The 56,157-nt window shown below is 73.2% G+C and carries 52 protein-coding genes (2 of these 52 only partly in view); 17 read left to right on the top strand and 35 right to left on the bottom strand.

The window, feature by feature from the left end:
* Together ACQY0Z_RS16840 and ACQY0Z_RS16835 are read left to right on the top strand one after the other, a co-directional pair.
* On the top strand, positions 1-361 hold the 3' portion of the coding sequence (locus ACQY0Z_RS16840; RefSeq protein WP_189902507.1) for a DUF5925 domain-containing protein. 734 nt of this gene lie to the left of the window's left edge; the window shows 361 of its 1,095 coding nt (coding positions 735-1,095); its start codon lies off the left edge, out of view; its stop codon occupies positions 359-361.
* A gap of 16 nt (positions 362-377) precedes the next feature.
* Positions 378-1,160: a DUF72 domain-containing protein gene (locus ACQY0Z_RS16835; protein ID WP_254587871.1), complete on the top strand. Its 783-nt coding sequence runs from the start codon at positions 378-380 to the stop codon at positions 1,158-1,160.
* A 71-nt stretch (positions 1,161-1,231) separates the two neighbouring features.
* On the opposite strand, the gene ACQY0Z_RS16830 is transcribed toward ACQY0Z_RS16835, so the two are convergent.
* A complete protein-coding gene (locus tag ACQY0Z_RS16830) occupies positions 1,232-1,600 on the bottom strand; it encodes a GntR family transcriptional regulator (protein ID WP_189902503.1) in 369 nt (122 codons plus the stop codon).
* 95 nt (positions 1,601-1,695) lie between these two features.
* Here ACQY0Z_RS16830 and ACQY0Z_RS16825 point away from each other — a divergent pair, with 95 nt between their 5' ends.
* Positions 1,696-2,628, top strand: coding sequence for a GNAT family N-acetyltransferase (locus ACQY0Z_RS16825; protein ID WP_254587872.1), 933 nt, complete (start codon positions 1,696-1,698; stop codon positions 2,626-2,628).
* Positions 2,609-3,109: a DUF402 domain-containing protein gene (locus ACQY0Z_RS16820; RefSeq protein WP_189902499.1), complete on the top strand. Its 501-nt coding sequence runs from the start codon at positions 2,609-2,611 to the stop codon at positions 3,107-3,109. Before ACQY0Z_RS16825 ends, ACQY0Z_RS16820 begins: the two co-directional genes overlap by 20 nt.
* A 10-nt stretch (positions 3,110-3,119) precedes the next feature.
* Here ACQY0Z_RS16820 and ACQY0Z_RS16815 read toward each other — a convergent pair whose 3' ends face one another.
* Positions 3,120-3,758 (bottom strand): class I SAM-dependent methyltransferase, encoded by a 639-nt coding sequence (locus ACQY0Z_RS16815; protein WP_254587873.1) that lies wholly within the window; start codon positions 3,756-3,758, stop codon positions 3,120-3,122.
* A 138-nt stretch (positions 3,759-3,896) separates the two neighbouring features.
* Here ACQY0Z_RS16815 and ACQY0Z_RS16810 point away from each other — a divergent pair, with 138 nt between their 5' ends.
* Positions 3,897-4,031, top strand: coding sequence for a hypothetical protein (locus ACQY0Z_RS16810; protein WP_266395962.1), 135 nt, complete (start codon positions 3,897-3,899; stop codon positions 4,029-4,031).
* A 12-nt stretch (positions 4,032-4,043) separates the two neighbouring features.
* On the opposite strand, the gene ACQY0Z_RS16805 is transcribed toward ACQY0Z_RS16810, so the two are convergent.
* The gene (locus ACQY0Z_RS16805) at positions 4,044-4,520 is read right to left on the bottom strand and encodes a GNAT family N-acetyltransferase (protein ID WP_189902495.1); all 477 of its coding nucleotides are present in this window, start codon (positions 4,518-4,520) and stop codon (positions 4,044-4,046) included.
* Between the two features lie 183 nt (positions 4,521-4,703).
* Here ACQY0Z_RS16805 and ACQY0Z_RS16800 point away from each other — a divergent pair, with 183 nt between their 5' ends.
* The gene (locus tag ACQY0Z_RS16800; protein ID WP_189902493.1) at positions 4,704-5,726 is read left to right on the top strand and encodes a lytic polysaccharide monooxygenase auxiliary activity family 9 protein; all 1,023 of its coding nucleotides are present in this window, start codon (positions 4,704-4,706) and stop codon (positions 5,724-5,726) included.
* A 74-nt stretch (positions 5,727-5,800) separates the two neighbouring features.
* Here the strand turns inward: ACQY0Z_RS16800 and ACQY0Z_RS16795 are convergent, their stop codons facing one another.
* From ACQY0Z_RS16795 to ACQY0Z_RS16785, 3 genes are all read right to left on the bottom strand, one after another.
* Positions 5,801-6,664, bottom strand: a complete 864-nt coding sequence (locus ACQY0Z_RS16795; RefSeq protein ID WP_189902492.1) for an alpha/beta fold hydrolase — start codon at positions 6,662-6,664, stop codon at positions 5,801-5,803.
* 202 nt (positions 6,665-6,866) lie between these two features.
* Positions 6,867-7,835 carry a DNA polymerase Y family protein gene (locus ACQY0Z_RS16790; RefSeq protein WP_189902490.1) on the bottom strand — a complete coding sequence of 323 codons (969 nt, stop codon included), beginning with the start codon at positions 7,833-7,835 and terminating at the stop codon, positions 6,867-6,869.
* Positions 7,832-11,389, bottom strand: a complete 3,558-nt coding sequence (locus tag ACQY0Z_RS16785) for a DNA polymerase III subunit alpha (protein ID WP_439812472.1) — start codon at positions 11,387-11,389, stop codon at positions 7,832-7,834. The genes ACQY0Z_RS16790 and ACQY0Z_RS16785 overlap by 4 nt, the downstream gene beginning before the upstream one ends.
* A gap of 154 nt (positions 11,390-11,543) precedes the next feature.
* Here ACQY0Z_RS16785 and ACQY0Z_RS16780 point away from each other — a divergent pair, with 154 nt between their 5' ends.
* Positions 11,544-12,590 carry a DUF3533 domain-containing protein gene (locus tag ACQY0Z_RS16780; protein ID WP_189902486.1) on the top strand — a complete coding sequence of 349 codons (1,047 nt, stop codon included), beginning with the start codon at positions 11,544-11,546 and terminating at the stop codon, positions 12,588-12,590.
* Positions 12,591-12,662: 72 nt separating this feature from the next.
* Here the strand turns inward: ACQY0Z_RS16780 and ACQY0Z_RS16775 are convergent, their stop codons facing one another.
* The 3 genes from ACQY0Z_RS16775 to ACQY0Z_RS16765 form a co-directional block, all read right to left on the bottom strand.
* On the bottom strand, positions 12,663-13,745 hold the full coding sequence (locus ACQY0Z_RS16775; RefSeq protein ID WP_439812471.1) for a S1 family peptidase: 1,083 nt from the start codon (positions 13,743-13,745) through the stop codon (positions 12,663-12,665).
* Positions 13,746-14,241: 496 nt separating this feature from the next.
* Positions 14,242-15,147: a S1 family peptidase gene (locus ACQY0Z_RS16770; RefSeq protein ID WP_189902484.1), complete on the bottom strand. Its 906-nt coding sequence runs from the start codon at positions 15,145-15,147 to the stop codon at positions 14,242-14,244.
* Between the two features lie 329 nt (positions 15,148-15,476).
* Positions 15,477-16,640: a DUF5685 family protein gene (locus ACQY0Z_RS16765; protein ID WP_189902483.1), complete on the bottom strand. Its 1,164-nt coding sequence runs from the start codon at positions 16,638-16,640 to the stop codon at positions 15,477-15,479.
* Positions 16,641-16,931: 291 nt separating this feature from the next.
* Between ACQY0Z_RS16765 and ACQY0Z_RS16760 the strand changes: the two genes are divergently transcribed.
* A complete protein-coding gene (locus ACQY0Z_RS16760; RefSeq protein WP_019522796.1) occupies positions 16,932-17,369 on the top strand; it encodes a cell division protein SepF in 438 nt (145 codons plus the stop codon).
* 43 nt (positions 17,370-17,412) lie between these two features.
* Here ACQY0Z_RS16760 and ACQY0Z_RS16755 read toward each other — a convergent pair whose 3' ends face one another.
* Both ACQY0Z_RS16755 and ACQY0Z_RS16750 read right to left on the bottom strand, forming a co-directional pair.
* The gene (locus ACQY0Z_RS16755; protein WP_381728799.1) at positions 17,413-18,603 is read right to left on the bottom strand and encodes an acyl-CoA dehydrogenase family protein; all 1,191 of its coding nucleotides are present in this window, start codon (positions 18,601-18,603) and stop codon (positions 17,413-17,415) included.
* A gap of 641 nt (positions 18,604-19,244) precedes the next feature.
* Positions 19,245-20,960 carry an MFS transporter gene (locus ACQY0Z_RS16750; protein WP_347225968.1) on the bottom strand — a complete coding sequence of 572 codons (1,716 nt, stop codon included), beginning with the start codon at positions 20,958-20,960 and terminating at the stop codon, positions 19,245-19,247.
* 264 nt (positions 20,961-21,224) lie between these two features.
* Between ACQY0Z_RS16750 and ACQY0Z_RS16745 the strand changes: the two genes are divergently transcribed.
* Both ACQY0Z_RS16745 and ACQY0Z_RS16740 read left to right on the top strand, forming a co-directional pair.
* Positions 21,225-22,505: a glycosyltransferase family 39 protein gene (locus ACQY0Z_RS16745; protein WP_254586470.1), complete on the top strand. Its 1,281-nt coding sequence runs from the start codon at positions 21,225-21,227 to the stop codon at positions 22,503-22,505.
* A gap of 232 nt (positions 22,506-22,737) precedes the next feature.
* Entirely contained in the window at positions 22,738-23,742 is a 1,005-nt protein-coding gene (locus tag ACQY0Z_RS16740; protein WP_189902475.1) for a phosphatase PAP2 family protein, read from the top strand.
* Positions 23,743-23,807: 65 nt separating this feature from the next.
* On the opposite strand, the gene ACQY0Z_RS16735 is transcribed toward ACQY0Z_RS16740, so the two are convergent.
* Both ACQY0Z_RS16735 and ACQY0Z_RS16730 read right to left on the bottom strand, forming a co-directional pair.
* Positions 23,808-24,023: an I78 family peptidase inhibitor gene (locus tag ACQY0Z_RS16735; RefSeq protein WP_189902473.1), complete on the bottom strand. Its 216-nt coding sequence runs from the start codon at positions 24,021-24,023 to the stop codon at positions 23,808-23,810.
* A gap of 438 nt (positions 24,024-24,461) precedes the next feature.
* Positions 24,462-25,094, bottom strand: coding sequence for a transglycosylase family protein (locus ACQY0Z_RS16730; protein WP_381730451.1), 633 nt, complete (start codon positions 25,092-25,094; stop codon positions 24,462-24,464).
* 545 nt (positions 25,095-25,639) lie between these two features.
* On the opposite strand from ACQY0Z_RS16730, the gene ACQY0Z_RS16725 reads away from it, so the two are divergent.
* Positions 25,640-26,512, top strand: a complete 873-nt coding sequence (locus tag ACQY0Z_RS16725; RefSeq protein ID WP_347225971.1) for a hypothetical protein — start codon at positions 25,640-25,642, stop codon at positions 26,510-26,512.
* A gap of 175 nt (positions 26,513-26,687) precedes the next feature.
* Positions 26,688-27,059 (top strand): hypothetical protein, encoded by a 372-nt coding sequence (locus ACQY0Z_RS16720; RefSeq protein ID WP_189902467.1) that lies wholly within the window; start codon positions 26,688-26,690, stop codon positions 27,057-27,059.
* 56 nt (positions 27,060-27,115) lie between these two features.
* On the opposite strand, the gene der is transcribed toward ACQY0Z_RS16720, so the two are convergent.
* The 5 genes from der to aroH all read right to left on the bottom strand — a co-directional run bounded on the left by der (position 27,116) and on the right by aroH (position 31,596).
* Positions 27,116-28,606, bottom strand: a complete 1,491-nt coding sequence (gene der / locus ACQY0Z_RS16715; RefSeq protein ID WP_189902465.1) for a ribosome biogenesis GTPase Der — start codon at positions 28,604-28,606, stop codon at positions 27,116-27,118.
* A 76-nt stretch (positions 28,607-28,682) separates the two neighbouring features.
* Positions 28,683-29,330, bottom strand: coding sequence for a lysophospholipid acyltransferase family protein (locus tag ACQY0Z_RS16710; protein WP_189902463.1), 648 nt, complete (start codon positions 29,328-29,330; stop codon positions 28,683-28,685).
* A complete protein-coding gene (cmk, locus tag ACQY0Z_RS16705) occupies positions 29,327-30,013 on the bottom strand; it encodes a (d)CMP kinase (RefSeq protein WP_189902461.1) in 687 nt (228 codons plus the stop codon). The genes ACQY0Z_RS16710 and cmk overlap by 4 nt, the downstream gene beginning before the upstream one ends.
* Positions 30,014-30,151: 138 nt before the next feature.
* Positions 30,152-31,237, bottom strand: a complete 1,086-nt coding sequence (locus ACQY0Z_RS16700) for a prephenate dehydrogenase (RefSeq protein WP_189902459.1) — start codon at positions 31,235-31,237, stop codon at positions 30,152-30,154.
* Positions 31,234-31,596 carry a chorismate mutase gene (gene aroH / locus ACQY0Z_RS16695; protein ID WP_189902457.1) on the bottom strand — a complete coding sequence of 121 codons (363 nt, stop codon included), beginning with the start codon at positions 31,594-31,596 and terminating at the stop codon, positions 31,234-31,236. Before aroH ends, ACQY0Z_RS16700 begins: the two co-directional genes overlap by 4 nt.
* A 190-nt stretch (positions 31,597-31,786) precedes the next feature.
* On the opposite strand from aroH, the gene ACQY0Z_RS16690 reads away from it, so the two are divergent.
* Positions 31,787-32,203, top strand: coding sequence for a Rieske (2Fe-2S) protein (locus ACQY0Z_RS16690; RefSeq protein WP_254586474.1), 417 nt, complete (start codon positions 31,787-31,789; stop codon positions 32,201-32,203).
* Positions 32,204-32,225: 22 nt separating this feature from the next.
* Positions 32,226-32,915, top strand: a complete 690-nt coding sequence (locus ACQY0Z_RS16685; RefSeq protein ID WP_254586475.1) for a nucleotidyltransferase domain-containing protein — start codon at positions 32,226-32,228, stop codon at positions 32,913-32,915.
* A gap of 4 nt (positions 32,916-32,919) precedes the next feature.
* Here the strand turns inward: ACQY0Z_RS16685 and ACQY0Z_RS16680 are convergent, their stop codons facing one another.
* The 11 genes from ACQY0Z_RS16680 to ACQY0Z_RS16630 all read right to left on the bottom strand — a co-directional run bounded on the left by ACQY0Z_RS16680 (position 32,920) and on the right by ACQY0Z_RS16630 (position 45,864).
* A complete protein-coding gene (locus tag ACQY0Z_RS16680) occupies positions 32,920-33,948 on the bottom strand; it encodes an ADP-ribosylglycohydrolase family protein (protein WP_439812470.1) in 1,029 nt (342 codons plus the stop codon).
* A complete protein-coding gene (locus ACQY0Z_RS16675; RefSeq protein WP_189902450.1) occupies positions 33,945-34,676 on the bottom strand; it encodes an NUDIX domain-containing protein in 732 nt (243 codons plus the stop codon). Before ACQY0Z_RS16675 ends, ACQY0Z_RS16680 begins: the two co-directional genes overlap by 4 nt.
* A 69-nt stretch (positions 34,677-34,745) precedes the next feature.
* Positions 34,746-35,861 (bottom strand): pseudouridine synthase, encoded by a 1,116-nt coding sequence (locus ACQY0Z_RS16670; protein WP_019522813.1) that lies wholly within the window; start codon positions 35,859-35,861, stop codon positions 34,746-34,748.
* Positions 35,861-36,430 carry an SMC-Scp complex subunit ScpB gene (gene scpB / locus ACQY0Z_RS16665; protein WP_231627998.1) on the bottom strand — a complete coding sequence of 190 codons (570 nt, stop codon included), beginning with the start codon at positions 36,428-36,430 and terminating at the stop codon, positions 35,861-35,863. Before scpB ends, ACQY0Z_RS16670 begins: the two co-directional genes overlap by 1 nt.
* Before the next feature lie 59 nt (positions 36,431-36,489).
* A complete protein-coding gene (locus tag ACQY0Z_RS16660) occupies positions 36,490-37,419 on the bottom strand; it encodes a segregation and condensation protein A (RefSeq protein WP_439813365.1) in 930 nt (309 codons plus the stop codon).
* A 471-nt stretch (positions 37,420-37,890) separates the two neighbouring features.
* Positions 37,891-38,385, bottom strand: coding sequence for a hypothetical protein (locus ACQY0Z_RS16655; protein ID WP_439812469.1), 495 nt, complete (start codon positions 38,383-38,385; stop codon positions 37,891-37,893).
* A 41-nt stretch (positions 38,386-38,426) separates the two neighbouring features.
* Positions 38,427-39,563, bottom strand: a complete 1,137-nt coding sequence (locus tag ACQY0Z_RS16650) for a ParA family protein (RefSeq protein ID WP_078492773.1) — start codon at positions 39,561-39,563, stop codon at positions 38,427-38,429.
* 413 nt (positions 39,564-39,976) lie between these two features.
* Positions 39,977-41,101 carry an alanine dehydrogenase gene (ald, locus tag ACQY0Z_RS16645; RefSeq protein ID WP_254586478.1) on the bottom strand — a complete coding sequence of 375 codons (1,125 nt, stop codon included), beginning with the start codon at positions 41,099-41,101 and terminating at the stop codon, positions 39,977-39,979.
* A 136-nt stretch (positions 41,102-41,237) separates the two neighbouring features.
* Positions 41,238-43,295 carry a tetratricopeptide repeat protein gene (locus ACQY0Z_RS16640; RefSeq protein WP_189902443.1) on the bottom strand — a complete coding sequence of 686 codons (2,058 nt, stop codon included), beginning with the start codon at positions 43,293-43,295 and terminating at the stop codon, positions 41,238-41,240.
* Positions 43,296-43,480: 185 nt separating this feature from the next.
* The gene (locus ACQY0Z_RS16635) at positions 43,481-44,107 is read right to left on the bottom strand and encodes an NUDIX domain-containing protein (protein ID WP_189902441.1); all 627 of its coding nucleotides are present in this window, start codon (positions 44,105-44,107) and stop codon (positions 43,481-43,483) included.
* Positions 44,108-44,214: 107 nt separating this feature from the next.
* A complete protein-coding gene (locus ACQY0Z_RS16630; RefSeq protein WP_019522821.1) occupies positions 44,215-45,864 on the bottom strand; it encodes a CTP synthase in 1,650 nt (549 codons plus the stop codon).
* Positions 45,865-46,327: 463 nt separating this feature from the next.
* On the opposite strand from ACQY0Z_RS16630, the gene ACQY0Z_RS16625 reads away from it, so the two are divergent.
* Positions 46,328-48,130 (top strand): glycoside hydrolase family 15 protein, encoded by a 1,803-nt coding sequence (locus ACQY0Z_RS16625; RefSeq protein ID WP_254586488.1) that lies wholly within the window; start codon positions 46,328-46,330, stop codon positions 48,128-48,130.
* A 109-nt stretch (positions 48,131-48,239) separates the two neighbouring features.
* Positions 48,240-49,871 (top strand): PucR family transcriptional regulator, encoded by a 1,632-nt coding sequence (locus ACQY0Z_RS16620; protein WP_189902437.1) that lies wholly within the window; start codon positions 48,240-48,242, stop codon positions 49,869-49,871.
* Positions 49,872-49,888: 17 nt separating this feature from the next.
* Here ACQY0Z_RS16620 and ACQY0Z_RS16615 read toward each other — a convergent pair whose 3' ends face one another.
* From ACQY0Z_RS16615 to ACQY0Z_RS16595, 5 genes are all read right to left on the bottom strand, one after another.
* On the bottom strand, positions 49,889-51,028 hold the full coding sequence (locus tag ACQY0Z_RS16615) for a glycosyltransferase family 4 protein (protein WP_439812468.1): 1,140 nt from the start codon (positions 51,026-51,028) through the stop codon (positions 49,889-49,891).
* Positions 51,029-51,235: 207 nt separating this feature from the next.
* Positions 51,236-52,978 (bottom strand): DNA repair protein RecN, encoded by a 1,743-nt coding sequence (recN, locus tag ACQY0Z_RS16610; protein ID WP_439812467.1) that lies wholly within the window; start codon positions 52,976-52,978, stop codon positions 51,236-51,238.
* Positions 52,979-53,145: 167 nt separating this feature from the next.
* Positions 53,146-54,051, bottom strand: coding sequence for an NAD kinase (locus ACQY0Z_RS16605; RefSeq protein ID WP_189902431.1), 906 nt, complete (start codon positions 54,049-54,051; stop codon positions 53,146-53,148).
* The gene (locus tag ACQY0Z_RS16600) at positions 54,048-54,863 is read right to left on the bottom strand and encodes a TlyA family RNA methyltransferase (RefSeq protein ID WP_439812466.1); all 816 of its coding nucleotides are present in this window, start codon (positions 54,861-54,863) and stop codon (positions 54,048-54,050) included. Before ACQY0Z_RS16600 ends, ACQY0Z_RS16605 begins: the two co-directional genes overlap by 4 nt.
* Before the next feature lie 7 nt (positions 54,864-54,870).
* Entirely contained in the window at positions 54,871-55,227 is a 357-nt protein-coding gene (locus ACQY0Z_RS16595; protein WP_254586482.1) for a hypothetical protein, read from the bottom strand.
* 42 nt (positions 55,228-55,269) lie between these two features.
* Between ACQY0Z_RS16595 and ACQY0Z_RS16590 the strand changes: the two genes are divergently transcribed.
* Positions 55,270-55,617: a sterol-binding protein gene (locus tag ACQY0Z_RS16590; protein WP_439812465.1), complete on the top strand. Its 348-nt coding sequence runs from the start codon at positions 55,270-55,272 to the stop codon at positions 55,615-55,617.
* 6 nt (positions 55,618-55,623) lie between these two features.
* On the opposite strand, the gene ACQY0Z_RS16585 is transcribed toward ACQY0Z_RS16590, so the two are convergent.
* A protein-coding gene (locus tag ACQY0Z_RS16585) for an ATP-binding cassette domain-containing protein (RefSeq protein ID WP_189902424.1) crosses the window boundary here: on the bottom strand, positions 55,624-56,157 show its 3' portion. The gene runs 318 nt beyond the window's last position; the window shows 534 of its 852 coding nt (coding positions 319-852); its start codon lies off the right edge, out of view — the gene reads right to left on this strand; it ends in the stop codon at positions 55,624-55,626.

Genomic DNA, 56,157 nt, shown 5'->3' with positions numbered 1-56,157 from the left:
CCTGGAGGACTGCGACGAGCTGATCCGCGGCGAGGCCAAGCACACGGCGGGCCAGGCCCTTTCCCGGCTGCTGAACCTCACCGACGGCCTGCTCGGCCAGGGGCGCAACGTCCTGGTGGGCGTCACCACCAACGAGGACCTGGAGCGGCTGCACCCCGCCGTGGTCCGTCCGGGCCGCTGCCTGGCCCGGATCGAGGTGGGGCCGCTGACCCGTACGGAGGCGGTGAACTGGCTGGGCCGCGAGGAAGGCGTCGGACGCGAGGGCGCCACCCTCGCCGAGTTGTACGCCCTGCGCCGGGGCACCTCCCCCACCTCCCTGCCGGAGCCGCGCGGCGACGCGGACGCGGGCCTCTACCTCTAGGCGCCGGGAGGGCCGCATGCCGCTGCTGGTCGGGACCTCGGGATGGCAGTACAAGGACTGGCGCGGCGTGCTCTACCCGCCCGGTCTGCCGGTACGGCTGTGGCTGGAGGCGTACGCGGCCGCCTTCCCGACCGTCGAGGTGAACAACGCGTTCTACCGGCTCCCCTCCCGGGAGACCTTCGCGTCCTGGCGGGAGCGCACCCCGCCGGGCTTCGTCGTCGCGGTCAAGGCGAGCCGCTACCTGACGCACGTCAAGCGGCTGCGGGACCCCGAGGAGCCGGTGGAGCGCCTGATGAGCCGCGCCACCGCCCTCGGCGACCGCCTGGGCCCGGTCCTCCTCCAGCTCCCCCCGACCCTCCAGGCCGACCCGGCCCTCCTGGACGCGTGCCTGCGCTGCTTCCCGGAGTCCACCCGGGTGGCCGTCGAACCCCGCCACCCGTCCTGGTGGACCCCGGACGTCCGCGCGGTCCTGGAGTCCCACGGCGCGGCCCTCTGCTGGGCGGACGTCCTCTCCCGCCCGGTCACCCCCCTGTGGCGCACCACGGACTGGGGCTACATCCGCTTCCACCAGGGCAGAGCCCTGCCCTGGCCGAACTACGGCCGCCAGTCCCTCAAAACCTGGCTGCACCGCATCACCACGACGTGGCCCCGAGAAGCAGACGTCTACGCCTACTTCAACAACGACCCCAACGCAGCAGCGGTCCACAACGCCAGAACACTCAAGACGCTATGGGGTCAGCATCCTCAGAGGCGCGGGGAACTGCGCGTTCAGCCACGGCGAACCCGCAGGGACGACTGAACGCCAGCCCCCCCAGGGGGCGCGGGGAACTGCGCGATCAACCAAAACGAACCCACAGTGGACACTGAACGTCACTCGGAAACCGCCCGCAAAGCATCCCGCACCGCGTCCAACGCGACCTCCTCCCCCACCCCCAACCGCCGAGCCCGCTCGGCAAAGACCGCCGCCGCAGCGGCGACCTCCCTCTCCGCCGCCGACCCAGCGGCAGCGACCACCGTTCCGTTGCGCCCGCGCGTCTCGATCACCCCGTCCGCCTCCAGCGCCCGGTACGCCTTGGCGACCGTGTTCGCCGCGAGCCCCAGCGTCTCGGCCAGCCCCCGCACGGTCGGCAGCCGGTACCCCACCGGCAGCTCCCCCGACCGCGCCTGCTCGGCGATCTGCGCCCGCACCTGCTCGTACGGCGGCGTCGTTCCGTCCTCGATGTGGATCCGTACAGTCACGCCGCGATTCTCGCGCACCCCCGCCCCCCGGGCCGCATTCCCGCCCCCGGAAAATGGGAGGCACCCCGCGGCACCACCTCGTAGCGTGCCCTCACATGACAGTGACCGTCCGCGATCTGCGCCCCGACGCGCACGCCGACCTGGAAGGCTTCGCCCGCGTACGCCACGCGGCGCTGCCGTTCGTCCTGGTCACCCCCGAGTCCCTGGCCCACGACCTCACCCAGATGCACCGCGACGCCCACTACCGCCCGCTGGTGGCGGTGGACGACGACGGGGAGGTGACCGGCACGGCCCAGGTGCACCTGGCGCACGACAGCGCGGTGCCCGGCCAGGGCAACGTCAACATCTACGTGCACCCCCGGCACACGCGCCGGGGCGCGGGGACGCTGCTGCTGCGCGCCGCCGAGGAGCATCTGACCGCGCACGGGGCGACCCGGCTGCTCGCCTGGGTGCTGGACGAGCCCGGCAACCGCGCCTTCGCCGAACGGCACGGCTTCCGGGCGAGCCGCTCCGCGCACTTCCTCCGCCTGGACCTGGCGCACCGCGAGCTGCCCCCGCTTCAGGACCCGCCGCCCGGGGTGGAGCTGCGCCCGGGGTCCGCGTACGCCGGCGACCCGCGCCCGCTGTTCGAGCTGGACGCGGAGACCACGGCGGACGAACCGAGCGACGTGGACATCGAGTTCACCGACTACGAGGTGTGGCTCAGGGAGACCTGGCGGCACCCGCTGTTCGACGCGGAGCTGACCACGGTGGCCGTGGTCGACGGCCGGCCGGCGGCGTTCACGGCGGCCCGCACGGACGGCGCCACGCGGTACGCGACGGGCATGACCGGCACGGCCCGCGCCTTCCGCGGCCGGGGCCTGGCGAAGCTCGCGAAGAACGACTCCCTGCACCGGGCCCGCGCGGCCGGGTACACGGAGGCCTTCACGGGCAACGACACCGGGAACGAGCCGATGATCGCGATCAACAAGTGGTTCGGCTACGAGCTGTGCGGAACGGAGGTGCGGTATGTCCGCGAACTCGGCTGACGGGCCGGCGACGGTCGAGGTGGTCCTGGTCAAGGCGGGCCGCACGAAGATCAGTTACCCGGCGGAGCTGCTCGCCGACGACGGCACCCGGGTGAGCGTGCGCGCCCCGTGGGCGGGCGAGGGCGTACGGGACTTCGGCTTCGTGCGCTTCGAGCCCGGGGACGTCTTCACGGAGCACTACTGGCGGGACCGCTGGTACTCGGTGAAGGAGGTGCGCGCCTCCGGGGGCGCGCTCAAGGGCCACTACTGCGACATCACCCGCCCGGCCGAGCTGTCCGGGGGCCGTCTGGTCGTGGAGGACCTCGACCTGGACCTGTGGGTCTCCGCCGACGGCACGGACGTACGGCGGCTGGACGAGGACGAGTTCACGGAGAGCGGTCTGTCCGGCCGGGACCCGGACGCGGCGGCGGCCGCGATGGCCGCCCTCGACGAGCTGGACGCCCTGGCCCGCGGGGAGGGCCTGGGCACCCTGCTCGGCTGAGAGACACCCCTCAAGGCATGCCCTGGGTTCCCTCCCGCAGCGCCACCACCGCGTACCGCTCGTCGTCGACCTCCCGTCCCCACAGCTCCGGGTCGCCGGACAGCCGCTCCACGCGCACCTGGGCGGTGAGCGGGGCGAGAAGGGCGGTGAGCCGGTCCGCGGGTATGCCGGCCGGGCTCTCCGTGCCCCACACGCCCTCGACCAGCACCAGCCGTCCGCCCGGCCGCAGCAGGTCGCGCCAGCGCCGCAGCACCCGGTCCGGCTCGGGCAGCGTCCACAGCACGTGCCGGACGAGGACGGCGTCGTACCGCTCGCCGTCGACCGGCGGGCGGGCCGCGTCGCCGGTGAGGAACACCGCGTGCCGCCCGGCGAGCTTCTGCCGGGCCAGCTCCACCATGGCCGGGGACCGGTCCACGCCGGTGACCCGGTGGCCCTGCTCGGCGGCGAGGAGGGAGAGGCTGCCGGTGCCGCAGCCCAGGTCGAGCACGTCGCCGGGCCGTCCTGGCAGCCAGTCCTTCAGCCGCGCGGCCCAGGCGGCGCGCACCCGGGGATCGCGCAGGCCGTGGTCCGGCTCCTCGTCGAAGGTGGCCGCCCGCGCGTCCCAGTCGACACCGCCGGCGTCCGTCCCGTCTTCGTGGTGTGTGGTCATGGGCTCAGGGTGACACCTGCCACTGACAGTCGATTCGTGACCGGGGCCACAGACACGACGGGACGGATGAGGAACTCTCCCCCGAAAGGTTCACCGCCGTGGGAACGGGTGACCCGGTGGGCCTTCGAGGAGGCAGCCATGCGCCGCGTCACCGTGCAGAAGCCCTCGAGGAGGACGGACACCCGGCGGGTCCGTGAGGAGGCCGACGAGCGTCCCGCGGAGCGCCCCGAGATCCGCAAGGACGTCGCCCGCACCTGGTGGCCCGACGGCTGAACGCCCCCGCGCTCAGCCCAGCCGCTTGCGGTAGTGGATCCGGTCGTACGGGCCGGTCACCCGGCGCTCCACGGTCTCGTAGCCGAGCCGCGGGTAGATCTTCTGGTTCTCCCCCATCATGGCGTTCGTGAACAGCCGGATCTCGGGCAGTCCGAGCGCCCGCGCCCGGTCCTCCGCGAACTCCAGCAGCAGCCGTCCCAGCCCGGCGCCCTGCGCGTCGGGCAGGACGGCGACGGTGTCCAGGTACAGGTGGTCCGCGCGCGGCTCCAGCACGACGAGGCCGGCGACCCCTACGGTCCCGTTCCCGGCGTCGTCCGGGAGTTCCGCCACGAACACCCGGCCCTCGGCCACGTTCGCCGCGTGGTCCGCCTCCAGGGGCACCGGCACCACACCGATGCGGGCGATGTAGGGCCGGAAGGCCGCGTCGACCACCGCTCTCACGGCCGGTACGTCGGCGGCGACGGCCGGTCTGATCCGCGCGTTCGTCATGCGCGCACGCTCCCTACCTGATCCCAGTCCGAACGCTCCCTTAAAGCGACCATAAGGATCTCCCCGTACCGCCCTCACCGGGCGATTTCCGGGTTTCCGGGGGTTAGTTTCTGAGCCACCCCCACGGGATCCCCCCGGGGTCTCCCCCCTGAGATCCACTGTTCGTCGAGGAGTTGCTGCCCCATGTCCGCACGCCGCAAGGCCGCTGTCGCCGCCATGGCTCTCGGCCCGCTCGCCCTCACCGGTCTGTCCGCCGCCCCGGCGGCCGCCCACGGTTCGATGGGCGACCCGGTCAGCCGGGTCTTCCAGTGCTTCGGCGAGGGCCCGGAGAGCCCGAAGTCGGAGGCGTGCAAGGCGGCCGTCGCGGCCGGCGGCACCCAGGCGCTGTACGACTGGAACGGCGTCCGCATCGGTGACGCGGGCGGCCGCCACCAGGAGCTGATCCCGGACGGCAAGCTGTGCAGCGCCGGCAACGAGGCGTTCAAGGGGCTCGACCTGGCGCGTGCCGACTGGCCGGCGACGAGCGTGTCCGGCGGCGAGCACACCTTCAAGTACCGGGTGACGGCCCCGCACAAGGGCACCTTCACGGTGTACATCACCAAGCCCGGCTACGACCCGTCCCAGCCGCTGGCCTGGGACGACCTGGACCTGGCCGACCCGGTGGCGACCTCCACCGACCCGGCCGCGGTCGACGGCTTCTACACCTTCTCCGGCACGCTCCCGGAGCGCTCTGGTCAGCAGCTGCTGTACGCGATCTGGCAGCGGTCGGACAGCCCGGAGGCGTTCTACTCCTGCTCGGACGTCACCTTCGGCGGCGCCCAGGCGGGCGGCGGGACGAAGGACGACGGCGGCGGGACGGACAAGGGCGAGGACGCCGCCACCGACGACACCCCGAAGGAGGCGCCCGCCCCGGCCCCCTCCGCCACCGCCCCGTCCGAGCAGCAGATCGAGGCCGGCGCCGAGAAGTCGACGGTCGAGAACCACGGGCACGGTGACGACGACCCCGCCACCACGGCCGACCCGGTCGCGGCGGACACGGGCAACCAGGTGAAGGCGGCCGGCGGCACGCAGGACCTGGCGGAGACCGGCGGCGACGACAGCACGCCGTATCTGATGATCGGCGGCGCCGCGGCGCTGGCGCTCGGCTCGGCCGCGCTGTTCGCCTCCGCGCGGCGGCGCACGGCGACCGGACGCCACGGCCGCTGAACCGGCGGCGGGTCCCTGTGCGGCGGCTCAGGCCGGACAGGGACCCGCTGCTTCTCACTGTTCGGTGACACGTGTCAGCCGAACACCGAGGCGCAGGTGGTGCGTTTCGCGTGGTCCGGGTCGAGGGCGTTCGCCACCTCGTGGAAGGCGATCCGGTCGAGCAGCCCGATGGCCAGGTGCTCGGACAGGTCGACCGCGCAGAGGTCCTGGAGGACGACGTTGCGGACGTTCGGCCCGGTCAGGAAGGCGCTGCGGTACGGGGTGACGACCTGGTCGTACTTGGTGGCGATGACGGTGTGGCGGACGCCGGGGACGGTGTCGCCGCCCGCGTTGAGCTTGGTGAGGAAGGCGGAGCCGGCGATCTGGTCGGCGAGGGCGGGGGTCGCCTCGCTCAGCAGGTCCTCGGCGCCGGGGAAGTACGGCAGCAGCGCGGTGAGACCGCCGAGGGTGGTGCCGTGGTTGCTGGGGGCGATGCCGATCAGGGCGTTCACCTCGGCGGCTCCGCCGAGGAACTTGAGGTAGTAGCGGGGCATCATGCCGCCCTGGGAGTGGCCGACGATGTCGACCTTCGCGGCGCCGGTCGCGGCGCGCACCCGGTCGACGTAGGCGTCGAGCTGCTCGGCGGACTTGTCGACGGGACCGAGGCCGTGGAAGAACGGGACGCCGGGGAGCTGGCCGTAGTCCAGGGAGAAGACGCAGTAGCCGCGGTTCTTCAAGTAGGGCGCGAGGCCCAGCCAGTTGTCGACGGAATTGCCGAAGGTGCCGTGGACCAGGACGACGGGGCGGGGGTGGGCGGCGGAGGGCTTGCAGGCGAAGTCGTTCCAGCCGGAGCTGGGTCCGGCGGCGGCCTGCGCGCCCGAGGCGGCGGGGACGGTGACGGCGACCGCGGCCAGCAGGAACGCGGCCAGCGGTCTGATCACCCGCTTCCAGGGCAGCATCGTGTGATCTCCTTGCGGCTCAAGGGGAAGGGTGGGGTCCTACGCCCTGTGATCCGGATCACGGGATGCTGTTCACTCATCAAGTTACGGGCGAGTAGGGAAGCCCGGAAGTTATGGGTCGGTAAAAACTTCCGCGACCCCCCAGCGCCCGTCCGCCGCGACCTGATAACGCGTCACCAAAGCTGACGAATCGCCGCGCTCCTCAGGCCGCCAGCGACCCCGGCATCAGCGCCTGCGGGCCGAACTTCGCGCGTACGCGGTCCGCGACCTCCTCGATGCGGCGGACCTTTTCGTCCACCGGGTCGAAGGTGAGCTGGTGGGCGGCCTGTTCGGCCGGGTCCAGGCCCTCCGCGCGGAGAGCGACCGCGCGGACCCGGGCGCGTTGCAGGCCGAGCGCCTCGTAGAGGGCGTACGCCGTCCTGGTGAGCGCGGGCGAGTGCGCGGTCGGTTCGGGGAGCGTGCGGGTGCGGGTGGTGGCGGACCGGTCGGCGTAGCGGACGGTGAGGGTGAGGCCGCGGCAGACCTTGTCCAGGGCGCGCAGCCGGGCGCCCAGTTCCTCGGCGGCCGAGAGCAGGGCGCGCCGGTGCCGGCCGGGGTCCAGTTCGTCGCGGGTGAAAGGGCGTTCGGCGGCCAGGGAGCGCGAGACGCCGTTGGGGACGACCCGGCCCCGGTCGACGCCGCCCGCCTTCTCGTGCAGCTCGCGTCCGGCGCGGGCGCCCACCAGGCGCTGGAGCGTGGAGAGCGGGGCGGCGGCGACCCGGCCGAGGGTGTCCAGACCGTACTCGCACAGGGTGCGGGCGGTCCTGGCGCCGACGCCGGGCAGCGCGACGACCGGCTGTCCGGCGAGGAACTCCCGCACCTCGTCCTCGGCGACCGCGCGGGTCCGCCCCGGCCGGGCCTCCCGCAGTGCCATCCGGGCCGTCATCGGTCCGGGCCCGGCGCCGATCACGCAGTCGACGCCGTGCAGGGCGAGGGCGCGCACCCGGATCACCGAGGCCAGTTCCAGCGCGGTGCGCCCGAAGTACCGTTCGGCGCCGCGCAGATCGGCCAGCGCCCCGTCCGGCGGCAGGGCCTGTACGACGGGTGTGAACTCCTCCAGCAGGCCGAGCAGCCCCGGCAGGGCCGCCTCGTACATCGGCGGCAGCTGGAAACGTACGCAGAGAATGGTCATCCCGCACTCCCCGGACTCTGGTGCCACAACTTCCTTCCCACCGCGGGCCCTTCGCCCGCGGGGCGCAGATCGGCCCAGGGGTGCATCTCGTACCCCGTGGGCATGCGGATCGTCCGCTCCTCCATCGGATCCCGGGCCGCCGAGCCGGCCGGCGCGGGCAGCCCGTCCGAACCGGCCAGCCGCCTGCGGGCCGGCGCGTCGCCGTCGTCGGCGGCCCCGGAGCCGTCGCCGGCCGGGGCGGCGAGCCGCGCGGCGACCCCCTCCAGACCCTCCTCCCGGCGGACCTCCAGCAGGTCCGCGAGGTTCCAGGCGGCGGAGCCGACCACGCTGAAGCTGCGCGGCCCTCGCCGCTGCACCACCCCGCGCACCAGCAGCAGCCAGGAGTGGAAGACGGTGTGGGCGCAGGTGTCGTGCGAGTCGTCGAAGAAGGCGAGGTCGACCAGGCCCGTGCCGTCGTCCAGGGTGGAGAAGATGACCCGCCGCCCGGAGCGGATGGGCGGGGTCTGGGTGGCCGCCTTGGCGCCCGCGACCAGCACCGTCTCCCCGTGCCGCACCTCGCGCAGCCGCCGCGCGGAGACCACGCCCAGCTCCTTGAGGAAGGTGCCGTGGTCGTCCATCAGGTGGCGGGAGGCGTCCATGGACAGCACGCCGAGTTCGGCGCTGAGCTTCTCCGGCTCGGTGAGGTCGGGCAGCCCGGCGGAGGCTGTCCGCCGGCCGCCGGACAGCGGGAGCTGGTCGCCGCGTCCGCCGCGGGCGCCGCGGTGCAGCTCGGTCAGGTGCAGTTGCAGGTCACGGCGGTTGGCGCCGAACGCGTCGAGCGCGCCGACCTGGGCGAGCCGCCCGGCGAGCGGGCGGCTGGGCCGGGCCCGCTCCCAGAAGTCGAGCAGCGAGGCGTACGGCTGGCCCTCGGCGATCCGCTCCGCCTCGGCCTCGCTGATGCCGTGCACGTCGGACAGCGCCAGGCGCAGGCCCCAGACCGGCTTCCCGTCCTTCGAGGCACCCTTCGACGCCCCCTTCACATCCCCTGAATCAGACACCAGTTCGATCCTGTGTGCGACCCCCGACTTGTTCACGTCCAACGGCAGCACCGGCACCCCCCGCCGCCGCGCGTCCGCCAGCAGCAGCCGCTTCGGGTACATCCCGGGGTCATGGGTGAGCAGCCCGGCGTAGAAGGCGGCCGGATGGTGCGCCTTCAGCCACGCCGACTGGTACGTCGGCACGGCGAAGGCGACCGCGTGCGCCTTGCAGAAGCCGTAGGAGCCGAAGGCCTCGACGATCTCCCAGGTCCGCTGAATCGTTTCCTCGTCGTAGCCGCGGGCCGCCGCGTGCTGGGCGAACCACACCTTGATCCGTCCCTGCGACTCCGGGTCGGACAGCCCGCGCCGCACCCGGTCCGCCTCGCCGCGCCCGCAGCCGGTCATCACCGCGACGATGTCGATGACCTGCTCGTGGAAGACCACGACGCCGTACGTCCCCTTCAGCGCCTCCTCCAGGTCCGGGTGCGGGTAGCGCACCGGCGCCCGCCCGTGCCGGGCCTCGATGAACGGCCGCACCATGTCGGCGGCGACCGGTCCCGGCCGGAACAGCGAGATGTCCACGACCAGGTCGTGGAAGGTCGACGGCTGGAGCCGCCCCACCAGGTCCCGCTGGCCCGGGGACTCGATCTGGAAGCAGCCGAGCGTCTCGGTCGACCGGATCAGCGCGTACGTCGCCGGATCGCCCTCCGGCACCGCGTCCAGGTCGATCCGCTCCCCCGTCGCCCGCTCCACCTCGCCGACCGCGTGCGCCATCGCCGACTGCATCCGCACACCCAGCACGTCCAGCTTGAGCAGCCCCAGGTCCTCCACGTCGTCCTTGTCGAACTGCGCCATCGGGAAGCCCTCCCCGCTGGTCGGCATGACCGGCGTGCGGGAGAGCAGGGAGGCGTCGGACAGCAGCACCCCGCAGGGATGCATGGCGACACCGCGCGGCAGCGCGTCGAGGGCCTCGACCAGCTCCCAGAGCCTGCCGTACTTCTCCTTCTCCCCCGCGAGCTGCCGCAGTTCGGGCAGCTCCTCGAGCGCCGCGCGGGCGTCGCGGGCGCGGATGTGCGGGAAGGACTTGGCGACCCGGTCGATCTCGGCCGGGTCCATGGACAGCGCGGCGCCCACGTCCCGGATGGCGTGGCGCACCCGGTAGGTCTCCGGCATGGCGACCGTGGCGACCCGCTCGGCGCCGAACCGGCCGATGATCGCGCGGTAGACCTCGAGCCGGCGGGCGGACTCCACGTCGATGTCGATGTCCGGCAGCACCACCCGCTCCTTGGACAGGAAGCGCTCCATCAGCAGCCCGTGCTCGACCGGGTCGGCGTGCGCGATGCCCAGCAGATGGTTGACCAGGGAGCCCGCGCCGGAGCCCCGCGCGGCGACCCGGATACCCATGTCCCGCACGTCGTCGACCACCTGGGCGACGGTGAGGAAGTAGGAGGCGAAGCCGTGGTGGGCGATGATGTCCAGCTCGTGGTGCATCCGCTCCCAGTACTCCCGGCGGCGGTCGTAGCCGCGCAGCACCATGCCCGCCGCCGCGCGGGAGGCCAGCGCCCGCTGGGCGGTGCGCCGGCCGGCGCCGACGAGGTGCGGCTCGGGGAAGTGGACGCTGCCCATGCCGAGGTCGTCCTCGGGGTCGACCAGGCACTCGGCGGCCGTGGCCTGCGTCTGGTCGAGCAGCCGCAGGGCGGTGTCGCGGCGGAAGCCGGCGGCCTCCACGATCCGCTCGGCCGTCTCCAGCATGGCGCCCTGGTCCTTCAGCCAGGCCTCGCCGGAGTCCAGCCCTTTGGCCGGGTCGACCGGGACCAGCCGCCGGGCCGCGTCCAGGACGTCGGCGACCGGGCCGAGGCCGGGGTCGGCGTACCGGACGGCGTTGCTGAGCACGGGCCGCACCCGCTGCTCGGCGGCGAAGCCCAGGGTGCGGGCGGCCAGCCGCAGCGAGCCGGGGCCGGTGCCCTTGCGGCCGTGCCAGACGGTCTCCAGGCGCAGCGCGTCGCCGTAGACCTCGCGCCAGGGGGCGAGCAGCCGGGCGGCGCGGTCGGGGCGTCCCGCGGCGAGGGCGCGGCCGACGTCGGAGTCGGGGCCGAGCAGGACGGTCAGCCCGTCGGCGTGGTTGTCCTCCCAGGCGAGCCGGGGCAGGCCGTCGGCGGTGTGGGCGGCGGAGACCAGCCGGCACAGGCCGGCCCAGCCACGGGCGCCGTCCCGGGCGAGGAAGGTCACGCGCGGTGTCGACTCGTCGATGAAGGCGCCGCCGCGCACCGGGGTGCGGCGCCGGTCCCGCCGTACGGAGCTGTCACCGGGGGCGGAGGCCGGGGGCGTCACCGCGAGCTCCGCGCCGAACAGCGGGCGGACGCCGGCCTTGGCGCAGGCCTTGGCGAAGCGGACGGACCCGGCGAGGGTGTCGCGGTCGGTGAGCGCGAGGGCGTCCATCCCCCGCTCGGAGGCGCGCTCGGCCAGCCGTTCCGGGTGGGAGGCGCCGTAGCGCAGGGAGAACCCGGAGACGGTGTGCAGATGCGTGAAACCCGGCACACGCACCTCCCGCACTCGTGAGTCCCGACCGTCTATCGAACAACTGTTCCCAGTCACCTCACCCCCACCATAGACCAATTTTCGAATGAGTGTGCGACATCCGTTCGGCCCTGTCCCACCTGCGCAAACACCCGCTGCCCCGGAGCGTGGGGACATGACACAGAGCACCGGCCACGGGGTCCGCCCGCGCTCGTTCCCCGGCGAGGTGCGCGACGCCGTGACCCCGCGGGCCACGCTGCTGGTGCTCGGCGTGATCGCGCTGATGCTGCTGTTCATCACCTCGTACGTGGGCGCCCTGCACCACCCGACGCTGCGGGACGCGTCCGTCGGGGTCGTCGCGCCCCCGTCCGTGGCGAAGGAGACGGTGACCCGGCTGAAGGAACTGCCCGGCTCGCCCCTGGACCCGCGCGCGGTGACGGACGAGGCGGCCGCCCGCCGGCAGATCGAGGAGCGGGCCATCGACGGGGCCCTGGTGGTCGACCCCGGGGGGACGACCGACACCCTGCTGGTCGCCACCGGCGGCGGCACCGCGCTGGCCACCGCCCTGGAGCGGCTCTTCACCGAGGTGGAGCGGGACGAGCGGCGCACCCTGCGGGTCGAGGACGTCGCCCCGGCCTCCGCCCAGGACGCCAACGGGCTGTCGTCGTTCTACGTGGTGGTCGGCTGGTGCGTGGGCGGCTATCTGTGCGCGTCGATCCTGGCGATCAGCGCGGGCGCCCGCGCGTCCACCCCGCGCAGGGCGGCGATCCGGCTCGGCGCCATGGCCGTGGTCGCGGTCCTCGGCGGACTCGGCGGCGCACTGATCGTCGGCCCCGCCCTGGACGCGCTGCCGGGCGGGTTCGCGGGGCTGTGGGGGCTGGGCGCGCTGATCATCTTCGCGGTGGGCGCCGCCACCCTCGCACTGCAGGCCGTTTTCGGGGTCCTCGGGATCGGCGTGGCGATCCTGCTCGTGGTGATCCTGGGCAACCCGAGCGCGGGCGGGCCCCTGCCGGCGCCGCTGCTGCCGCCGTTCTGGGCGGCGGTCGGACCGGCGCTGCCGCCGGGCGCGGGCACCTGGGCGGCCCGCTCGATCGTGTACTTCCGGGGCAACGACGTGACCGGCCCGCTGCTGGTGCTGTCCGCCTGGGCCGTGGCGGGGACCGTCGTCACCGTGCTGATGTCGGCGCTGCGCCGGCGCCCGGAACCGGAGCGTGCCGCATAGCGCCCGGCGCACGCGGACGTCCCGCCCCTCCGCGCGGGAGGGACGGGACGCCGTGGAGCCGGAGCGGGCCGCTCAGCCGATCTGCGTACCGGTGGCCGACAGGGCCTCGGTGACGGGCTGGAAGAAGGTCGTGCCGCCCGAGGTGCAGTCGCCGCTGCCGCCGGAGGTCAGACCGACCGCCTTGTCGCCCGAGAAGAGCGAGCCGCCGCTGTCGCCGGGCTCGGCGCAGACGTCGGTCTGGATCAGACCGTTGACGATGTCGCCGTTGCCGTAGTTCACGGTGGCGTCCAGACCGGTGACCGTGCCGGAGTGGACCTGGGTGGTGGAGCCGCTGCGGGTCACCTGCATGCCCACGGTCGCCTCTGCGGCGCCGGAGATGGACTGCGAGGAGCCGTCGTACAGGTTCACCTCGCTCGGGTGCGCCACGTCGGCCGTGTACGTGACCAGGCCGTAGTCGTCGCCCGGGAAGCTGGAGTCGGCGTTCTCACCGATGACGTTGCCCGAGGAGTCCGACCAGGTCGAGATGCCCTCCGTGCAGTGGCCCGCGGTGAGGAAGTGCGGCTCGCCGCCCTTGGTCACGTTGAAGCCCAGCGAGCAGCGCCCGCCGTTGCCGGTGATGGCGTCGCCGCCCGCGATGAAGGGCTTGAACTCGCCCTTGGTGCGCTGGAGCTCCACCGTGGTGCCGAGACCCTCGGCGACCTCGGTCAGCTTGGCCCACTCGGCCTTGGTGACCGTGCGGTCCGCCGTGACGACGACCTTGTTGGAGACCGGGTCGCTCACCCAGGACGTGCCCGGGATGGTGGCGTCCTGCTGGAGCGTGGTGCGGGCGCTCTTCAGCTCGGCGAGCGAGTTCGCCACGACTCTGGCCTTCGCGCCGGCCGACTCGACGGCCTCGGCCGCGGTCTCGTCGAGCACGTTCACCACGAGGCTCTTGCTCTTCGCGTCGTAGTACGTTCCCGCCGCGTCGGCGCCCAGGTCCTGGAGCAGCGTCGAGGCGAGGTTTCCGGCCGCCTGGACCGAGAGGGTGCGGGGCGCGGCGCCGGCCGGGACCTCGCTGGCGTTCGCAGTCTGGAAGGTGACCGCGCCCGCGGCCAGTGCGGCGATGCCCGCACCCGCCATGACGGCACGGCGCCTGGATATGCGTCGGTGCTTCAACTCACGTCCTCCTGTGGGGGGACGGCCCGGAGGGGTTGTGGGGACTCCGCCGGACCGGAAGGCGTACGGCCACGGGGGTGGAACACAGCAAAAGCCACGCCCGCGCCGGTTGAACGCCGCCTACTCTTCCGAACGTCACAGGGAGCACACAAGGTCGACTTCAGGACGCGCGTACGACAAGCGCCGTGCGCCCCCTATGTCCTGACAGTTCATGGAGACGCGGGACGGTTCATACTGCAAACGTCACACGGGGGTTACCGGGGGCACGTACCGCCTGTTCGGTCGGTGGCTGAAAATCACCTCTCTGCGGCGAGATTCGTCCGGCGCGGCGGCGAGCGGCGGTTGCGATCGCACCGGCCGCGAAGCCCGGCCCGGATCGCCGGAGCCCCGGCAAGGAACAGGGACGAGCCCCCGCACGCGGGTCGCGTGCGGGGGCTCGTGAGGGGCTGTCGGCTCCTCGGGAGCCGTACAGAACCGGCCGGGCCGGCGGGGCGTCCTAGTAGACGCTGACCCCGTAGGCGCTCAGGGCCTCGGTCACCGGCTGGAAGAAGGTCGTGCCGCCGGAGGTGCAGTTGCCGCTGCCGCCGGAGGTCAGACCGTACGCGGTGCCGTTGCTGCCGTAGAGCGCGCCGCCGGAGTCGCCGGGCTCGGCGCAGACCGTGGTCTGGATGAGGCCCGAGACGATGTCTCCGCCGCCGTAGTTGACGGTCGCGTTGAGCGCGGTCACCCGGCCGCTGTGCGTGCCCGTGGTGGAGCCGTCACGGATGACGGTGGTGCCCACGCTCGGGGTGGCCGCACGGGTGATGTCCACGCCGTTCGCGGTGCCGGGCCGGCTGACGGAGCCCGTGTACCGGACGATGCCGTAGTCGTTGCCCGGGAAGCTGGATCCGGCCGTCGTGCCGATGGCCGTGGTGCGGGCGGAGTTGGAGTACCAGGTGCCCGCGCCGTCGGTGCAGTGACCGGCGGTCAGGAAGTAGTCCACGCCGCTGCTGCTGCGGACGTTGAAGCCGAGGGAGCAGCGCCAGCTGCTCGCGTAGATGGCGTCACCGCCCTGGATGAGCTTGGTGATCTTGCCCGGGGTGCGCTTGACGGTGATCGCCTCGGCGTTCTCCCCGGCCTGCTGCTTGATCTTGTTGATCTCGGCCTGGGAGACGGTGCTGTCGACGGTCACGACGACCCGGTTGGTCTTGCTGTCGACGGCCCAGGCGGTGCCGGGGACGTCGGCCTTCAGCACGGAGCTGCTCGCGCTCTTGAGCGCGGAGGCGCTGAAGGCGGTGGGGGTGTCGGCCGCGTTCGCGCTGGGGATCGCGATCGCGGCGGCGGCCACGAGGCCGGTGGAGACGGCGATCAGCCGAGTCCGTCTCGAGATGCCGCTCTGGGGGGTGGTGCGCTTGATCCTCACGTTTCGTTCCTCCACAAAGGAAGTTGGGGGCCCTCGTGGGGTTGTGGGCCCGGTGAGGCGCAGTCAGCGGACGGCGGACCGGATTCCGGACCCGTCGTGCCCCTGACAAGCGCTGCGGCGAGTATTCGGCCGACCGACCGTTCGGCGCAAGGGTGCCTTTTGGCCTGGGGATTAGGGACGACTAGTCGACTTACTCCCCTCCCGCCCCGGCGTTACCGGTCGTCACACCAGGGTGCCGACCGGTCGAACGATGATCGGGATGTCCGAATCTCGCCCCCTGGGGACCTATGAAGGGAACCGCGGGCGCCTCTGTCGCGTCCGAGGCCGCCTCAGCAGTCGCAGCCGCAGTCGCACCCGCTGCAACAGCAGTCCTCCCCGCAACAGTTGCAGCAGTCGCAGCACTCGCAGCAGTCACAGTCGCAGTTGTGGAGGCAGCCTTCCTTGCGCTCGCGCGTCCACGGGTCCTCGTAGGTGCCGCAGCAGAGCTGACAGGTACAGGCGAGTCCCAGCCACACCGCGCAGCCCGCCAGCAGCCCGCGCCGGTCCCGGCGCGGTGGTTCGGGCGGCGTGGGACCGCCCGGCGCACCGGGAGCACCCGGAGGGGCGTACGGATGCGAACCGTGGGCACAGGAGGGCGTACCGAAGGCGCGCCGTACGGAGGTGGGGAGTTCATGGACGAGAAGCCGGTGGGCGAGACCGCCGTCCGTGAACTCGGCCTCGCGCAGCGCCAGCCGGATGCCGTGCACGGCGTCGTCGGCGAGCCGGCGGGCCTCGTCGAGGGAAGTGCCCGTGGCGGTGAGCGGGTTCCAGGCGCCGGAGGCGGCGTCGGCCTCCCGGTCCTCCACCGCGTCCAGCAGATGCGCGAGCCGCCCGAAGAGACGCCCGGCCTCGGCGAGCGGCGCCGCGTTGTGCGGCCGTCCGGCGAGCACGGCGGTGTGCGCGAAGGCCGCCGCGGTCGCCGTCTCGGTCGGCTCGGTGACGGTCAGGATCGGGGTGCCGGGCCCGGCCAGCGACTCGATGCCGGTCTGCCGGTCCACCGCGTCGACCAGGACGGCCGTGTCGAAGCCGACGTCGGAGCCGGTCCGGGCGCCCGCCCTGTCCCAGCTCGCCGCCACCCGGCGCGCGGCGAGCGCCACCGGACGGCGGGCCAGCAGCCCGTCCCCGTCGGCGACATGGTCACGCACCTTCGCGGAGGCGAGGACGAGCGAGACGGCCGCGGCCAGCCGCGCGCCCTCACCCTGGGCGACGGACGCCGTGCGCATCCCGCGCAGCGGACAGGGTCCCGCGGTCCGGCGTCCAGCACCGCGGCCGCCCGGGTCCGCCTGAGCCTCCGTCAGAACGGAGATGAGCAGCCCGTCGTAGTTGGTGACGATGCGGGCGAGCTGCCCGTGGTCGCCGCGCAGGGCCAGGCAGAGCCCGCAGAGATGGGCCGTCCACTGGGCGGTGAGCTTCTCCCCCAGCCGGTGACGGCACGGCCTGACGATCCCGAACACGACATCCCCCCGTGCATGTGTACGACGTTCGGCTGCGGCATCGTACCGGTCGCGGCGTTCACCCGGATGCGCCCCCCTTCACCCGTACGCCGCGTAGAATCATATTTCACTCACAGTCAGCAGCCGTTTGTGTCAGGGCCCTTGGGAAACCAGGACTCTCGACGGATTCGCTGTGCACCAGTACCGTCACAAACCCCCCGCGCGGCGTCTATCCACTTGGCGCACCCTCCGCATCATGGACGACCATAGGGATGCGGAAAGCACGAAAGACCGCTGTGAGAGGAGGCGTCCATGGGATCGGTACGCAAGGCGAGTGCCTGGCTTGGCCTCGTCGACGACAACGAAGACGAGCGTTACTACGACGACGACTACTCCGACGGGACCGAGCCCGGCGAGGCCTGGGTCACCGACCCGCGGGTCAAGGTGGCCGCGGACGCCGCCGAGGAGCGGGGCCGCCGGATCGGCACGGTCACCCCGGACAGCTTCCGGGACGCCCGCGCCATCGGTGAGCTGTTCCGCGAGGGCGTGCCGGTCATCATGAACCTCACGGCCATGGACGCCGCCGACGCCAAGCGCGTCGTCGACTTCGCGGCGGGCCTGATCTTCGGTCTGCGCGGCTCCATCGAGCGGGTGTCCAACCGCGTGTTCCTGCTCAGCCCCGCCGACACCGAGGTGGTCAGCGGCGAGCCGGCCGCGCACCGCGCCGACGGTTTCTTCAACCAGAGCTGAGGCGGGGCCGCCGAGCCGGCCCCGCCCCCCCGGCACGTCGGGCCTATCGGAACGCGTCGATTCCGGTGAGCGCCTTGCCCAGCACGAGCTGGTGCATCTCCACGGTGCCCTCGTAGGTGAGCACCGACTCCAGGTTCGTCGCGTGCCGCATCACCGGGTACTCCAGCGAGATCCCGTTCGCCCCGAGGATGGTCCGGGCCGTCCGGCAGATCTCGATCGCCTCGCGCACGTTGTTGAGTTTGCCGAAGCTGACCTGCTCGGGACGCAGGCGGCCGGCGTCCATCCGCCGCCCCAGATGGTGGGCGAGCAGGATTCCCTTGTGCAGTTCCACCGCCATGTCGGCGAGTTTGGCCTGGGTGAGCTGGAAGCCGCCGATGGGGCGCCCGAACTGCTCCCGTGACGTGGCGTAGTCGACCGCCGCCTCGAAACAGCTCCGCGCGGCGCCCATCGAGCCCCACACGATCCCGTACCGGGCGTGCGACAGACAGCTCAGCGGGCCCTTCAGCCCGGTCACCTCCGTCAGCACCGCGTCGGCGGGCAGCCGTACGTCGTCCATGACCAGTTCGCTGGTGACGGAGGCGCGCAGGGACCACTTGTGCTTGATCTCCGGCGCCGAGAAGCCGGGCGCGTCGGTGGGGACGGCGAAGCCGCGGATGCCGTCGTCGGTCTGCGCCCAGACGACCGCGACCCCGGCGACGGAGCCGTTGGTGATCCACATCTTGCGGCCGTTGAGCACCCAGTCGGAGCCGTCGCGCTTGGCGTACGTGCGCATCGAGCCGGGGTCGGAGCCGTGGTCGGGCTCGGTGAGCCCGAAGCAGCCGATGACCTCGCCGGCCGCCATCCGGGGCAGCCACTCCTGCTTCTGCTCCTCGCTGCCGAAGCGGTGGATCGCGTACATGGCGAGGGAGCCCTGCACGGACACCAGGGAGCGGATGCCGGAGTCGGCCGCCTCCAGCTCCAGACAGGCCAGCCCGTACTGCACCGCGCTCGCGCCCGCGCAGCCGTAGCCCTCCAGGGACATCCCGAGCGCGCCGATCCCGCCGAGCTCCCGGGCCAGCTCCCGGATGCCGGGCAGCTCGCCCTTCTCGTACCAGTCCGCGACGTACGGCAGCACACGGTCCGCCGCCCAGCCGCGCACCGTGTCCCGGACCGCCAGGTCCTCCGGCTCCAGCAGGTCGTCGAGGCCGAGGGGGTCGGCGGGGTCGAACGCGGGCGGCTTCGCGGACGCGGCCATGGGTGCACCCTCCGGGGGCTGGTCATCCGATATCTCGACTAGCACTGCTAGTCAGGCACGGCCCGACGTTACGACGAGGTCCCCCCGCCGTCCACCCCGGCGCTCCTCTCCGAGGTCAGGCACACGGGGCCCTGCGGCACCGCCGGCGAACGCCGCCCCGGCGACACCCCGCACCCCACCGCCCCGCACTCCGGGACGGCTCCGGGCACCACCGTCGTGCGGCATCGCGGGCGACCGCCGCCCGGACGGCACGCCGACCGCCGCCCCTGCCCCCGGGCTGCCTCGGACACCGCACCAACGCCGGCCTCCTCCGGCCCTTCCGCGGGCCCGTCCTGGCGGAAGACCTCGCGACTGCCGGCAACGCCGGCGAACGCCGTCTCGGGGACACCCACCCCACCGCCCCGCACGCCGGGACGGCTCCGGGCACCACCGTCACGCGGCATCACGGGCGACCGCCGCCCGGGCGGCACGCCGACCGCCGCCCCTGCCCCCGGGCTGCTGCAGCATCACCGGCCTTCGGGCCCGTCGCCGCGGAAAGACCCCGGGAGCTGCCGAGAGCCTGCGGGAGAGCCGCGGGGGGGGGCGGGGGGCGGCGCCGACGGGCCTCGGGGCACCGCCCGGGACCGCGTCGGCCCGGCGGGTCAGACCTTCACGCCCGACCCGTGTGACTCCCGCTGCGCGGGCATCCGCAGGGGGGTGGTGCCGCGGGCGGGGGCGGGGGACGTCTCGAGGGTGTGTCCGGAGGCGGGGCCCGGGTCGGCCGGGGCCGGGGACGGGGCGGAGGCGTCCGAAGGGGGCCCCGAGGGAATCTCCTCCTCCGGGTCGCAGTGCATCAGGCGCGGCAGGCGCAGGGCCATCGCCGCGCCCGCGAGGAGCAGGCCCGCGCTGACCAGGAGGGTCACGTGCAGGCCATGGACGAAGGAGTGGCGGGCGGCCGTCCGCAGCGCCTCACCCGCCGGGCCGCCGAGGCGGGCCGCGACCTCGTACGCCTCGCCCAGCGAGTGCGCCGCCGCGGCGGACGCCGAGGCCGGCACCCCCGGGACCTGGGAGAGGCCGGGCGCGTAGGCCGCGTTCATCACGCTGCCGAGCAGCGCGATGCCGATGCCCGCGCCGAGTTGGTAGGACGTCTCGCCGATGGCCGCCGCCCCTCCGGCCTGGTCCTGCGGGGCCTCGCTGAGCATCGACTCGTACGCGCCGAACAGGGTGGTCTCCAGGCCGAAGCCGAGCAGCACGAACCCGCCGAGCAGCAGCGGGGCGTTGTCCTCGCCGCCCATGGCGGTCAGCAGCACCACCGCCCCGGCCGTGAGGCAGAAGCCGAGGGAGACCATGCGGCGCGGCCCGAACCGGCGCAGCATCCGCGCGCCCGCCAGGCCCGCGGCCATCGCCGCGAAGGTGAGCGGCACCAGCCGCAGCCCGGTCTCCAGCGGGGACAGTCCCAGCACCAGCTGGAGGTACTGCGCGGCGATCAGCTCGAGGCCCACCAGGGCGAGCATGGCCAGCACGATGCAGCCGACCGAGGTGCTGAACGCGGGCCGGGAGAACATCCGCAGGTCGAGCAGCGGGTGCTCGCGCCGCCGCTGCCGGCGGACGAACAGCACCAGCAGGACGACGCCCGCGGCCAGCGGCACCAGCGTGGCCGCGCCGAGCTCACCCGCGCCGAGCCGCTTCACGCCGAGGACCACCGCGAACAGCCCGGCGGCGGCCGTGAGCGCGCCGACCACGTCCCAGGGGCCCTTCCCGTCGCCCTTCGACTCGGGCAGCAGGATCCGCCCGACGGGGAGGCTGACCAGCATCAGCGGGATGTTGACCAGGAAGACCGAGCCCCACCAGAAGTGCTCCAGCAGGAAGCCGCCGAGCAGCGGTCCGACCGCGGCGCCGACGGCGGCTACGGCGCTCCAGACGCCGATGGCGAGCGCCCGCTCGCGGCGGTCGGGGAAGACCTGGCGCAGGATCGACAGCGTGGCCGGCATGATCATCGCGCCGCCGACGCCGAGCAGCGCCCGCGCCACGATCAGCAGGTGCGCGTCGTGCGCGAAGGCCGCCATGGCCGAGGCCACGCCGAACAGGGTGTAGCCGAGGAGGAGGACGCGTCTGCGGCCGACCCGGTCGCCCAGGGTGCCGAACAGGATCAGCAGCGAGGCGCAGACCAGCGGATAGGCGTCGACGATCCAGAGCAGTTCCACCGCGCCGGGCTTGAGGTCCTCGGTGACGGCGGGGACGGCCACGTGCAGCACGGTGGCGTCGACGGCGACCAGCAGCAGGCTGACGCAGAGGACGACGAGCACCACCCACCGGTTGGCACCGGCCCCGGCCGCCCGACGGCGCAGCGCAGCGGCGGCCGTGGTCGTCCCGGACATGTACGTACCTCCCAGAAGTTCCCTCGCGGGTGCCGCGGGCTCAGGGGGTGGGGGACTCCCCCGTGCCTCGGCCGGAGAGGAGCGGTCGTCCCCGGCCCGCGCGGCGAACGGCGAGTGACACGTCAGAGTACGCGAGGGAAGGCTGAGGTCGAGTGGCGGGCCTCTCACCCCCGGGGCCTATCCGTGTGGCGTGCGCCACGTCTCCCACGGTGGTCGCGGGCCGTCGCGGGCGGGCCGCTTCCGGGCCGGGTCGATAATCGGCGCGTGAACGATCTCGAGACGCGTGCCGCCGCGGTCCGCCCCGGAGCTCTTCGCCGGGCCGCCCCGGCGCTCCTCGGGTACGCCGCCGTGCGTGCCCTGGGCCTGGTCGTCCTGGCCCTGTGGAGCGAGGCGCGCGGCAAGAGCGCGTACACCTTGCTGACCGCCCGCTGGGACTCCCTCTGGTACACGAGGGTCGCCGAGCTGGGGTACGGCTACGAGGTGCGGCTTCCCCACGGCGACGTGCACTCCAACCTGGCGTTCTTCCCGCTGCTGCCGTGGCTGGAGCGGCTGGCGGCGGCGGTGTCCCCGCTGTCGGCCGCCGACGGGGGGTTCGTGGTGAGCCTGCTCGCCTCGCTGGCCGCGGCCTGGGGGATCTTCGCGGTGGCCGACCATCTGTACGGGCGGCGGGCCGGGGTGTGCGCGGTGCTGCTGTGGGCGGTGCTGCCGGTCGGGATCGTGCAGTCGATGGCGTACAGCGAGTCGCTGTTCACGGCGCTGGCGGCCTGGGCGCTGTACGCGGTCCTCACGGGGCGCTGGGTGACGGCGGGCCTGCTGGCGGGGCTGGCGGGGCTGACCCGGCCGGTGGGGCTCGCGGTGGTCGCGGCGGTCTGGGCGGCCGGGGTGGCCGCCATCCTGAAGGAGGGCTCCGGCTCCTCCTTCGTGGGGGACGGCAGTACGGCCCCGGCGGGCGGCGCGCGCGGTGACGGCCACGCCGGTCCCCCGCCCGGCGCCCCGCGTACGGGCGCACCCGACGGCGCCGCGTCATCGCCGCACGCCCCCGGAGTGCGCCTGCGCCGGGTGGTAGGGATGCTGCTCGCGCCCCTCGGGGCGGCCGGGTACGTCCTGTGGGTCGGCGAGCGGACCGGTGGCGGTCCGCTGGGCTACCTGGACGTGCAGGCCGGCTGGCGCAACGGCTTCGACGGCGGCTACGCCTTCGCCCAGTTCGTCGCCGAACGGTTCACGTCCTTCCCGTCGGCCCTCGCCGGGGCCGCGCTGGTGCTGGGCGTGGCCCTGGTGGTGTGGCTCTGCGTCCTGTGCGTACGCCAGGGACAGCCCCTCCCGCTGCTGGTCTACGCCGGCACGGTCACCGCGCTCGCCCTGTGCGCGTCGAGCTACTTCGGTTCCAAGCCGCGGCTGCTGATGCCGGCCTTCCCGCTGCTCCTGCCGCTCGCCGTGGCCCTGACCCGGACGCGGACGCGCCTGCTCGCGGCGGGTCTGGGGACGGTCGCGGCGGGGTCCGCGGCGTACGGCGCCTTCTGGCTGAACGGGTCGGGGCCGCCCTGACCTGGCCGCCCGGCCGGGCCGGTGAGCGGCACGGGAATTCCGCGCGAGCCCTGGGTGAACCAATTCGTACGGCCGATAAACCGGGCGTACGACATGCCCAAAACAATTGCGCTCCGGGGTTCGGATTCGCCGGAAATAAAGGGCCCGTCTGAGAGGAATGCCACATCACATCGTCATCACAAAGCCGCTGAATCGTCGGGTCGGCACACTCACTCGCTGTAACGTCGATTGGGTGCGTACCGAACGGAGTCACACCCGTCTGGACCGGGTGTTCGCGAGGCTGGACCGTGAGCCGGAGCGTCCGGCGCACGTCGGCATGCCGCGAATGAGCCGGCACCGGATCGTGCTCCTCGGCGCGACCCTGGCCTTCTACGTGGCGATCGTGTGGGCCGTGGTGGCCACCTCCTGGCTGGTCCGGCTGGACTGGCAGGTCATGTTCTTCCGCCCCTACCAGCAGTGGCCGGAGCTGCACGCCTTCGTCGACTACTACGTGGTGCTCGGCCAGCGCGGTCCCACCGCCGTGATGGTCGCCGCCTGGCTGGGCTGGCGCTCCTGGCGGCAGCACACGCTGCGTCCGCTGATCGCCCTCGGCGTCTCCCTGCTGCTGCTCAACATCACGGTGGGCGCCGCGAAGTACGGCATGGGGCGGCTCGGACCGCACTACGCGACCGAGATCGGCTCGAACGAGATGTGGCTCGGCGGCGATATATTTCCGAGCGGTCACACCGCGAACGCCGTGGTGACCTGGGGAATCCTGGCCTATCTGGCCTCCACCCCGCGGGCCCGCCGCTGGCTTTCCGCACTGTCGGCCGTGACGTCCCTGGGCGTCGGGCTGTCCACCGTCTACATCGGCACCCACTGGCTGAGCGACGTCCTGCTGGGCTGGGCCGCGGGCCTGCTGATCCTGCTGGCGCTGCCCTGGTTCGAGCCGCTGATCGCGCGGGCCGAGGCGCGGATCCTCGCCGTGCGGGACCGGCTGCGCGACCGCCGCGGGACCAAGGCGCGGGTGCCCGCCCCCGCGGGCCGTCCCGTCGTCGTCCGTCCGCTCACCGAGCACGCCGCCGGCGCGGTGCACGAGACGGTTCCCGCCGGACGCGCGGCCCGCTCACCGGTCTATCTCGCGCCCGGCCCGCACACCAGCCGCGCCGAGCGCTCCCCGGTGACGCCCGCGGGCAGCAGACGCCCGCAGCACACCGACCGCCACCCGCGCGGGACGACCCCGGCGCCGCGCCCCTGAGGCGCCTCCGGACACGCGGACGGCCCCGGTCCTCCTTGCTCGAGGACCGGGGCCGTCCGCGTGTCTCAGCCCTTCCAGGCCCGCGCCACCCGGCCGTCCCTCACCTCGAAGTTCAGCCGGCCCACGCGGTACTCCATGGTGACGATCGTCCCCGGCGCCAGGGCCCGTACCGAGGACCAGCCGCGCTCACGCGCGAGGTGCTCGGCCCGGTCGGCGGCGAGGCCGACATAGGCGTCCGGATTGTCGCTGGGTTCCGTGGGGGGTGTCGGAATGGGTGCCATGCGGCCACGCTATGCCCTGGCCCGGAAACGGGGAAGTGCGTGCCTGAAGACGGGTCCCGGGACCCGACGCGGTCACACTTGTGTCACAGGATCACGACGGGGGCGTACGGGCGGCGGTCACCCGAAAGAGCGGTTCCGTACTCCGTCCGCCGTCATTCAACAGGAATTCCTGAGCACCTCGCCGTCGCCCCGGCAAACCCCGAAAGAATTGTGTCGCGTGAGGTATTCGGGATCGCCTCCCTGGCACTTTCCCGGGCGGACACGATCAGCCCGTGAAAGAGATGTGCACAAGAAATGCGCATTTTCGTCACATGAGCCGTCGCGCCCCGGCGGGCGGACGGGCGAGGGTCCCTCCGGAGGGCCGGAGGGCCGGAGGGCCGGAGGGCCGGAGGGCCGGAGGGCCGGAGGGACCCTGGGCGCCCGGACGAAGGGGGCGCCTCAGATGTCGAGCCGCTGCCCGGGCACGATCACGTCGGGATCGTCGCCGATGACGTCCCGGTTGGCCGCGTACAGCCGCCGCCAGTCCGTCCCGTGCCGGGCGGCGATCCCGCTCAGGGTGTCACCGGGGCGTACGGTGCAGTCGCCGCGGGAGGCGCTCCGGTCCGGGCGGGCGGAGGTGCGCGCGGGGGCCGTCTGCGCCGTGGCCGGCCTCCGCTCTGCCTTCTTCTCGGGCTCGGGGTCCGCCGCGGGGGCGGGTCCCGACGCCCCCGCGCGGGCGCCGCACACGGGCCAGGCGTTCCAGCCCTGGGCGTGCTGGACCTTGGTGGCGATCTCGATCTGCCGGCCCTTGCTCGCGCGGTCGGCCGTCGGGGCGTACGCGGTGCCGCCGAAGGCGCGCCAGGTGGAGGCGGAGAACTGGAGCCCGCCGTAGTAGCCGTTGCCGGTGTTGATGTGCCAGTCGCCGCCGCTCTCGCACTGGGCGATGCGGTCCCACACCCCGTCGTCCGCGGCCGCGGCGCCACCTGCGGCGGCGAGCAGTCCGAGCGGTGCGAGCAGGGCCGCGCCGGCCAGGAAGGCCCCCGGACGGGCCCTGCGGGCGTTACGACGGGTGTTGTCGGCACATGCGGACATGGAGATCCTTCCCCGAGGACCCGGGCTTCCCCTGGCGGTACGCCGCCCGGCGCGTCATGGAACACGCGGGCCGCGGCCGCCCCGTCCGCCGTCGGGGTCGTACGAAGGGTGGAGCGTCGGCAATGCGGCCGGCGGACGTACCCGAGCGGTGCTCGTTGCACACGGCGGAGGAATGTAAGGAGCCGCCGGTGCGGAGATCAACCAACGGCCCGTCATGCCTGGCCAGTTGGGACTTACCCGGGGTATCGGCGATTTCCGGCCACCCATTTCATTGCGCGATTTCCGGATTTGTCGACTACGGCGGGCAGTGGGCTGTGAGGCACCTCACCCCGTCAAACCCCTTGCGCTCAAGGCGAGTTGACGTTGAGTGCCGGATTCCGCACCTGCCGTGACTCTGTGCGCTGGTTGGTTCGATTCCGTTCGCCGTAAGGCGTGACTCCCGCCACAGATCGCCCGTTGTCTTCTTCATGAGCCGGGGACCCACCCGGACCACGGGCCGGGAGCCACCCGGCCTCGCCACGCACCGCATCCCGAGGGAGCCACCCGTGCCGCGCATGCTCGACGTCAGCGACGAGGTACGCGCCGAGATCGGCGACGAAGAAGCAGCCCGCCTGCTCGCCGGAGAGTCCGCCCCGGGCAGTTACGACTGCACCTCCTGCCGCACCCCGGGCGACTCGGAGCAGGAGCGCACCAGCACCGTCCTGTTCATCGGGGACGAGACCGCCGTGCTCGCCTTCGCCCACGCCACCTGCCTGCCGTCGCAGGTCGTCCAGGTCACCGAGGAACAGCTCCAGGGCGCCGTGCGGTCGATCGGCGCCGTGGGCGGAGAGGCGCAGCAGCAGGTTCCGCAGGCGCAGCACACCCAGCAGGCGCCCCCGCCGCACCACCTCCAGCAGCCGCAGCAGCAGGCGCCGCTGGCCCAGCAGCCTCCGCACCTGGTGCCCGAGCAGGCCGTGCTGGGGGTGACGAGCGGGCTGGTGCTGATCCAGAACGAGCTGCACCCGGCGCTGGTGGTCGAGCCGACCGCTCCCATCGCCCGGCCCGGCACGCTGGGCTCCGGCGACGACTTCCTGCCGCTGCTGATCGAGCAGGGCTTCATGCCGCTGACCGAGCTGTCCGCGGTGCCGCCGGTGCTGCACGGGTGGTCGGTGCTGCTCGCGGCGGGGCAGCTGCACGCCGTGCTCCAGCCGAACCCGAACGGCGGCCGTCCGGTGGCCTGGTGGCAGGCGCATCAGCCGCTGCAGGTCACCGACGGGTGGCGGGCGGCGGCGAACAAGCATCAGCAGGTGCTGATGTTCGCCGCGCCGGTGGGGTCCGTCGGGCGGCAGCCCCGTGAGGATCTGATGCGGGACGCGCTGGACAAGGCCGCGGCCAACGGGAAGTTGGTGGCTGCGGCGTTGCCGCTGGCCGGGATCTGAGGCGGGGGCGCTTCCGGTCGTGGGTCGGCCGGCGGTGCGTGGGGGCTGGGCGCGCGGTTCCCCGCGCCCCTGAAGGGGCGCTCAGGCCCCGGCGCGCTCCGAAGGATCCGGGGTGCGGCCTGCGAAAACTTGCCGTGGGCCGCATCCCTTGTGGCACGGGGTCGTTTGGAGATACGTGCACGCATATGACGCTCCCCGCCGCCAGTCCCTCGCCTCGGTCCCCGCACCCGTGCGCCCGGCGCAGGACTCCCGGAGCGGCCACTCGGCCACGCCGATCTACGACGCTCTCTACGCCGAGTACGTCAAGTCCTTCCGTACGCTGCCGGGCGACCGCAGCGGCGAGGAGGACTGGGGCTTCACCGCCTTCGGGAACATCCCGCACAGTACGGGCGCGTACCGTGACCACCCCGGGTCGTTCGGGGCGTCCTTCCTGCGGCCCGCCGTGGAACCGCCGCAGTGGCAGCGGGTGGCCACGGTCCACCGCGGGACGAACGGAATGCACCATGTGCCGGCCGGGCTGCCCCCGGCCCCCCGCAACGGCGGCTGACGGACACGGCGAAGGGGCGGTCCCGGTGACCGGGACCGCCCCTTCGTCATGGACGGCTACTTCTTGCGTCCGCGCTTCTCGCGCACCCGCACCGAGATGTGGATCGGCGTGCCCTCGAAGCCGAACTCCTCGCGCAGCCGGCGCTCGATGAAGCGGCGGTAGCCCGCCTCGATGAAGCCGGAGGCGAACAGCACGAACCGCGGCGGCCTGGTGCCCGCCTGGGTGCCGAACAGGATGCGCGGCTGCTTGCCGCCCCGCACCGGGTGCGGGTGGGCGGCGACCAGCTCGCCGAGGAAGGCGTTCAGGCGGCCCGTCGGGACCCGGGTCTCCCAGCCGGCGAGGGCCGTCTCGATCGCCGGGACCAGCCTCTCCATGTGCCGGCCGGTGCGCGCCGAGACGTTGACCCGGGGCGCCCAGGCGACCTGGCCGAGCTCCGTCTCGATCTCCCGCTCCAGGTAGTAGCGGCGCTCCTCGTCGAGGGTGTCCCACTTGTTGAAGGCGAGGACGAGCGCGCGGCCCGCCTCCACGGCCATGGTGACGATGCGCTGGTCCTGCACGGAGATGGACTCGGCGGCGTCGATGAGGACGACGGCCACCTCCGCCTTCTCGACGGCCGCGGCGGTGCGCAGCGAGGCGTAGTAGTCGGCGCCCTGCTGGAGGTGGACCCGCTTGCGGATGCCCGCCGTGTCGACGAACTTCCAGGTCTTGCCGCCCAGTTCGATCATCTCGTCGACCGGGTCGCGGGTGGTGCCGGCGAGTTCGTTGACGACGACCCGCTCCTCCCCCGCGACCTTGTTCAGCAGCGAGGACTTGCCGACGTTCGGCCTGCCGATCAGGGCGACGCGGCGGGGGCCGCCGACGGCCGTGCCGAAGGTCTGCGCGGGCGCCTCGGGCAGCACCTCGAGGACCTGGTCCAGCATGTCGCCGGTGCCGCGGCCGTGCAGCGCGGAGACCGGGTACGGCTCGCCCAGGCCCAGGGACCACAGGTAGGCCGCGTCGGCCTCGCCGCTCGGGCCGTCCACCTTGTTGGCGCACAGCACGACCGGCTTGCCCGCCTTGCGCAGCAGCCGCACGACGGCCTCGTCGGTGTCGGTGGCGCCGACCTTGGCGTCCACCACGAAGACGACCGCGTCGGCGGCGTCGATGGCGTACTCGGCCTGGGCGGCGACGGAGGCGTCGATGCCGAGGACGTCCTGCTCCCAGCCGCCGGTGTCGACGACCTTGAAGCGGCGGCCCGCCCACTCGGCCTCGTAGGTGACCCGGTCGCGGGTGACGCCCGGCTTGTCCTCGACGACCGCCTCGCGGCGGCCGATGATCCGGTTCACCAGGGTCGACTTGCCGACATTGGGGCGGCCGACGACGGCGAGCACCGGGAGCGGGCCGTGGCCCGCCGCCTCGATGGCGCCCTCGACGTCCTCGAGGTCGAAGCCCTCCTCCGCGGCGAGCTCCATGAACTCCGCGAACTCGGCATCGCCCAACGCCCCGTGATCGTGCTCGTGCGCAGCGTCGTGCGCGTCCGAGCCGCCGGGCTCGATGTGGTCGTTCATGAAGTCCGTACCTCGTCGTTCATCGTGGTGATCGGTGGAGCCCCGCGGGGCGGAGATCCACTACTCAAAGTGTCGCTCAGCGGCCGGTGAGACGCCTGGCGTTTTCCAGGTGTGCCGTGAGCTGCTTCTGGATGCGTGCCGTGGCCTCGTCGAGCGCCTTGCGCGTACGTCTCCCGCTGCCGTCGCCCGCGTCGAACGGGTCGCCGAAGACGACGTCGACGCGGGAGCGCAGCGGGGGCAGTGCCTTTATCAACCGGCCGGGCCGGTCGGAACTTCCCAGGACGGCGACCGGCACGATCGGCGCACCGCTGCGCACCGCGAAGTACGCGAGCCCGGCGCGGATCGAGGCGAAGTCGCCCTCGCCGCGGGTGCCCTCGGGGAAGATGCCGAGGACGCCGCCCTGCTCCAGCACTCCCAGCGCCCGCGCGATGGCCGTGCGGTCGGTGGAGTGCCGGTCGACCTTGACCTGGCCGATGCCGGTCAGGAACGGGTCGAGGGGGCCGATGAACGCCTCCTTCTTGATCAGGAAGTGCGTCGGCCGGGGCGCCACGCCCATGACCATGGGGCCGTCTATGTTGTGCGAGTGGTTCACCGCGAGGATCACCGGGCCGCCCGCGGGGACCCTCCAGGAGCCCAGCACCCGCGGCTTCCACAGCCCGTACATCAGGCCGACGCCGATGCGCCGCCCGACCTCGGCGCCCCGCAGGGAGGGAACGTCGGTCACTTCCCCGCCCGCTTCTCCTCGACGAGGGTGACGACGCACTCGACGACCTGCTGGAGCGTGAGGTCGGTGGTGTCCACCTCGACCGCGTCGTCGGCCTTGGCCAGCGGGGAGGTCTTGCGGCTGGAGTCGGCCGCGTCCCGCTTGATCAGGGCCTCGCGGGTGGTGTGCAGGTCGGCCCCCTTGAGCTCGCCGCTGCGGCGGGCGGCGCGGGCCTCCGGGGAGGCGGTGAGGAAGATCTTCAGGTCGGCGTCGGGGAGCACCGTGGTGCCGATGTCGCGGCCCTCGACGACGATGCCGGTGACGGCGGACGCGGCGATGGCGCGCTGCAGCTCCGTGATCCGGGCGCGCACCTCGGGGACCGCGCTGACGGCGCTGACCTTGGAGGTGACGTCCTGCTCGCGGATCGGTCCGGCCACGTCCACGCCGTCGACGGTGATCGTCGGGTTCGCCGGGTCGGTGCCGGAGAGGATCTCCGGCTTGGCGGCCGCGGCGGCGATCGCTGACGGGTCCGCTATGTCGATGCCGTTGTTCACCATCCACCAGGTGATCGCCCGGTACTGGGCGCCGGTGTCCAGGTAGCTCAGGCCTAGCTGCGCCGCCACGGCCTTCGACGTGCTCGACTTGCCCGTGCCGGAGGGACCGTCGATGGCGACGATCACGGGCTTGGCGGCGCCGTTTTCCACGGAGGAACACCTTCCTGGTGCGGTGGGGTGGGGTGTGCGGGGCGTGGACACGCCCCGCACCAGATTACTGGCTCCCGGGAACCCCTCCGACATGCGGACGCCCTCCCCCGCCCGCGAGGACGGGCGGGGAGACGGGGGTCACTGCCGGATCGCCCAGCCCCGATCCCGCAGCGCGGCCGTGAGGACGGGGGCGGCCTTGGGCTCGACCATGAGCTGGATGAGGCCGGCCTGCTGTCCGGTGGCGTGCTCGATGCGGACGTCCTCGATGTTGACCCCGGCGCGCTCGGCGTCGGCGAAGATACGGGCGAGCTGGCCCGGCTGGTCGTCGATGAGCACGGCGACGGTCTCGTAGACGCGCGGGGCGGAGCCGTGCTTGCCGGGGACGCGGACCTGTCCTGCGTTGCCGCGGCGCAGCACGTCCTCGATGCCGGTGGCGCCCTCGCGGCGCTTGTGCTCGTCGGAGGACTCCAGGGCGCGCAGGGCGCGGACGGTCTCCTCCAGGTCGGCGGCGACGTCGGTGAGCAGGTCGGCGACGGGTCCGGGGTTGGCGGAGAGGATGTCGATCCACATCCGCGGGTCGGAGGCGGCGATCCGGGTCACGTCCCGGATGCCCTGCCCGCACAGCCGCACGGCGGCCTCGTCGGCGTTCTCCAGGCGGGCGGCGACCATGCTGGACACCAGGTGCGGCATGTGGGAGACGAGGGCCACGGCGCGGTCGTGGGCGTCGGCGTCCATGACGACCGGCACGGCACGGCAGTGCGACACCAGTTCCAGGGCGAGGTTGAGGACCTCGGTGTCGGTGTCACGGGTGGGGGTGAGCACCCAGGGGCGCCCCTCGAAGAGGTCGCCGGTGGCGGCCAGCGGGCCGGACTTCTCCCGCCCGGACATCGGGTGGGTGCCGAGGTAGGGGGTGAGGTCGAGTCCGCGCGCCTGGAGCTCGCGGCGGGGACCGCCCTTGACGCTGGCGACGTCGATGTAGCCGCGGGCGACGCCGCGCCGCATGGCATCGGCGAGCACGTCGGCGACGTGCGCGGGCGGGGCGGCGACGACGGCGAGGTCCACCGGGCCTTCGGGCGCCTCGTCGGTGCCGGCGCCGAGGGCGGCGGCGGTGCGGGCCTGCTCGGGGTCGTGGTCGGCGAGGTGGACGGTCACGCCCCGCTGGGACAGGGCGAGGGCGGCGGACGTGCCGATCAGTCCGGTACCGATGACGAGGGCGGTTCTCACTGGGCGATGTCCTTGCGGAGGGCGGCCGCGGCGCCGAGGTAGACATGGGCGATGTCGGAGCGGGGCCGGTCGGACTCGATGTGCGCGAGGAGGCGGACGACGCGGGGCATGGCGCCCTCGATGTCGAGTTCCTGCGCGCAGATGAGGGGCACGTCGACGATGCCCAGCTTGCGGGCGGCGGCGGCCGGGAAGTCGCAGTGCAGGTCGGGCGTGGCCGTGAACCAGATGCTGATCAGATCGTCGGTGTGCAGTTCGTTGCGCTCCAGCACCTCGGTGAGCAGGGCTCCCACCCTCTCCTCCATGTGTCCGGCCTCGTCCCGCTCCAGCTGGACGGCCCCCCGGACCGCGCGTACCGCCACGACGATGCTCCTCGCTCACGTGCGTAAAGGTCGTTCGGTCGTCCAGCGTAGTCAGCCGTGCACGGGACCGGCGGGGCGACCGCCCGCTGAGACGGCCGGTATGCACCTCGGGTGATGTTTCGCCGGGATTACTTCCTCTGTGCCGTTTTCGGTGTCAGGATGCGGCGACGGCGATCCAGGGAGTGACGAGATGACCACACGGGCGACGCGGCGCACCGTCCTGCTCGTATCGGGAGCGGTGGCCCTGACCGTGGCCTGCGGTTCGGAGGAGGGCGGGACCGGTACGCCCTCGGACACCGCGGAGGGGGCGGGGACGCCCGGGCAGGAGCTGGTGCCGGTGGCGGACGTCCCGGTGGGCGGGGGCACGGTCCTCGGGGCGCAGGAGATCGTGGTGACCCAGCCCGAGGCGGGCGAGTTCAAGGCGTTCTCGGCGATCTGCACGCACCAGAGGTGCCTGGTCTCCGAGGTCGCGGACGGCACGATCAACTGTCCCTGCCACGGCAGCCGCTTCCGCATCGCCGACGGCTCGGTGGAGCGCGGCCCGGCGACCCGGCCGCTGCCCGAGGAGCGGATCACGGTGGACGGAAATACGGTTCGCCGGGCGTGATCCGCCCCGTACGCTCCCGGGCATGAGCCCCGAGAGCCTGGTGACGGACCACACGATCTACGCCTGTGTCATGGGCTCGCGCGCCTTCGGTCTGGCCACGGAGGGCAGCGACACCGACCGCAGGGGCGTGTTCCTGGCGCCCACTCCCTTGTTCTGGCGCTTCGAGAAGCCGCCCACGCACGTCGAGGGGCCGGCGGATGAGCAGTTCAGCTGGGAACTGGAGCGCTTCTGCGAGCTGGCGCTGCGCGGCAATCCCAACATCCTCGAGTGCCTGCACTCCCCGCTGGTGGAGTACGCCGACGCCACCGGCCGCGAGCTGCTGGCGCTGCGCGGCGCGTTCCTCTCCCGCAGGGTTCACGAGACGTTCGTCCGGTACGCCCACGGCCGGCGCCGCAAGCTGGACGCCGACGTCCGCATCCACGGCGCCCCGCGCTGGAAGCACGCCATGCATCTGCTGCGCCTGCTGACGAGCGCCCGGGACCTGCTGCGCACGGGCGTCCTCACGGTCGACGTGGGCGACCGCCGCGAGGAGCTGCTGGAGGTGAGGCGCGGCGAGGTGCCGTGGCCCGAGGTGGAGGCCCGTATGAACCGCCTGGTCCGGGAGGCCGAGGAGGCGGCGGCGGGCAGCCCGCTCCCCGGGGAGCCGGACCGGCGGCGGGTGGAGGACTTCCTCGTCCGCACCCGCCGCGCGTCGGCCCTCCGGGCCGCGTGACCGGTCAGCGGCGGGCGTCCCAGAGCGTGCCGAGGTCCAGCAGTTCGCCGCGGTACTCGATGCGGGACGCCCACTCGGCGGGCCAGGCGTCCGCGCCCAGGTAGGCGCCCGCGAAGGCCCCGGCGAGGCAGGCGATGGAGTCGGAGTCGCCGGAGGTGCAGGCGGCGCGGCGCAGGGCCGCCACCGGCTCGTCGACGAAGAGCAGGAAGCAGAGCAGGCCGGTCGCCAGGGCCTCCTCGGCGATCCAGCCCTCGCCGGTGGCCCGGCACGGGTCGGTCTCCGGCGAGACGGTCCGCACCGCCTCCTGGAGACGCCCCAGGATCTCCAGGCACTCGTCCCAGCCGCGCGCGATGAACTGCTCCGGGGAGGCGTCCCCGGCGCGGGTCCACAGGTCGCCGAGCCAGATCTCGTGGTAGCGGGTGCGGTTCTCGACGGCGTAGGAGCGCAGCAGGCCGATCAGGCCGGTCGGTTCGGCGCCCTCGGCGAGCAGCCGTACGGCGTGGGCGGTGAGGTCGGAGGCGGCGAGCGCGGTGGGGTGTCCGTGGGTGAGGGCGGACTGCAACTGGGCTGCGCCGGCGCGCTGTTCGTCGGTGAGGCCGGGCGCCAGCCCGACGGGGGCGACGCGCATGTTGGCGCCGCAGCCCTTGGAGTGGATCTGGCTGGCGTCCTGCCAGGGCCGCTCGTCGCGCGACAGCAGGTGGCAGGCGCGCAGGCAGGTGTTGCCGGGGGCGCGGTTGTTCTCCGGGGAGCGCCACCACTCCACGAACTCCTCGCGCACCGGGCGCTCCAGGCGCTTCGGGCCGAGCGTCCCCCGGTCCATGGCGGTGCGCAGGCCCCTGCCGAGGGCGAGGGTCATCTGGGTGTCGTCGGTGACGATCGCCGGCTCCGGCAGCTCCAGGGAGCGCCAGTCGCCGTAGGTGGCGAGGATCGAGGGGACGTCCTTGAACTCGGTGGGGAAGCCCAGTGCGTCACCGAGGGCGAGTCCGGTGAGCGCTCCGGTCGCGGCGCGCTTGGTGGCGGTGGTCGTGGTCATGCGGGACGTCCTTCCGGGGTGGGCCGGAGCAGCGGCGGGTGGAGGGCGGCGGCGGTGCCCGCGCGGTACAGGGCGGCGGGCTTGCCCCGGCCGCCGGTGAGGCGCGCGGCGCCGGGGACGGCTTCGACGAAGCCGGGGGTGGCGAGGACCTTGCGCCGGAAGTTGGGGCGGTCCAGGGCCGTGCCCCAGACGGTCTCGTAGACCTGCTGGAGCTCGCCGAGGGTGAACTCCGGCGGGCAGAAGGCGGTGGCGAGGCCGGTGTACTCGAGCTTGGCGCCGATCCGGTCCCGCGCGTCGGCGAGGATCCGGTCGTGGTCGAAGGCGAGGTCCCGCGCCGCCTCGTAGGGGGTCCAGCGGGCCTGGGCGGCGTCGCCGCCGCCGTGCGCCTCGGGGGCGTCGGGCAGCAGCGCGGCGAAGGCGACGGACACCACCCGCATCCGGGGGTCGCGGTCGGGTTCGCTGTACGTGCGCAGCTGCTCCAGGTGCGGGCCGGTGACGTCGGTCAGGCCGGTCTCCTCGCCCAGTTCGCGCCGGGCGGCGCGCTCCGCGGACTCGTCGGGCCGCAGGAAGCCTCCGGGAAGCGCCCAGCGGCCGGCGTAGGGCTCCTGGCCGCGTTCGACGAGCAGGACGTGCAGTGCGGCCTCGCGGATCGTGAACACGGCGAGGTCGACGGTCACGGCGAAGGGCTCGAAGGCGTGCTTGTCGTAGCCGTCCACGACGACCGCCACCCCCTTTAATAGTCGGTGTGACTATTAAAGGGGGTGGCGGTGCGCGAGCACAAGGGTGCGGGGACCGGCCTAGAGGTCGACCTCCTTCATCAGCATGCCGACCTCGGTGTTCGACAGCCGCCGCAGCCAGCCCGACTTCTGGTCGCCCAGGGTGATCGGGCCGAAGGCCGTGCGCACCAGCTTGTCGACCGGGAACCCGGCCTCGGCGAGCATGCGGCGCACGATGTGCTTGCGGCCCTCGTGCAGGGTCACCTCGACGAGGTAGTTCTTGCCGGTCTGCTCCACCACCCGGAAGTGGTCGGCGCGGGCGTACCCGTCCTCGAGCTGGATGCCGTCCTTGAGCCGCTTGCCCAGATCGCGCGGGATGGGCCCGACGATGTGCGCGAGGTAGGTCTTCTTCACCCCGTACTTGGGGTGGGTCAGCCGGTGCGCCAGCTCACCGTGGTTGGTGAGCAGGATGACGCCCTCGGTCTCGGTGTCGAGCCGGCCGACGTGGAAGAGCCGGGTCTCGCGGTTGGTGACGTAGTCACCGAGGCACTGGCGGCCCTCCGGGTCCTCCATGGTGGAGACGACGCCGGCGGGCTTGTTCAGCGAGAAGAACTGGTACGACTGCGTCGCCACGGTCAGGCCGTCGACCTTGACCTCGTCCTTCTCCGGGTCGACCCGCTTGCCCTGCTCCAGCACGATCTCGCCGTTGACCTCGACCCGCGCCTGGTCGATCAGCTCCTCGCAGGCGCGCCGCGAGCCGTAGCCGGCCCGGGCGAGCACCTTCTGCAGCCGCTCGCCCTCCTGCTCGGCGCCGGGGAAGGTCTTGGGCAGCTTGACGTCCTTCCTGCCCGCGTACCGCTCCCGGTTGCGCTCCTCGGCCCTCGCCTCGTACTCACGGGACGTCGCCGGGACCGACCGGCCCCGCTGCAGGGGCTTCTTCGGCCCGCCCTTGGCGCCGCCGCGCGCCCCGGGGCCGCGGCCCGACTTGGGTCCCTCCTGGGAGGCGCCGGGGCCCACGTCGTAGCGCCGCTCCTCCGGGCGCGGCTTCTTCGGACGGCCGCCCTGCCGGTCGTCACGGTTGTTGCCGGCGCCGCGGTGGTTACCGCGGCCACCGCCGCTCCCGCCGCGGCCGCCGCTGTTGCCACCACGGCTCCCGCCGTTGTTTCCGCTGCTGTTCCTGCCGCTGCTGCTTCGCATCAAAATTCCGTCTTGTCGTCTGCGTCCTCGGAATCCGGGGCGTCCGGATCGAACGACGGGACTCCTTCCAGTGTCTCGGCCTCGATCGCCTCCGCCTCCGGGAGGAAGGGCGCGAGCTCCGGGAGCTCGTCCAGACCGCGCAGGCCCATCCGCTCCAGGAAGTAGTTCGTCGTCGTGTACAGGATCGCACCTGTTTCGGGTTCCGTGCCCGCCTCCTCGATCAGACCCCGCTGGAGGAGGGTGCGCATCACGCCGTCGCAGTTGACCCCGCGCACCGCGGAGACCCTGCTGCGGCTGACCGGCTGGCGGTACGCGACGACCGCGAGGGTCTCCAGCGCGGCCTGGGTGAGGCGGGCCTGCTGGCCGTCCAGGACGAAGCCCTCGACGGCGGCGGCGTACTCGGGGCGGGTGTAGAAACGCCAGCCGCCGGCGACCCTGCGCAGCTCGAAGCCGCGTCCCTGCACGGTGTACTCGTCGGCCAGCTCCCGCAGGGCGTCGGCGACCTGCCGCTTCGGTCGCTCCAGGATCTTCGCCAGGTGCTCCTCGGTCGCGGGCTCGTCCACGACCATCAGCACGGCCTCGAGAGCCGGCTTCAGCTCGAGCTCCGCGACCCCGCTCGTGTCCTCGCTCACGGTGTCCTCTCCTCCCGGGGCTGCTCGGGCGGCCGGTCGAACTCGTCGGTGACCGCGGGTACGGCGTCCCCGTCGCCGCCCGTCCAGCGCACGGTCAGCTCGCCCAGCGCGGTGTCCTGGTCGAGGGCGACGGCCTTCTCCCGGTACAGCTCCAGCAGGGCGAGGAAGCGGGCGACGACGGTCAGGATGTCGTCGGTGTCCTCGACGAGCTCCCGGAAGCCGGCCTCGCCCAGCTCCTTGAGCCGCGCGACGACGATCCCGGCCTGCTCCTGCACGCTGACCAGCGGCGCGTGGATGTGGTCGACGTACACCTGCGGCCTGGGCTTGGGCTGCATCGCCTTGACGGCCAGCTTGGCGAACCCCTCGGGCCCGATGCTGATGACCACGTCCGGCAGCAGCTCGGCGTGATGCGGCTCCAGCCCGACGGTACGGGGGAACCGGCGCGCCTCGTCGTCCAGCCTGCGGCTGAAGATGTCGGCGATCTGTTTGTACGCGCGGTACTGCAGCAGCCGCGCGAACAGCAGGTCACGCGCCTCCAGCAGCGCGAGGTCGGCCTCGTCCTCCACCTCGGCGGCGGGCAGCAGCCGGGCCGCCTTGAGGTCGAGCAGGGTGGCGGCGACGACGAGGAACTCGGTCGTCTCGTCCAGGTCCCAGTCCGGCCCCAGGGCCCGGATGTGCGCCATGAACTCGTCGGTCACCTTGGACAGGGCGACTTCGGTGACGTCCAGCTTGTGCTTGGCGATCAGCTGCAGCAGCAGATCGAAGGGCCCCTCGAAGTTCGCCAGCCGAACCTTGAACCGCCCGTCCCCGGGATCGCCCTCGCCGTCGGACGCCTCGCCCCCGGAGCCGCCGTCCTCCGGCGCACCGCCGGACGCGCCGGCACGCGCGGGCGCCGGCACGGCGGCGTCGGACGCCTCAGGAGGCACGACGGGCGGCGCGACCGCGACCGACGCGGCCGGCGACGCGCCGGGAAGCGTGCCGGCATCCCCGGGCCGGTGTCCCGCGCGCTCGTCGGCGGGCGCGGCCGCCGAAGCGGTGGGTGCCGCGTCCCCGTGCTCGGCGCGCTCAGCCCGGGCGCCGGCCGGCGGCCGCTCATCAGCAGGCGCGCCGGGCGGCTCGGTGAGCGACGCGCCCAGGGGCGTGGCCTGCCCGGCCGCCGGCCCGGGCCGGGTCTCCGCGTCCTCGGAGGCGGGGACCCGGGCGGCGGGCGCCTCCGGTGCGACTGCGGACGCGGCCTCGGCCGAGGCGTCCCGCGCAGCGCCCTCCCCGGCGAGGGGGGTCGCCCCCTCCCCGGCGGGCACCGCGTCCGCGGAGGCGGCCGGGCCGCGGCCCAGCGGGCGGCGGCGGGGGGTCGGGGCGGATGCGTCGGGGGAGGTCATGGCCCCCGCAGGCTACCGCTACCGGCCCCGCAGGCGTCGTACGAGGATGCTGGCGTCCCCGCGGCTCTCCAGGTCCGCGAGGACCACGGCGACCGCCTCGCGGACGATGCGGCCGCGGTCGACGGCGAGGCCGTGCTCGCCGCGCAGGACCAGGCGCGCGTGCTCGAGGTCCATCAGCTCCTCGGCGGAGACGTACACGGTGATCTTCTCGTCGTGCCGCTCGCGGCCGCTGGGCCGCCGTGCGGGGCGTCCCCGCTTGCGCGGGGCCGCGGCGGCCGCGCCGTCGGCGGGCGCCGGCGCGCGCCGTGGGCCGCCCCGGCTGCGGGACTCCTCGGCCTCGGCGGGCTCCACGTCCGCCGCGGCGTGCTCCGCGCCCTCGCCGTCGCCGCCCTGCACGGGCACCGACTGCGGCGCGTCCTCCTGGGCGGCCGCGGCCGCGTCCCCCTCCCCCGCGGGGGCGGGGACCCGGGCGTCGCCGGCGGCGCGCCTGGGGGTGGACGCCTGAAGCGCCATCCCCCCTGTCGTACGGAAGAGTTCGTCGGCCCCCGGCAGACTCACTCGGCGTGACACCGGGCGAGCACCTCCCTGGCGAGCTGACGGTAGGCGGCGGCGCCGACGGAGTTGGACGCGTACGTGGTGATCGGCTCACCGGCGACCGTGGTCTCCGGGAAGCGGACCGTGCGTCCGATGACCGTGTGGTAGACGTGGTCGTCGAACGCCTCGACCACCCGCGCGAGCACCTCACGGCTGTGCACCGTGCGCGAGTCGTACATGGTGGCGAGGATCCCGTCGAGCTCCAGCTCCGGGTTGAGCCGCTCCTGCACCTTCTCGATCGTCTCGGTCAGCAGGGCGACACCGCGCAGCGCGAAGAACTCGCACTCCAGCGGCACGATCACCTTGTGCGCGGCGGTCAGCGCGTTGACGGTGAGCAGGCCGAGCGAGGGCTGGCAGTCGATCACGATGTAGTCGTAGTCGTCCATCAGCGGCTTCAGCGCCCGCTGCAGCGTCGACTCGCGCGCGACCTCGCTCACCAGCTGCACCTCGGCCGCCGACAGGTCGATGTTGCTGGGCAGCAGGTCCATGTTGGGGACCGCTGTCTTCAGCAGCACCTCGTCGGCCGCCATGCCCCGCTCCATGAGCAGGTTGTAGACGGTGAGGTCGAGTTCCATCGGGTTGACGCCGAGTCCGACCGACAGCGCGCCCTGCGGGTCGAAGTCGACGAGCAGCACCCGGCGTCCGTACTCCGCGAGCGCGGCGCCCAGGTTGATGGTCGACGTGGTCTTGCCGACGCCGCCCTTCTGGTTGCACATCGCGATGATCTTCGCGGGGCCGTGGTCGGTCAGCGGGCCCGGGATCGGGAAGTACGGCAGCGGGCGTCCGGTCGGGCCGATGCGCTCGCGGCGCTGGCGGGCCGCGTCGGGCGCGAGCGTGGCCGCGTACTCCGGATCGGGCTCGTACTCGGCGTCGGGGTCGTAGAAGTGCCCCTCGGGCAGTTCGTCGTAGTCGGCGAAATGGTTGTGGGGCGCGCCACTTCCGTCGCCGGCCATGGCGTTCACGTGATGGCCATCCATGCTCTGGTGTGCTGGGTGAGTCACTCCTGGAGTTGCGTGACTCTGGTGGGCTGCGAAGGTGCGCACAGCGACGGAGCCGACAGCAGCGAATCCCGCGGACCCCTGGCCCGGCGCAGGCATTCCTGGTTGACCACCCCCGGGAGTAAATGTCGACTCATTCACAAGTCGTCTTACCTCCTTGGTGACCAGGAAACTTCTAGACAGGTCAGCGTGGCACCATGCCGACGGTTGGCGACTCTATGGCGTGTCGGCCGTCCGCAGCAACACAATCCGCCGGACCCGGCACGATGTGTCGGTAATGAAACACCCCTCTGTCAAGGGCGTACAGCCGTCGCACGGCAGGATTCACCGGTGTACGAATCGGTAGAACGGTTACGTTCGAGGCGAGTTGTCCCTCAATCAGGACGTGACCATACACACATCCGGCCGGACCTTGGCATCCAAGGTCCGGCCTGGGGTGAGGCGTTGACGCTCCGAGTTGACGTATCGCCTTTGCGAGTCCGTGACTTGGTCGACTTGGCGCCGTGCGCGGATCAGCCGAGCAGCGAGGCGAGCTCCACGTGCTCGAGACCGTGCGCCTCGGCGACCTCCTTGTAAACGACCTTGCCGTCATGGGTGTTGAGACCCTTGGCGAGCGCCGGGTCGCGGCGCAGCGCCTCCACCCAGCCGCGGTTGGCGAGTTCGACGATGTACGGCAGCGTCGCGTTGGTGAGCGCGTAGGTCGAGGTGTTGGGCACCGCGCCGGGCATGTTGGCGACGCAGTAGAAGACCGACTCGTGGACCTTGAAGGTCGGCTCGGCGTGCGTGGTGGGACGGGAGTCCTCGAAGCAGCCGCCCTGGTCGATCGCGATGTCGACAAGGACACTTCCGGCCTTCATCCGGGAGACCAGCTCGTTGGTGACCAGCTTCGGCGCCTTGGCGCCCGGCACCAGCACGGCGCCGATCACGAGGTCGGCCTCCAGGCAGGCCTTCTCCAGCTCGAAGGCGTTGGAGACGACGGTCTGGATGCGCGTGCCGAAGACCTTGTCGGCCTCCTTGAGCTTGTTGATGTCCTTGTCGAGCAGGGTCACGTGGAAGCCCATGCCGATGGCGATCTGCGCCGCGTTCCAGCCGGAGACGCCGGCGCCGATGACGACCGCGCGGCCGGCCAGCACGCCGGGGACGCCGCCGGGCAGCACACCGCGGCCGCCGTGGGCGCGCATCAGGTGGTAGGCGCCGACCTGGGTGGAGAGCCGGCCCGCGACCTCGGACATCGGGGCGAGCAGCGGCAGCGCGCGGCTGGGCAGCTCGACGGTCTCGTAGGCGATGGCGGTGGTGCCGGACTCCAGCAGGGCGTCCGTGCACTCCTTGGACGCGGCCAGGTGCAGGTAGGTGAAGAGCGTCTGGTCCTTGCGCAGGCGGTGGTACTCCTCCGCGACCGGCTCCTTGACCTTGAGCAGCAGGTCGGCGGCGGCCCAGACCTCGTCGGCGGTGTCCAGGATCTGACCGCCCGCGGCGATGTACTCGCCGTCCGGGATCGAGGAGCCGACACCGGCGCCGCGCTCGATGACGACCTGGTGGCCGTGGCGCACGAGCTCGTGCACGCCGGCAGGGGTGATGGCCACCCGGAACTCGTTGTTCTTGACCTCGCGGGGGATGCCGACCTTCACGTCGATCACGGTCCTTGGCTCAGAGGGTATGGGGATACAACTACACATACCCGGGCACGCACGGGCACACCGGGGGAGACCGCAGGAGATGGTGCGGCAGAGCCAGTCTAATGAAGGTGTTCCCGCTGTCTAGCCTTTCATTGCATCAATCTTCTGCGGAAGCGCTACGGATTTCGCAGGCGTTAGCGCCGTGTTCCGGCTCGGAGTCGCCCTCAGGGGCCTCCTCGGCCAGCATGTGCTCGGCCGTGGACCGGTGCAGCGCGGCGGACGCGGGGTCGCCGAGCCGCGTGTACGAGTCCGCCAGCCGCAGGTGCAGTGCGGCCTGGAGCCGGGTGTCCTCGGCCCGCCGCGCCCACTCCACGGCCTCCCGGCAGGTGCGCAGCGACTCCTCCAGCCGCCCCGCGTACTCCTGCACCCGGCCCAGTTCGCTCAGCGCCCGCGCCTGTGCCGCCACGTCCCCGTCCCTGCGGTGTCCGGCGACGGCCGCGCGCCAGTTGCGCATCGCCTCGCCGTAGCGGCCCGCGTAGGTGTGGGCGGCGCCGATGCGGCCGTAGAGCCGGGCGGCCTCGGGTCGCTCGTCGCGGGCGAGGCGCTCGGCGAGGGCGCGGCCGAACCAGTCCGCCGCCCGGTCGTAGTCCCCGAGGTCCAGGTGCGCGCCGCCTACGGATTCCATCGCGCGCCCGGTGGCATAGGGGTCGTTCGCCTCGCGTCCGGCGTCCAGGGCGGCCCGGTAGCGCGCCAGCGCCTCCGTGGTGCGGCCGGTGCGGGCGTCGAGGTCGCCGAGGTTGAGCAGGGCGGCGGCCCGCTCGCGGGGCAGGTCGCGGCGCTCGGCGACGTCGAGGACGAGGTTGTGGATGTCGTAGAGGTCGCTCGCGGCGGCGCGGGTGCCGAAGTGGGCGACCATGGCCCGCACCAGCTGGGACATCAGCCGCCGCGCCAGGGTGTCCAGCTCCCCGTCGGCGACCGCGAGCCGGGCGGCGGCCAGCAGGGCGGGGCGGCGCAGGCGCAGCCAGTCGGCGGCGGCGCGGGGCGTGGGGAAGCGCAGGGGGCGCGGCAGGGCGAGGACCTTCTGGCGGGCCTCGGGGCTGTCGGTCTCGGTGATGGCGCGGCAGGACTGGAGCAGCCGGACGGTGCGCTCCAGCATCCGGGCGCGGGCGAGCTGGAGCTCGGCGGGCCGTTCGTGGTCCTCGGCGAGCCGGCGCAGCTCGCGGTGCAGGCAGCCGGGCACCCGGTACTGCGGCAGGGAGGAGCCGACCGAGTGCAGCAGGCCGTGGGCGGCGAAGTCGTCGAGGGTGGTGTGCGCCGCCTCCACCGAGCAGCCGGTGAGCGCGGCGGCGGTGTGCGGGTCGGCCAGTCCGGCCGGGGCGAGCGCGAGCAGCCGCAGGGTGCGGGCGGCGGTCTGCGGCAGCGCGTCGTGCACCAGCCGCAGCAGCCGGGCGGTGACCGGTTCGCCGCCGGGGTCCGTGTGCAGCTGCTTGGCGAGGTCGGCGACGGCGGCCTTGGGACGTGCGGCGAGCCAGCCGCCGGCCAGCACCAGCGCGGCGGGCTGGCCCTGGCACAGCTCGGCGAGGCGTTCGGCGGCCCGGGGGTCGACGGTGATGCGCACCGATCCGGTGAACCGGGACAGCAGCTCCACCCCGGACTTGGTGTCGAGGCCGCCGAGGGTGCAGGGGCGGACGTCGGCGATGCCGGTGAGCGGTCCTGAGGAGACGGCGACGGCCAGGCAGTCGGGGTTGTCGGGGAGCAGGGCGTCGACCTGCTCGGCGTCGGCGGCGTCGTCGAGCAGGAGCACCGCGCGGCGCTCGGCCAGGGCGGTGCGCAGCGCCTCGCCGAGCTGGTCCTCGGGGGCGCCGGCGGGGGCGGGCTCGCCGAGCGCGTCGAGGAGGTCGCGGGCGGCGCGCCCGACGGGCACGGGGGTCCCGTCGGGCTCGCTCAGCCGGGTGCGCAGGACGCCGTCGGGGTAGTCGGCGGCGACCTGGCGGACGAGTTCCTCGGCGAGCGCCGATCGGCCGGATCCGGGGCGTCCGGCGATGAGCAGGACGCGGGCGCGGGGGGCCTTGCGGCCGGAGAGGGTGTCGAGTCCGGCGCGCTCGATGTCGGCGCGCAGTTCCTTCAACTCCCTGGTACGGCCCAGGAATCGACCTTCCGGCCGGGCGTCCCGAGGGAGCCCCACACCGTTCGGGTCCACCGCCTGATCCGTCACGGGCCACACTCCCGTCCCACCGCACGCGCAAGCCCGCCGGGTCTCCGTACGGGCGTTTTCCAGAGCCTAGTTCACGCTCTGCGACGTTCCGTGAGGAGCGCGGCGCGGTGGGCGAGACTCCCTCGATCGGATCAACAGATCGTAGGATTCACGCCGCCGACGGCGGGGTCGTACGCCGTACGGGCTCAGGCCTCGAAGGGCCGGGCCGGCCACGGCGCCTCCGCCGGGCGCAGCGCGTCCAGGCCGTCGCCGGAGCGGGCGGCGACCAGCGAGAGCACGCCCACCACCAGGCAGTTGTTGTGCAGGTCACCGGCGAGCACCCCACGCACCAGCTCGTCGACGGGGACCCGGGCCAGCTCCATGTCGGCCTCCTCGTCCTCCACCGCGAACCGGTCGCCCTCGGCCTCGGACAGCCCGCGCGCCAGGAAGATCCGCACGGCCTCGTCGCAGCCGCCGGGGGTGGTGTAGACGTCGGCCAGCACCCGCCAGTCCTCCGCCTTGACGTGCGCCTCCTCGTACAGCTCGCGCTGGGCGGCGTGCAGCGGGTTCTCACCAGGCACGTCGAGCAGGCCGGCCGGGATCTCCCACAGCTTCTGGCGCACCGGGTGCCGGTACTGGCGCAGCACCACGGCCCGGTCCGCGTCGTCGAGGGCGAGGACGGCCACGGACCCCGGGTGGACCTGGTAGTCGCGGTTGACCACGGCGCCCCCCGGCATGACGACCTCGTCGGTGCGCACCGAGGTCTTCTTGCCGACGAAGGGGGTCTGCGTCCCGCGGATCTCCCACTCCTCCGGGGTGTCCTTGATCGTCATGCCTGTCCTTCCGAACCGATCCGGTGGTACCCGTCCTGCCTGCGAAAAGGCGGCCGGGGTGCGAACCGTTGAAGGTTCGCACCCCGGCAACCGTACAACTGGGCGTGCTACTGCGAGATCTTCCGCTCGACCGCGGCCTTCACCAGCCCGGCGAAGAGCGGGTGCGGACGGGTCGGACGCGACCGGAGCTCCGGGTGCGCCTGCGTGGCGACCAGGTAGGGGTGCACGTCACGCGGGTACTCGACGTACTCGACGAGCTTGCCGTCGGGCGAGGTGCCGGAGAACACCAGGCCCGCCTTCTTCTCCAGCTCCGCGCGGTAGGCGTTGTTCACCTCGTAGCGGTGCCGGTGGCGCTCCTCGACGTACTCCTTGCCGTCGTACACCTCGCGCACGATGGAGCCCTCGGCCAGCTTGGCCGGGTACATGCCGAGCCGCATGGTGCCGCCCATGTCGCCCTCGCCGGCGACGATGTCGAGCTGCTCCGCCATGGTGGAGATCACCGGGTGGGCGGTGGCCGGGTCGAACTCGGTGGAGTTGGCGTCGGAGATGTCGGCCAGGTTCCGCGCGGCCTCGATCACGATGCACTGCAGGCCCAGGCACAGACCGAGCAGCGGGATGCCGTTCTCGCGGGCGTACTTGATCGCGCCGACCTTGCCGAGCACACCGCGGTCGCCGAAGCCGCCGGGGATGCAGATGCCGTCGACGTCGCCGAGCTGCGCCTGGGCGCCGGCCGGGGTCTTGCAGTCGTCGGACGTGACCCACTTGATCTTGACGCGGGCCTTGTTGGCGAAGCCGCCGGCGCGCAGCGCCTCGGTCACCGAGAGGTAGGCGTCCGGCAGGTCGATGTACTTGCCGACCAGGGCCAGAGTGATCTCGTGGTCGGGGTTGTGCACCCGGTCCAGCAGGTCGTCCCAGGTGGTCCAGTCGACGTCGCGGAACGGCAGGTCCAGCTTGCGGACCACGTAGGCGTCCAGGCCCTCGCCGTGCACGGTCTTCGGGATGTCGTAGATCGAGCGGGCGTCGGGGCAGGCGACGACGGCGGCCTCGTCGACGTCGCACATCAGCGAGATCTTCCGCTTGATGGCGGTGGGGACCTCACGGTCGCAGCGCAGCACGATCGCGTCGGGCTGGATGCCGATGTTGCGCAGCGCCGCCACCGAGTGCTGGGTCGGCTTGGTCTTCAGCTCACCGGACGGGCCGATGTAGGGAAGAAGAGAGATGTGGACCACGAACACGTTGTCGCGGCCGACCTCGTGCCGGACCTGGCGGACGGTCTCCAGGAACGGCAGCGACTCGATGTCGCCGACCGTGCCGCCGACCTCCGTGATGACGACGTCGACCTCGTCGGTCGCCATGCGGCGGATGCGGTGCTTGATCTCGTTGGTGATGTGCGGGATGACCTGGACGGTGTCGCCCAGGTACTCGCCGCGGCGCTCCTTGGCGATCACCGTGGAGTAGACCTGGCCCGTGGTGACGTTCGCGGAGCCGTCGAGGTCGCGGTCGAGGAACCGCTCGTAGTGGCCGATGTCCAGGTCGGTCTCGGCGCCGTCGTTCGTGACGAACACCTCACCGTGCTGGAAGGGGTTCATCGTGCCCGGGTCGACGTTCAGGTACGGGTCGAGCTTCTGCATCACGACGCGCAGACCGCGGGCCTTGAGCAGCATGCCGAGGCTGGAGGCGGTCAGACCCTTGCCGAGAGAGGAGGCGACACCCCCGGTGACGAAGATGTGCTTGGTCGTCGATGATTTGGGCGGCATGGCCAAGAGGGGGCTCCCGTGGTCGCGGTCTGTGGGTGCGGTTCCGGGGTTTCTCGCCCACCGGTCCACGGGCTACCAGCGTATCAGCGCCTCGGGGGAATGGCTCACGGCCACGCTCCGCGCACGGGAGGCAACGGAGCATGTATCACACACGAGACCCTCACCCGGGGCTCACTCGTTCGGCGGAGCCGCGTTGCCGCGAGCGGCACACAGATCATCTACGTGCGTCGTATCCTGCTCGGACACTCGCTGCCGAGCCCGGCCGGCCGAACGGCACCACCCCCGCCCGTAAGTTCCGGAACAACGTGAGCTCGTCAGTTCGTTGAGCGAAGATTGGCGCTTTGCATGCACGGCGGAGCGGCTGCTTTGCTTCACAGCTCAACGACGCATTGCAATACCCCCCTTGACCGCACTAGCGACAGCCCCCTCGTGGGGTGACGTGGCCGTTCGACTGGAGATGCACGTGGCCGGGCGCATCGAAGACTACGCACTCATCGGAGACATGCAGACCGCGGCGCTGGTCTGCCGGGACGGCACGGTCGACTGGCTGTGCCTGCCGCGCTTCGACTCGCACGCCATCTTCGCCGGGCTGCTGGGAACCGAGGAACACGGCTTCTGGCGGCTGGGCCCCGCGCACGCCGACGAGGCGGAGCCGCCCGCGGCGACGCGGCGGCACTACCGGGGCGACTCCCTGATCCTGGAATCCGAGTGGGACACCGATCGCGGCACGGTCCGCGTGACGGATTTCATGCCCCCGCGCGACGGCGCCCCCCAGCTGATCCGCATCGTGGAGGGCGTGTCGGGCCGGGTGCCCATGCGCTCGACGCTGCGCATGCGTTTCTCCTACGGCCGGGTGGTGCCGTGGGTGCACCGGCACGAGGGCCGTACGGTCGCCGTGGCGGGACCGGACTCGGTGTGGTTCGACACCACCGCCGAGACCTACGGCGAGGAACTGACCACGTACTCGGACTTCACCGTGGCGCCCGGCGACCGGGTGGCGTTCACGATCTCCTGGGAGCCCTCGCACAAGCAGCCCCCGGCGCTGCCCGAGCCGGAGCAGTCCCTGGAGGCCACCGAGGACTTCTGGCGCGAGTGGGTCGAGCACTGTACGTACCACGGCCCCTACCGTGAGGCCGTGATCCGCTCCCTGATCACGCTGAAGGCCCTCACCTACGCCCCGACCGGCGGCATCGTCGCCGCGCCGACCACCTCGCTGCCCGAGGACATCGGCGGCGTCCGCAACTGGGACTACCGCTACACGTGGCTGCGGGACGCGGCGATCACCCTGTCCTCGCTGCTGCGCACCGGCTACCGCGAGGAGGCCCGCGCCTGGCGCGAGTGGCTGCTGCGCGCGGTCGCCGGCGACCCGGAGAACCTGCAGATCATGTACGGCATCGCCGGCGAGCGCGAGCTCGGCGAGGCGGAGCTGGACTGGCTGCCCGGCTACGAGGCCTCCGCCCCGGTCCGGGTCGGCAACGGCGCGGCCCACCAGCTCCAGCTCGACGTGTACGGCGAGGTCACCGAGGCCCTGCACCTGGCCCACATGACCGGCCTCGCCCGCAACGACTACGCCTCGCTGCTCCAGCTGAAGCTGATCCGCTACCTGGAGAAGCACTGGCAGGAGCCGGACGAGGGCATCTGGGAGGTGCGCGGCCCGCGCCGCCACTTCGTGCACTCCAAGGTGATGGCCTGGGTGGCCGTCGACCGCACGATCAAGCTGATCGAGTCCGGCGACGCCGACGGCCCGCTGGAGGAGTGGAAGCAGCTCCGCGACGACATCCACCGCGACGTGTGCGAGAAGGGCTACGACAAGGAGCGCAACACCTTCACCCAGTCCTACGGCTCCAAGGAGCTGGACGCGTCCCTGCTGCTGATTCCGCAGGTGGGCTTCCTGCCGCCGGACGACAAGCGCGTGATCGGCACGGTCGAGGCGATCCAGCGGGAGCTGTCGACGTCCGACGGGTTCATCCTGCGCTACCCGACCGAGGGCATGGACGAGGGCGTCGACGGTCTGCCCGGCGACGAGGGCGCGTTCCTCGCCTGCTCGTTCTGGATGGCGGACGACCTGGCCATGATCGGCCGCGTGGACGAGGCGCGGAAGCTGTTCGAGAAACTGCTGGCGCTGCGCAACGACCTCGGCCTGCTGGCGGAGGAGTGGGACCCGCGCCTCCAGCGCCAGGTCGGCAACTTCCCCCAGGCGTTCAGCCACGTCCCCCTCATCGACACGGCCCTGCGCCTGACGGCGTCGGGGGCGTACGGAGGCTGACGGAAACATCGCGCCCCGACTTCCCGGCCGGCCCGGGGAGGCGGGGCGCGGGTGTGTTCGCGCAGGCCGGACGTGTGACGGGGACACGTCCCCGGGTACCGTCCGCTGCATGAGCACCGCCGGCACTCCCCCGCCCACTGGCATCACCGTGCAGCGCGCCCTGGAGCTGCCCGGGCTGCGCAGCGGCCTCCCCGAGGTCGTCGCCTGCGCGGAGCGGCTGGGGCGGACGGTGCGCTGGGTGCACGCGGGCGAGGTGCCCAACATCGCCTCCCTGCTCAAGGGCGGTGAGCTGCTGCTGACCACCGGCTACGGGCTGGGCACGCGCCCGGCCGACCAGCGGGCGTTCGTGCGCACCCTGGCCGAGCGGGGCATCGCGGCCCTGGTGGTCGAGCTGGGCCCGCGCTTCAGCCGGCTGCCCGCCGCCCTGGTGGACGCGGCCCGCGCGGCCGGGCTGCCGCTGGTGCAGCTCCACCGGGAGGTGCCGTTCGTCACGGTCACCGAGGAGATCCACACGGAGATCGTCAACGGGCACTACGCGCTGCTCCAGCGCGCCGAGGAGGTGCACCGCCGCTGCACCGAGGCGCTGCTCGGCGGCGGGGGCGTGCCGCAGGTGCTGGAGATCCTCGCCGGGTTCACCGGCAACCCCGTGTTCCTGGAGACCACCGACGGGCAGCTGCTGTACGCGGCCGGCGAGGGACCGGAGGGCGCGGACCCGTTGCAGGTGTGGGAGGGGCTGCGCGACCGGCAGCGCGACGACCCTCCGGCCGGCACGGTGCTGGTGGACGTGCCCGGCGGAGGTCCCGGCAGCGGCGGTGTGCGGGCGCGGCTGGTGCTGCTGCCGGTGCGCAGCGCGCCGGAGCCGGTGCACCGGATGGCGGCCGAGCGGGCGGCGGGCATCCTCGCCCTGGTGCTGATGCAGGCGCGCCAGGAGGAGGAGCTGGCGGCGCGCGGCCGGGGCGACTTCCTCACCGACCTCGCCGAGGGCCGGATCAGCGCCGAGGACGCGCCCGCCCAGGCCCGGGTGCTGGGCTTCAAGCCGGGCCGGGGGCCGCTGCTGCCGGTGGTGATGCGGCTCGGCGACACGCTGTCCCCGCAGGGCGGCGGCTGGGCGGTGCTGGCCCGCGCGGTGGGCGAGGAGCTGTCCTCGCTCGGCGTGCCGGTGCTGCTGGGCGTGCGGCCGGTCGAGGGGCGGGTGCCGCTGCTGCTCGCGCTGCGCGCGGAGTCGGAGCGGCCGTCCGTCGCCGACCGGGTGGCGGCCGCGCTGCGCGCCGGAGTGGAGCGGGCGGGCATGCTGCGTCCGGGCGGACGGCCGCCCGTGGTGGTGGTCGGGCCGGCCGGAGACTGGGCGGCGGTCCCGACGGGACTGCGGCACGCGGTGGAGACGGCGACGGCGGCACAGGGGCTCCCGGAGCGGCCCTGGTACGACGCACGGCGGCTGGACATCGACCTGCTGCTGTGGCGGCTGCGCGACCATCCGGACCTGGCGGACTTCGTACAACGGGCGATCGGCCCGGTGCTGGACCACGACCGGCGCTCACGGCCCGCGCTGCTGCCGACCCTGGAGACGTATCTGGCGCACGCCGGACGCAAGGCGGAGACGGCGCGGGAGCTGCACCTGAACCGGCAGACGCTCTACAACCGGCTCGCCCGCATCGGGGAGTTGCTGGGCGCCGACCTCGACGACCCGCAGACGGTGCTGACGTTGAGCCTGGCGCTGCGGGCGCGGCGGCACGTGCCGTAACCACGCCCCGAGAAGGGTCAGACCAGGGGCCGAGGCTGGGTCAGTTCGTCGTAGACGCTGAGCACCTGGGCGACCGTCTGGTCCTCCGTCGGCCAGGTCGCCGCCTGCCGCACGCCCCGCCGCACGAGCGTCTCCCGGTGTTCCGGGTCCTCCAGGAGCCGGGTCACGGCGTCGGCGAGAGCCCGCGCGTTGCCGTGCGGCACCAGTTCGGCCGCATCGCCGACGAGTTCGGGGACAGAGCCCACCCGGGTCGCGACGAGCGGCACGCGCGCGTGCAGCGCCTCCTGCGCGAACGTGGACCGCGCCTCCTCCCTGCGGCTGGGCAGCACGGCCACGTCGGCCGCGGCGAGCAGGTCGGAGGCGTCCTCACAACGGCCGAGCAGCCGCACCGGCAGGTCCTGTGCGTCGACGGCGCGCCGCAGTTCGCCGTGGAGCGGCCCCTCCCCCGCGATCACCACGAGCGGGACCGGGTCGAGGCGCTGCCAGGCGTGCGCGGCGTCCACCAGGACGTCGAGGCCGCGGTGCCGCTCGAGCGACCCGATAGCGACGATCAACGGGCGGCCCACGGCGCCGAGTTCGGCTCGCACCTTCGGTGTGCGCCGCTCGGTCTCCTCGGCCGCCGGCGCGCTGCGGGGCCCGGGCAGGGAGACCGCGGCGAGCCGGGCGTCACGCGCCCCGCTGCGCCGGGCCCGGTCCACCAGGGCCGAGGTCGTGCCGAGCGCCACGGTGGCCGCGCGCACGACCCGCCGCTCCAGCACGCGCAGGAAGTGGGCGCGGGGGCCCTCGGCGTGCGCGCGGTCGTGCCAGGTGACGACGAAGGGGGTGCCCCGCCCGCTGAGCGCCATGGACGTACGGAACGAGGCGTGCAGACCGTGCGCGTGCACCAGGTCGGCGCCCGAGCAGGCGGCGCGCAGCGCGGCCACCGACCCCGGGTCGCTGCTGCGGGGCACATGGACGTGCTCGGCGCCGACGCCGGTGAAGCCGTAGGCGTGGTCCGCCTCTTCGGGGGCGCACACCGTGACCCGCACGCCCCGTGCCACGAGCCCGGCGGCCAGCGAGCGTACGTGCGCGCCGCTGGCGGCGTTGCCGCCGCCCAGCACCTGCACGGTGCGCAGCGACGACTGGCCGTGCGGTGCGTGGCTGCTCACGGGGGTCACGTGGCCGGGCTCCTGGTTCGGGTCGGACGGTCACGACGAACGTACCGAAGGATCCCGCGGAGGGGTGGCCCGCGCGGCGTCCTCCGCGTACACCGTCAAGCATGCCAGCACGCACGCCGGTTCCGGGAAACGCGCGGGCGTACGCCGGGGTCCACAGCGGAGGGCACATCACCCGTAAGGATGACGGAAGGTGCCTGTCCGGCAGGGTCAGGCGTCCGCCCGCGCCGCCGCCAGCAGTTCCTCCGCGTGCGCCCGGGCCGTCTCGGAGTCCTCCTGGCCCGCCAGCATCCGCGACAACTCCCGTACGCGGTCCTCGCCTTCGAGCACCTTCACGCCGGACCGGGTGACCGAGCCGTCGTCGGTCTTCTCCACCAGCAGCTGCCGGTCGGCGAACGCGGCCACCTGCGGCAGGTGCGTGACGACGACGACCTGCGCCTTCTTCGCCAGCCTGGCCAGACGCCGGCCGATCTCCACGGCCGCCTTGCCGCCGACGCCGGCGTCCACCTCGTCGAAGAGGTACGTCGGCACCGGGTCGGTCCCGGCGAAGACGACCTCCACGGCCAGCATCACGCGCGACAGCTCACCGCCGGAGGCGCCCTTGGCAATCGGCCGGGGCGGCGCCCCGGGGTGCGGGGCGAGCAGCAGTTCGACCTCGTCCACACCCGAGGGCCCGTACGTCACCGTGCGCCCGTTCACCTCGACGCCTTCGGGGTCCTCGGTCTGCCGGATGTCGAACGACACGCGCGCGTGCGGCATGGCGAGGGAGGCCAGCTCCTCCGTCACGGCCGCCGCGAACCGCTCCGCGGCCTCCGCCCGTGCCTCCGACAACTCCTGTGCGAGCACGCCCAGTTCGGCACGGAGGGCGTCCCGTTCGGCGGTCAGCTCGCCGATCCGCTCGTCGTCGCCCTCCAGTTCGGTGAGGCGCGCGGCGCTGCGCTCCGCCCAGGCCAGCACCTCGGTGACGTTCTCGCCGTACTTGCGGGTCAGCGCGTTCAGCGCGGCCCGGCGCTCCTCGACCGCGGCGAGCCGCAGCGGGTCCGCGTCCAGGTCGTCGGCGTACCCGGCCAGCTCGCCCGCGACATCGCTCAGCAGGATGCCGACCTCGCCGATGCGGTCGGTCAGCGCCGCCAGCGCCGGGTCGTGGGCCCGTACGGCCTCCAGCGCCCGCTGGGCGCCCGCGACGAGCGTCCCGGCGTCCACGCCCTCCGGGTCCTCCGGGTTGCCCGCCAGCGCGGCGTGCGCGACGGCGGCGGCCGACGCCAGCGCCTCGGCGTGCCCGAGCCGCTCGGCCTCCTCGGCCAGTTCCGTGTCCTCGCCGGCGCGCGGCTCGACGGCGGCGATCTCCTCCAGCCCGAAGCGCAGCATGTCGGCCTCCTGGGCCCGCTCCCGCGCACGGGTGGTGATCTCCTCCAGCTCCGAAGTGACCGCCCGGAGCCGCTTGTACGCCTCCGCGTACTTGCCGAGCGGCACGGCGACCGCGTACCCGGCGTACCGGTCGAGCGCCTGGCGCTGCCGGGACAGCTTCAGCAGGCCCTGCTGGTCGCTCTGCCCGTGCACGGCCACCAGGTCGTCGGCGAGCTCAGCGAGCAGTCCCACGGGCACGCTGCGCCCGCCCAGGTGCGCCCGGGACCGCCCCTCGGCCGAGACGGTACGGCTGACCAGCAGCGTCCCCTCGTCGAGCTCGGCCCCGGCCTCCTCGGCGCGCACGACGGCCGGCGAGCCCTCGGGCACGGCGATCCGCCCCTCGACCACGGCGTTGCGCGCGCCGATCCGCACCAGGGCCGCATCCGCCCGTCCGCCCAGCAGCAGGCCCAGGCTGGTGACCACCATGGTCTTGCCCGCACCCGTCTCACCGGTGACGGCGGTGAAGCCGGGCGACAGCTCCACCACAGCGTCGTCGATGACACCGAGCGACCGTATCCGCATCTCCTCTAGCACGGACACGACCATACGAGGTCGACACGGCGAAGTGCGACTGCCCCACCCTTGTCACCCACGCGAGTGGACACCCCGAAGGGGCGCGGGGCTGTACCGATGTGCGGCTCCGCCGCGTGGGCGCGACAAGCCACGGTCCACCCGCAGCCGCCCACGCTCGGGCGGCCACCCCGCCGAGACCGCTAGTGCGGCGCCCCTCGCCACCCGGACACCGGCAACGCGAACTTCGCGACAAGCCGGTCGGTGAACGAAGCGTGATGCAGCCGGGCCAACCTCACCGGCACCGCCCCCTTCCGCACCTCCACCCGGGCCCCCGCCGGCAGCTCGACGGTCCGCCGCCCGTCGCACCACAGCACACCCGGCGGCACATGCGGCAGCACCTCCACCGCCAGAACGGAGTTCGGAGACGTCACCAACGGCTTCGCGAACAACGCGTGCGCGCTGATCGGCACCATCAGCAGCGCCTCCACCTCCGGCCACACCACGGGCCCGCCCGCGGAGAACGCGTACGCGGTGGACCCGGTCGGCGTCGCGCAGACGATGCCGTCGCAGCCGAACCCCGTCACCGGCCGTCCGTCGATCTCCAGGACGACCTCCAGCATCCGCTCGGCGGACACCTTCTGCACGGCCGCCTCGTTCAGCGCCCAGTCGGTGTGCACGATGTCGCCGTTGCGGTGCACCACGACGTCGACGGTCATCCGCTCCTCGACCTCGTACGACCGGCTCACCACGCGGTCGACGACCTTCTCCAGGTCGTCCCGCTCGGCCTCGGCGAGGAACCCCACGCTGCCGAGGTTGACGCCGAGCATCGGCACCCCGGAGGCGCGGGCGAACTCGGCGCCGCGCAGCAGCGTGCCGTCACCGCCGAGGACGATCAGCAGCTCGCAGTCGTCCAGGCACTGCGGGGTGGCCTCCTTGACCGTCTCCACGTCGTCCGGGAGCGGCAGGTCGCGGGCCTCCTCCTCCAGCACCCGCACCCCGAGGCCCGAGCGCAGCAGGCCCTTGACCACGAGTTCGGCGCTGCGGATGGCCGCGGCCCGTCCCGTGTGGGCCAGCAGGAAAACAGTACGAGCACGGTTCTGTGTCAACGCGGCCCCTCCGCCACAGCACGGTCAACGTCGGCCGGGGCCAGTGCCGGTGCCCCGGCCCGCAGCCACAGGAAGTATTCGACGTTCCCGGACGGTCCGGGCAGCGGGCTCGCCGTCACGCCCTTCGCCCCGAGCCCCAGCTCCCAGGCCTTGGCGGCCACCCCCCGGACCGCCTCTGCGCGCAGCTGCGGACTGCGTACGACACCGCCGCTGCCCAGCCGCTCCTTGCCCACCTCGAACTGCGGCTTGACCATCATCACCAGATCGGCGTCCGGCGTCACGCACCGCTTCAGTGCGGGCAGCACCAGTCCGAGCGGGATGAAGGACAGATCCCCCACGACAAGATCCACAGGCTCCCCATCGATGACCTCGATCGTCAACTCCCGTACGTTCGTACGGTCCTTGACGGTCACGCGTTCATCCTGCCGGAGAGACCACGCGAGTTGTCCGTATCCGACGTCCACCGCGACCACGTGGGCGGCGCCCGCCCGCAGCAGCACATCGGTGAAACCGCCGGTGGAGGCGCCCGCGTCGAGCGCGCGGCGCCCCTTCACGACCAGCCCCCGCGGCACGAAGGCGTCCAGCGCCCCGGCCAGTTTGTGACCCCCGCGCGAGACGTAGTCGGGATCGCCGGCGTCCTCGGCGACCACGATCGGGGCCGCGGTCTCCACCTGGGTGGCGGGCTTGGTCGCCACCGTCCTGCCCACGCTGACCCGCCCGGCGGCGATCAGCTGGCTGGCGTGCTCGCGCGAGCGCGCCAGCTTGCGGCGGACCAGCTCCGCGTCGAGACGGCGGCGTGCGACTCCTGCCACGTTCGGTTCAGCTCCTGTGTACGTGTGCCGACTGGGACGGGTGCCCCGGTGTGCCCCGGTGCGGGGCGGCGGGTGAGGGACCCGGGCGGGCGTCGAGCGCGGTGAGCGCGTCGCGCAGCCCCCGGTGTACATCCTCGTACACCTCGAGGTGGCCGTCGGTGGTGAGGTGGTCGGCGTCGGCCAGCCGCTCCACATGGGCGTCGACCTCGGCGTTCCCGGTCGGGGTGCGCGGCACGCCCAGCGGTGCGGGTCCGGCGGGCCCGTCGTCGTACGGCGGCTGCGGCGCGGCCTGCTCCGGCGGCCCGTCCTGCGGGGCCCCGGGGTCCGGCTCCGTGTCCGCCGCCTGCGGCACTGCGTCGTTCATGCCCCGACGCTACCGCGAACGGCTGGGGTACCGTCGTGCGCGATGGCCACGATCGAGGAGTGCCGTGCGGCACTCGACAAGCTTTCGGACAGCATGGGCGACACCGAGGGCGACGTCCGCGCCGCGGCGTCGATGGAACGGTCGGTCAGCTGCCACGTCACGGACCTGGACGTGACCTTCGCGGGCCGCCTCACCGGCGGCCGGATCGAGGTGCGGGAGACCTTTCCTGGACCGCCGCGCGAGAAGGCGCAGATACGGCTCGCCATGACGGGCGACGACCTGGTGGCCCTGGTCGACGGGGGGCTGCACTTCGCGCGGGCGTGGGCCTCGGGGCGGGTGCGGCTGGAGGCGGGTCTGCGCGACCTGTTCCAGCTGCGGAAGCTCCTCTGACGTCCCTCAGACCTTCGTGGTCTCCTGCTTGACCCGGGACGCGCGGGCCGCCGGCACGACCAGCGGGGTGCCCGTCTCGGGGTCGTCGATGACCTGGCAGCGCAGCCCGAACACCTCCTCCACCAGTTCGGCGGTGACGATGTCCTTGGGCGCGCCCTGCGCGACGACCCGGCCCTCGCGCAGGGCGACGAGGTGGGTGGCGTAGCGGGCGGCGTGATTGAGGTCGTGCAGCACGGCGACGAGGGTGCGGCCCTGCTCCTCGTGAAGGTCGGCGCAGAGGTCGAGGACGTCGATCTGGTGCTGGATGTCCAGGTAGGTGGTCGGCTCGTCGAGCAGCAGCAGCGGCGTCTCCTGGGCCAGCGCCATGGCGATCCACACGCGCTGCCGCTGCCCTCCGGACAGCTCGTCGACGTAGCGCTCGGCGAGGTCGGCGACGCCGGTGCGGGCCATCGACTCCCGCACGACCCGCTCGTCCTCGGGGGACCACTGGCGCAGCAGGCTCTGGTGCGGGTACCGGCCGCGCGCGACCAGGTCGCCGAC

Origin of the sequence: Streptomyces sp. P9-2 (assembly GCF_051903975.1) — a bacterium.
Classification (GTDB): Bacteria; Actinomycetota; Actinomycetes; order Streptomycetales; family Streptomycetaceae; genus Streptomyces; species Streptomyces cellulosae.
This window is presented reverse-complemented; position numbering and strand designations above follow the sequence as displayed.

Coding starts and splice junctions, on each gene's coding strand:
- ACQY0Z_RS16835 (WP_254587871.1), top strand. CDS start 378: ATGCCGCTGCTGGTCGGGACCTCGGGATGGCAGTACAAGGACTGGCGC.
- ACQY0Z_RS16825 (WP_254587872.1), top strand. CDS start 1,696: ATGACAGTGACCGTCCGCGATCTGCGCCCCGACGCGCACGCCGACCTG.
- ACQY0Z_RS16820 (WP_189902499.1), top strand. CDS start 2,609: ATGTCCGCGAACTCGGCTGACGGGCCGGCGACGGTCGAGGTGGTCCTG.
- ACQY0Z_RS16815 (WP_254587873.1), bottom strand. CDS start 3,758: ATGACCACACACCACGAAGACGGGACGGACGCCGGCGGTGTCGACTGG.
- ACQY0Z_RS16810 (WP_266395962.1), top strand. CDS start 3,897: ATGCGCCGCGTCACCGTGCAGAAGCCCTCGAGGAGGACGGACACCCGG.
- ACQY0Z_RS16805 (WP_189902495.1), bottom strand. CDS start 4,520: ATGACGAACGCGCGGATCAGACCGGCCGTCGCCGCCGACGTACCGGCC.
- ACQY0Z_RS16800 (WP_189902493.1), top strand. CDS start 4,704: ATGTCCGCACGCCGCAAGGCCGCTGTCGCCGCCATGGCTCTCGGCCCG.
- ACQY0Z_RS16795 (WP_189902492.1), bottom strand. CDS start 6,664: ATGCTGCCCTGGAAGCGGGTGATCAGACCGCTGGCCGCGTTCCTGCTG.
- ACQY0Z_RS16790 (WP_189902490.1), bottom strand. CDS start 7,835: ATGACCATTCTCTGCGTACGTTTCCAGCTGCCGCCGATGTACGAGGCG.
- ACQY0Z_RS16780 (WP_189902486.1), top strand. CDS start 11,544: ATGACACAGAGCACCGGCCACGGGGTCCGCCCGCGCTCGTTCCCCGGC.
- ACQY0Z_RS16760 (WP_019522796.1), top strand. CDS start 16,932: ATGGGATCGGTACGCAAGGCGAGTGCCTGGCTTGGCCTCGTCGACGAC.
- ACQY0Z_RS16755 (WP_381728799.1), bottom strand. CDS start 18,603: ATGGCCGCGTCCGCGAAGCCGCCCGCGTTCGACCCCGCCGACCCCCTC.
- ACQY0Z_RS16750 (WP_347225968.1), bottom strand. CDS start 20,960: ATGTCCGGGACGACCACGGCCGCCGCTGCGCTGCGCCGTCGGGCGGCC.
- ACQY0Z_RS16735 (WP_189902473.1), bottom strand. CDS start 24,023: ATGGCACCCATTCCGACACCCCCCACGGAACCCAGCGACAATCCGGAC.
- ACQY0Z_RS16730 (WP_381730451.1), bottom strand. CDS start 25,094: ATGTCCGCATGTGCCGACAACACCCGTCGTAACGCCCGCAGGGCCCGT.
- der (WP_189902465.1), bottom strand. CDS start 28,606: ATGAACGACCACATCGAGCCCGGCGGCTCGGACGCGCACGACGCTGCG.
- ACQY0Z_RS16690 (WP_254586474.1), top strand. CDS start 31,787: ATGACCACACGGGCGACGCGGCGCACCGTCCTGCTCGTATCGGGAGCG.
- ACQY0Z_RS16685 (WP_254586475.1), top strand. CDS start 32,226: ATGAGCCCCGAGAGCCTGGTGACGGACCACACGATCTACGCCTGTGTC.
- ACQY0Z_RS16680 (WP_439812470.1), bottom strand. CDS start 33,948: ATGACCACGACCACCGCCACCAAGCGCGCCGCGACCGGAGCGCTCACC.
- ACQY0Z_RS16670 (WP_019522813.1), bottom strand. CDS start 35,861: ATGCGAAGCAGCAGCGGCAGGAACAGCAGCGGAAACAACGGCGGGAGC.
- scpB (WP_231627998.1), bottom strand. CDS start 36,430: ATGGTCGTGGACGAGCCCGCGACCGAGGAGCACCTGGCGAAGATCCTG.
- ACQY0Z_RS16655 (WP_439812469.1), bottom strand. CDS start 38,385: ATGGCGCTTCAGGCGTCCACCCCCAGGCGCGCCGCCGGCGACGCCCGG.
- ACQY0Z_RS16650 (WP_078492773.1), bottom strand. CDS start 39,563: ATGCCTGCGCCGGGCCAGGGGTCCGCGGGATTCGCTGCTGTCGGCTCC.
- ACQY0Z_RS16635 (WP_189902441.1), bottom strand. CDS start 44,107: ATGACGATCAAGGACACCCCGGAGGAGTGGGAGATCCGCGGGACGCAG.
- ACQY0Z_RS16630 (WP_019522821.1), bottom strand. CDS start 45,864: ATGCCGCCCAAATCATCGACGACCAAGCACATCTTCGTCACCGGGGGT.
- ACQY0Z_RS16620 (WP_189902437.1), top strand. CDS start 48,240: ATGAGCACCGCCGGCACTCCCCCGCCCACTGGCATCACCGTGCAGCGC.
- recN (WP_439812467.1), bottom strand. CDS start 52,978: ATGGTCGTGTCCGTGCTAGAGGAGATGCGGATACGGTCGCTCGGTGTC.
- ACQY0Z_RS16595 (WP_254586482.1), bottom strand. CDS start 55,227: ATGAACGACGCAGTGCCGCAGGCGGCGGACACGGAGCCGGACCCCGGG.
- ACQY0Z_RS16590 (WP_439812465.1), top strand. CDS start 55,270: ATGGCCACGATCGAGGAGTGCCGTGCGGCACTCGACAAGCTTTCGGAC.